The 41,078-nt window shown below is 70.7% G+C and carries 42 protein-coding genes; 17 read left to right on the forward strand and 25 right to left on the reverse strand.

Translation table 11 applies throughout. The features are described 5' to 3' along the window. The 7 genes from VGV13_01080 to VGV13_01110 form a co-directional block, all read left to right on the forward strand. On the forward strand, nt 1-257 hold a 257-nt coding region (locus tag VGV13_01080), incomplete at its 5' end, for an acyl-CoA dehydrogenase family protein (GenBank protein ID HEV8639676.1). A 4-nt stretch (nt 258-261) separates the two neighbouring features. Then, nucleotides 262-1,380 (forward strand): acyl-CoA dehydrogenase, encoded by a 1,119-nt coding sequence (locus tag VGV13_01085; GenBank protein ID HEV8639677.1) that lies wholly within the window; start codon nt 262-264, stop codon nt 1,378-1,380. Nucleotides 1,381-1,484: 104 nt separating this feature from the next. Continuing rightward, entirely contained in the window at nt 1,485-2,627 is a 1,143-nt protein-coding gene (locus VGV13_01090) for a CoA transferase (GenBank protein HEV8639678.1), read from the forward strand. Continuing rightward, entirely contained in the window at nt 2,628-3,410 is a 783-nt protein-coding gene (locus VGV13_01095) for an enoyl-CoA hydratase-related protein (protein ID HEV8639679.1), read from the forward strand. It begins immediately after the preceding gene. Beyond that, nucleotides 3,410-4,402 (forward strand): DinB family protein, encoded by a 993-nt coding sequence (locus tag VGV13_01100; GenBank protein HEV8639680.1) that lies wholly within the window; start codon nt 3,410-3,412, stop codon nt 4,400-4,402. The genes VGV13_01095 and VGV13_01100 overlap by 1 nt, the downstream gene beginning before the upstream one ends. A 243-nt stretch (nt 4,403-4,645) precedes the next feature. Continuing rightward, nucleotides 4,646-5,179, forward strand: a complete 534-nt coding sequence (locus tag VGV13_01105) for a hypothetical protein (protein HEV8639681.1) — start codon at nt 4,646-4,648, stop codon at nt 5,177-5,179. A gap of 22 nt (nt 5,180-5,201) precedes the next feature. Next, entirely contained in the window at nt 5,202-5,645 is a 444-nt protein-coding gene (locus VGV13_01110) for a hypothetical protein (GenBank protein HEV8639682.1), read from the forward strand. Here VGV13_01110 and VGV13_01115 read toward each other — a convergent pair whose 3' ends face one another. Genes VGV13_01115 through VGV13_01125 form a run of 3 tightly spaced genes read right to left on the reverse strand, consistent with a single transcriptional unit; the run spans nt 5,646 to nt 7,518 of the window. Then, complete coding sequence (locus VGV13_01115) at nt 5,646-6,578, reverse strand: TIGR03560 family F420-dependent LLM class oxidoreductase (GenBank protein HEV8639683.1); 933 nt, start codon at nt 6,576-6,578, stop codon at nt 5,646-5,648. It lies immediately after the preceding gene. A gap of 50 nt (nt 6,579-6,628) precedes the next feature. Further along, a complete protein-coding gene (locus tag VGV13_01120; GenBank protein HEV8639684.1) occupies nt 6,629-7,261 on the reverse strand; it encodes an HAD family phosphatase in 633 nt (210 codons plus the stop codon). Beyond that, nucleotides 7,258-7,518, reverse strand: a complete 261-nt coding sequence (locus VGV13_01125; GenBank protein HEV8639685.1) for a hypothetical protein — start codon at nt 7,516-7,518, stop codon at nt 7,258-7,260. The genes VGV13_01120 and VGV13_01125 overlap by 4 nt, the downstream gene beginning before the upstream one ends. A 45-nt stretch (nt 7,519-7,563) precedes the next feature. Here VGV13_01125 and VGV13_01130 point away from each other — a divergent pair, with 45 nt between their 5' ends. Then, the gene (locus tag VGV13_01130) at nt 7,564-8,268 is read left to right on the forward strand and encodes a hypothetical protein (protein HEV8639686.1); all 705 of its coding nucleotides are present in this window, start codon (nt 7,564-7,566) and stop codon (nt 8,266-8,268) included. A 111-nt stretch (nt 8,269-8,379) separates the two neighbouring features. Here the strand turns inward: VGV13_01130 and VGV13_01135 are convergent, their stop codons facing one another. The 6 genes from VGV13_01135 to VGV13_01160 form a co-directional block, all read right to left on the reverse strand. Then, nucleotides 8,380-9,378, reverse strand: coding sequence for a C39 family peptidase (locus VGV13_01135; GenBank protein ID HEV8639687.1), 999 nt, complete (start codon nt 9,376-9,378; stop codon nt 8,380-8,382). 761 nt (nt 9,379-10,139) lie between these two features. After that, on the reverse strand, nt 10,140-11,456 hold the full coding sequence (locus tag VGV13_01140) for an aspartate aminotransferase family protein (GenBank protein ID HEV8639688.1): 1,317 nt from the start codon (nt 11,454-11,456) through the stop codon (nt 10,140-10,142). Nucleotides 11,457-11,501: 45 nt separating this feature from the next. Next, nucleotides 11,502-12,506: a zinc-dependent alcohol dehydrogenase family protein gene (locus VGV13_01145; protein HEV8639689.1), complete on the reverse strand. Its 1,005-nt coding sequence runs from the start codon at nt 12,504-12,506 to the stop codon at nt 11,502-11,504. A gap of 14 nt (nt 12,507-12,520) precedes the next feature. Further along, nucleotides 12,521-13,420: a CoA ester lyase gene (locus VGV13_01150; GenBank protein HEV8639690.1), complete on the reverse strand. Its 900-nt coding sequence runs from the start codon at nt 13,418-13,420 to the stop codon at nt 12,521-12,523. Next, nucleotides 13,420-13,872, reverse strand: a complete 453-nt coding sequence (locus tag VGV13_01155) for a MaoC family dehydratase (protein ID HEV8639691.1) — start codon at nt 13,870-13,872, stop codon at nt 13,420-13,422. Before VGV13_01155 ends, VGV13_01150 begins: the two co-directional genes overlap by 1 nt. Continuing rightward, nucleotides 13,872-14,288: a cupin domain-containing protein gene (locus VGV13_01160; protein ID HEV8639692.1), complete on the reverse strand. Its 417-nt coding sequence runs from the start codon at nt 14,286-14,288 to the stop codon at nt 13,872-13,874. The genes VGV13_01155 and VGV13_01160 overlap by 1 nt, the downstream gene beginning before the upstream one ends. A gap of 93 nt (nt 14,289-14,381) precedes the next feature. Here VGV13_01160 and lhgO point away from each other — a divergent pair, with 93 nt between their 5' ends. The 5 genes from lhgO to VGV13_01185 all read left to right on the forward strand — a co-directional run bounded on the left by lhgO (nt 14,382) and on the right by VGV13_01185 (nt 19,586). After that, a complete protein-coding gene (gene lhgO, locus VGV13_01165; protein ID HEV8639693.1) occupies nt 14,382-15,593 on the forward strand; it encodes an L-2-hydroxyglutarate oxidase in 1,212 nt (403 codons plus the stop codon). A gap of 139 nt (nt 15,594-15,732) precedes the next feature. Next, the gene (locus VGV13_01170) at nt 15,733-16,863 is read left to right on the forward strand and encodes a DGQHR domain-containing protein (protein ID HEV8639694.1); all 1,131 of its coding nucleotides are present in this window, start codon (nt 15,733-15,735) and stop codon (nt 16,861-16,863) included. A 93-nt stretch (nt 16,864-16,956) separates the two neighbouring features. Continuing rightward, entirely contained in the window at nt 16,957-17,985 is a 1,029-nt protein-coding gene (locus VGV13_01175) for an ABC transporter substrate-binding protein (protein HEV8639695.1), read from the forward strand. A 7-nt stretch (nt 17,986-17,992) separates the two neighbouring features. Continuing rightward, entirely contained in the window at nt 17,993-18,784 is a 792-nt protein-coding gene (locus VGV13_01180) for an ABC transporter permease (GenBank protein ID HEV8639696.1), read from the forward strand. After that, a complete protein-coding gene (locus tag VGV13_01185) occupies nt 18,777-19,586 on the forward strand; it encodes an ABC transporter ATP-binding protein (GenBank protein HEV8639697.1) in 810 nt (269 codons plus the stop codon). The genes VGV13_01180 and VGV13_01185 overlap by 8 nt, the downstream gene beginning before the upstream one ends. On the opposite strand, the gene VGV13_01190 is transcribed toward VGV13_01185, so the two are convergent. From VGV13_01190 to greA, 3 genes are read right to left on the reverse strand one after another with little or no spacing between them, the layout of a single operon-like run. Next, nucleotides 19,583-20,755, reverse strand: a complete 1,173-nt coding sequence (locus tag VGV13_01190) for a CoA transferase (GenBank protein HEV8639698.1) — start codon at nt 20,753-20,755, stop codon at nt 19,583-19,585. The two genes, VGV13_01185 and VGV13_01190, sit on opposite strands and share 4 nt — an antisense overlap. Continuing rightward, entirely contained in the window at nt 20,755-21,660 is a 906-nt protein-coding gene (locus tag VGV13_01195; protein HEV8639699.1) for an alpha/beta hydrolase, read from the reverse strand. Before VGV13_01195 ends, VGV13_01190 begins: the two co-directional genes overlap by 1 nt. Before the next feature lies 1 nt (nt 21,661). After that, complete coding sequence (gene greA, locus VGV13_01200; GenBank protein ID HEV8639700.1) at nt 21,662-22,144, reverse strand: transcription elongation factor GreA; 483 nt, start codon at nt 22,142-22,144, stop codon at nt 21,662-21,664. 48 nt (nt 22,145-22,192) lie between these two features. On the opposite strand from greA, the gene VGV13_01205 reads away from it, so the two are divergent. Together VGV13_01205 and VGV13_01210 are read left to right on the forward strand one after the other, a co-directional pair. Beyond that, nucleotides 22,193-23,428: an efflux RND transporter periplasmic adaptor subunit gene (locus tag VGV13_01205; GenBank protein ID HEV8639701.1), complete on the forward strand. Its 1,236-nt coding sequence runs from the start codon at nt 22,193-22,195 to the stop codon at nt 23,426-23,428. Further along, a complete protein-coding gene (locus VGV13_01210; GenBank protein ID HEV8639702.1) occupies nt 23,425-26,721 on the forward strand; it encodes an efflux RND transporter permease subunit in 3,297 nt (1,098 codons plus the stop codon). Before VGV13_01205 ends, VGV13_01210 begins: the two co-directional genes overlap by 4 nt. 261 nt (nt 26,722-26,982) lie before the next feature. On the opposite strand, the gene VGV13_01215 is transcribed toward VGV13_01210, so the two are convergent. From VGV13_01215 to VGV13_01225, 3 genes are read right to left on the reverse strand one after another with little or no spacing between them, the layout of a single operon-like run. After that, entirely contained in the window at nt 26,983-28,875 is a 1,893-nt protein-coding gene (locus VGV13_01215; GenBank protein HEV8639703.1) for a SurA N-terminal domain-containing protein, read from the reverse strand. A 24-nt stretch (nt 28,876-28,899) separates the two neighbouring features. Next, nucleotides 28,900-29,742, reverse strand: a complete 843-nt coding sequence (locus VGV13_01220; protein ID HEV8639704.1) for a tRNA (adenine-N1)-methyltransferase — start codon at nt 29,740-29,742, stop codon at nt 28,900-28,902. Next, nucleotides 29,739-30,977: an MFS transporter gene (locus VGV13_01225; GenBank protein HEV8639705.1), complete on the reverse strand. Its 1,239-nt coding sequence runs from the start codon at nt 30,975-30,977 to the stop codon at nt 29,739-29,741. The genes VGV13_01220 and VGV13_01225 overlap by 4 nt, the downstream gene beginning before the upstream one ends. A gap of 46 nt (nt 30,978-31,023) precedes the next feature. Between VGV13_01225 and VGV13_01230 the strand changes: the two genes are divergently transcribed. Next, nucleotides 31,024-31,476, forward strand: coding sequence for a VOC family protein (locus VGV13_01230; GenBank protein HEV8639706.1), 453 nt, complete (start codon nt 31,024-31,026; stop codon nt 31,474-31,476). Here the strand turns inward: VGV13_01230 and VGV13_01235 are convergent. The 3 genes from VGV13_01235 to VGV13_01245 form a co-directional block, all read right to left on the reverse strand. After that, nucleotides 31,368-32,513, reverse strand: coding sequence for an MFS transporter (locus VGV13_01235; protein ID HEV8639707.1), 1,146 nt, complete (start codon nt 32,511-32,513; stop codon nt 31,368-31,370). The genes VGV13_01230 and VGV13_01235 overlap by 109 nt on opposite strands. A 93-nt stretch (nt 32,514-32,606) precedes the next feature. Continuing rightward, nucleotides 32,607-33,779 (reverse strand): acyl-CoA dehydrogenase family protein, encoded by a 1,173-nt coding sequence (locus VGV13_01240; protein ID HEV8639708.1) that lies wholly within the window; start codon nt 33,777-33,779, stop codon nt 32,607-32,609. 4 nt (nt 33,780-33,783) lie between these two features. Beyond that, nucleotides 33,784-34,065 (reverse strand): hypothetical protein, encoded by a 282-nt coding sequence (locus VGV13_01245; GenBank protein HEV8639709.1) that lies wholly within the window; start codon nt 34,063-34,065, stop codon nt 33,784-33,786. A gap of 77 nt (nt 34,066-34,142) precedes the next feature. On the opposite strand from VGV13_01245, the gene VGV13_01250 reads away from it, so the two are divergent. Further along, on the forward strand, nt 34,143-34,298 hold the full coding sequence (locus VGV13_01250) for a hypothetical protein (protein HEV8639710.1): 156 nt from the start codon (nt 34,143-34,145) through the stop codon (nt 34,296-34,298). Between the two features lie 16 nt (nt 34,299-34,314). Here the strand turns inward: VGV13_01250 and VGV13_01255 are convergent, their stop codons facing one another. From VGV13_01255 to VGV13_01285, 7 genes are all read right to left on the reverse strand, one after another. After that, on the reverse strand, nt 34,315-34,980 hold the full coding sequence (locus VGV13_01255; protein ID HEV8639711.1) for a queuosine precursor transporter: 666 nt from the start codon (nt 34,978-34,980) through the stop codon (nt 34,315-34,317). A gap of 7 nt (nt 34,981-34,987) precedes the next feature. Continuing rightward, nucleotides 34,988-36,394, reverse strand: coding sequence for an HD domain-containing protein (locus VGV13_01260; GenBank protein HEV8639712.1), 1,407 nt, complete (start codon nt 36,392-36,394; stop codon nt 34,988-34,990). A gap of 14 nt (nt 36,395-36,408) precedes the next feature. Further along, a complete protein-coding gene (locus tag VGV13_01265; GenBank protein HEV8639713.1) occupies nt 36,409-37,425 on the reverse strand; it encodes a S1C family serine protease in 1,017 nt (338 codons plus the stop codon). Nucleotides 37,426-37,454: 29 nt separating this feature from the next. Next, on the reverse strand, nt 37,455-38,453 hold the full coding sequence (gene rfbB / locus VGV13_01270; GenBank protein ID HEV8639714.1) for a dTDP-glucose 4,6-dehydratase: 999 nt from the start codon (nt 38,451-38,453) through the stop codon (nt 37,455-37,457). Between the two features lie 58 nt (nt 38,454-38,511). Continuing rightward, complete coding sequence (locus VGV13_01275) at nt 38,512-39,048, reverse strand: dTDP-4-dehydrorhamnose 3,5-epimerase family protein (protein ID HEV8639715.1); 537 nt, start codon at nt 39,046-39,048, stop codon at nt 38,512-38,514. A gap of 54 nt (nt 39,049-39,102) precedes the next feature. Next, a complete protein-coding gene (rfbA, locus tag VGV13_01280; protein HEV8639716.1) occupies nt 39,103-39,987 on the reverse strand; it encodes a glucose-1-phosphate thymidylyltransferase RfbA in 885 nt (294 codons plus the stop codon). 127 nt (nt 39,988-40,114) lie between these two features. Next, nucleotides 40,115-40,474 (reverse strand): CHRD domain-containing protein, encoded by a 360-nt coding sequence (locus VGV13_01285; GenBank protein ID HEV8639717.1) that lies wholly within the window; start codon nt 40,472-40,474, stop codon nt 40,115-40,117. Nucleotides 40,475-41,078 lie beyond the last annotated feature (604 nt).

Consider the following 41,078-nt stretch of genomic DNA (forward strand, 5'->3'; position numbering starts at 1 on the left):
CCTACACCGAGTTCGAGAAGCGCTACTACGAGACGGCCCTCGAGATCCTCGGCCCGGCCGGTCAGCTCCTGACGTCCTTCCACGACTGGGACGACATCGACACCGCCTCGGGCGAAGCGGGGACGTGGGCCACGTCGTATCTCTGGTCGCGGGCGGGCACCATCTACTCGGGCTCGTCGGAGATCCAGAAGAACGTGATCGGCGAGCGCGTGCTCGGTCTCCCCAAGGAGATCCGCGCCGACCGGGTGAAGGCATAGCGCCATGGACTTCGCGTTCACGTCCGACCAGCAACTCCTGAAGAACTCGGCCCGCGCGTTCCTCGACGTGCACTGCAAGCCCGCCACCGTCCGCTCGTCGTGGGACGACCCGCGGGGCGACAACGACGCGATGTGGAAGGAGATGGCCCAGCTCGGCTGGCTCGGGCTGTCGCTCCCGGAAGCGCACGGCGGCAGCGGTCTCGGCATGGTCGAGACCGCGATCCTCCTCGAGGAGATGGGCCACGCCGCCTGTCCCGGCCCGTACTTCCCGACGATCCTGGCCGCCACGGCATTCGACGAGGCGGGAACGGAGGCGCAGAAGAAGCGCTGGCTCCCGGCCATCGCCACCGGCGAGGCACGCGCGACCATCGCCTTTCTCGACGGCGACCTCGACTGGAGCCCCGACGCCGTCACCACGCGGGCCGAGCGCACGGCCCAGGGCTTTGTCCTCAGAGGAGAGAAGCGCTTCGTGCCGTGGGCGCACGTGGCCAACGTCGTGCTCGTGCCCGCCCGGGCTCCCGAGGGCGTGACGCTCTTCGCCGTCGAGCCCTCGGCGCGCGGCCTCGGGCTGTCACCGGTGGCGGGAATGGATCTGGCCACGCGCTGGGTGCACGTGCGCCTGGACGGCGTGCCGCTCGCCGCCGACGCCGTGGTCGGCGCTCCCGGACAGGCCGCGCCGTTGCTCGCCGGGCTCCTGCGGCGGGGCGCGGTCGGTGCGGCGGCGGAGATGCTCGGCGCCGCCCGGCGGTGTCTCGAGATGGCCGTCGGCTACGCGAAGGTGCGCGAGCAGTTCGGTCAGCCGATCGGCTCGTTCCAGGCCATCCGTCACAAGTGCGCCGAGATGCTGGTCGAGGTCGAGAACTCCCACTCGGCCACGTACTACGCCGCCTGGGCGCTCGACGCGCGCGCCGAGGACCACGTGCTGGCCGCCTCGGTGGCCAAGGCCTACGTCAGCGACGCCGCGCGCAAGGTGTGCGGGGAGTCGATCCAGGTGCACGGCGGCATCGGCTTCACCTGGGAGTACGACCTGCATCTCTACTTCAAGCGCGCCAAAGCGCTCGAGCCGATGTACGGCGACGCCGACTACCATCGCGAGCTGATCGTCCGCCACGTCGCCGGATGACGCCCCGCGCCCCTCGCGCCCGCCCCCTGGCGCCTCGACCGACGGAGCCCCGGGCGCCTGGCGGTCTCCAGCCGCGGACCGAGGCGAACCCGGGTCGCCGCTAAATGTCCGCTCCGGCCCTCGACGGAATCCGCGTCGTCGATCTCACCAGCTACATCGCCGGCTCCTACGCCGCGATGATGCTGGCCGATCTCGGCGCCGAGGTCGTCAAGGTGGAATCGCTGACCGGCGATTCCTTCCGTGAGCTGCCGGGCTTCTTCGGCTGGAACCGCGGCAAGCGCTCGATCGCCGTCGATCTCAAGACTGCCGAGGGCCGCGCGATCGTCGAGCGCCTGGTGGCCCGCGGCGACATCGTGATGGAGAACATGCGGCCGGGGGTGGCGGACCGACTGGGCGTCGGGTACGAGCGCCTCAGCGCCATCAACCCCCGGCTGGTCTACTGCTCGATCACCGCCTTCGGCTCCACCGGACCGTACACGGATCGGCCGGGCTTCGATCCGCTGCTGCAGGCCATGAGCGGCGTGATGGCCCTGCAGGGGTTCGGGGGGCCGCCCCAGTACGTGCGGATCGCCATCACCGACTACTACGCGGCCACGCTCGGCTGCCAGGCCGTCCTGGCCGCCCTGTTCGTTCGCGAGCGGGCCGGCCGCGGCCAGCGGGTGGAGACGTCGCTCCTGCACGCGGCGATCGCGCTACAGTCGGGGAACTTCGTGGACTACGCCGGCAAGCAGCACATCTTCCGCGACAACCCGACTTACAGGCTCTATCAGGCCGAAGATGGGCAGTGGTTCTTCCTGGCCTGCGGCAACCAGACGTTCTGGGTGAAGCTCTGCGCGGCCCTCGGCCTCGCGCACCTCGCCGACGATCCGCGCTTCGCCTCCTGGCTGCTGCGCCTCGACAACCGCGAAGCCCTGCTCCCGCTGCTGGAGAAGACGTTCGCCAGCCAGCCGCGCAGTCACTGGCTGCAGGTGCTGGCCGCCCACGACATCCCGGCGGCGCCGGTCCAGACGCTGCTGGAGTTCATGGACGATCCGGGGGTACGCCACCACGACATGCTCCACCTCTACGACCATCCTGAGGTCGGCCGCCTCCGGCTGATGGGTCAGCCGCTCGTGTTCTCCCAGACGCGCTCGAACGATCCCGGCCCGCCACCGACGCTCGGTCAGCACACCGACCAGGTCCTCCGCGAGGTCGGCTACGACGGCGCCGCCATCGCCGACCTCCGCGCACGGGGGGTGATCAAGTAGATGGTCTACGAGACGATCCGCTGCGAGACGACCGACGGCGTGGCCACGGTCACCCTCAACCGGCCCGACGTGCTGAACGCGATGAACCAGGCGATGCGCGGCGAGCTGGGGCGCTGCTTCGCCGGGCTGGGGGACGACGACGACGTGCGGGCCATCGTCGTCACCGGCGCCGGCCAGCGCGCCTTCTCGGCGGGCGCGGACATCCGCGAGTTCGCCGAGCCCCAGCCGCCCGTCCGCTTCCGCGAGCAGCGCCGGCGCCTCGACTTCCGCCAGGCCATGGACCGGTGCGCCCAGCCGATCATCGCCGCGATCAGCGGCTACGCGCTGGGGGGCGGGCTCGAGCTGGCGCTGGCCTGCGACATCCGCATCGCCGGGGAGGACGCCCAGCTCGGCCTGACCGAGATCAACCTCGCCATCATCCCGGGCGGCGGCGGTACCCAGCGGCTGCCGCGTCTGGTGGGGCGCGGCAAGGCGCTCGAGATGATCCTCACCGGCGCCCGGATCGGCGCGGCGGAGGCGCTCCGGATCGGGCTCGTCGAGCGCGTCGTGCCCGCCGCCGAGGCGCTGACCCACGCGCTGGATCTGGCGCGCGCGATCGCCCACAAGGCGCCGGTGGCGCTCCGCTACGCCAAGGAGGCGGTCGTGAAGGGGCTCGAGCTGCCGCTGGCCGACGGCCTCCGGCTGGAGAACGACCTGGCGACCCTGCTCCGCACCACGGAGGACCGGCTGGAGGGCGCCCGGGCGTTTCTCGAGAAGCGCAAGCCCCGCTGGACCGGCCGCTGATGCCCTTTGCGTACTACACGCGTCTGAGCCGGAGCAAGCAGGCGATCTATCGCAAGAGCGACAGCATCACGGAGGTCCGGCTGCCCCGCCCCCGCGACCTCCAGCCGCTCGTGCGCGAACTGGCCGCCGCGCTCGCCGCGGAGAACCGGACGCTCACGCAGGCGGCCAGCGACCGGCTGATCCGCGCGCTCACCGCCGCGCTCGAGATGCCCCCGGTGAGGGTCGAGGTCCTGGCGGCACGCCCCCACGCCCGCTGGGGCGAGCTGCACGGCCTCTACACCGCCGACCGCGGCCAGATGCCGAAGATCCAGCTCTGGATGCGGACGGCCAAGCAGCGGCGCGTCGTCGCCTTTCGCACGTATCTGAGGACGCTCCTGCACGAGGTGGGGCACCACATCGATTACACGCTCCTGAGGCTCCGGGATTCCCTGCACACCGAGGGTTTCTACAAGCGGGAGTCGAGCCTGTTTCACCAGCTCGTCCACGAGGAGACGACCACGATGCCGACGATGGAAGAGTACGCCAAGCAACCGCTCGAGCAGCGCCTCTCGCGCCTGGAACGCACCGCCGACGAGCTCGCCGCCGCCATCCGCGACCGCAGCGAGGCGGTCCTGTCGCGGCGACCCGATCCCCAGAACTGGGCGGCCAAAGAGGTCATCTGTCACCTCCGCGACACCGAGGAGTCGTTCATGGCCCGGTTCGAGCAGATCCTGGCCATGGACGAGCCGAAGCTCCTCGGCATCAACCCCGATCGCTGGGCGGAGGAGCGCCAGTACCTCAGAAACGACGCGGGCGACGCGCTGACGGCCTTCCGCAAGCGCCGCGCGGAGACGCTCGCCTTCTTGACGAAGCTGACCCCCGAGCAGTGGCAGCGGGGCGGCGTCCACGCCACGCGAGGTCGCATCATGGTCGGTGACTTCGTCACGCTGATGGCGTGGCACGACGACAACCACCTCGACCAGCTCAAGCGCGCGCTCGAGGGCAAGGCCTAGCGAAGAGCCGCCGGCTCGCCGACCGGGCCCGCCCGGGGACCGGCTCGGGCGGCATGCCGGACCGTTCGGGCAATTTTCCGCCGCCTCCACCGCGGTATCGGTCCGCCCTGCCACCTAACTGTCCGTTTTCCCCGCGCATCGACACCTGGCATCGGCCGTGCGTATACGCGGAGCCAACCGGCGTGTCCGCAGACAAGTGAGGCGGGTGCGACGGATCTCATTGGGCAGGCGGTGGAGGGCGGCATGAAAGGATCAGCGACGTTCTCTGATCGCACGTACGTCGTGGTCGCCGGCCTGGTGGTCGTCGCGCTGGTGATCGCGCTGGCGATCGCCGAAGCGATGGGAAGCGAACCAACGCCGGTCGCGGGGATGGACGCGCCCTGGGCGGATTACATCATCGCCGTGGACGAGGCCCTCGCCGCAAAGGATCTTGCGGCGGCGCGGTGGGCGCTCCAGCGCGCATACGGCGCCGCGCTGGGCAGCCGCCGATGGGAGGGGATGATCGACGTCGGGGACGCCGCGGTCCATCTCGGCGACGTGCCCCGGGCCCGGAACGCCTACCTGGCGGCGCTCTTCCGCGCCCGCAACCAGCGGTCGCTCGAGGGCGTGCTGCGGGCGGCGGAGGCGTTCGCCACGCTCGGCGACCGCCAGGTGGCCGAGCAGTGTCTCCGCGTCGCGCAGGAGCTGGCCGGGCACGATCCCGGCGCCCTCACCCGCGTGGGCGCCCTCGTCCAGCGCCTGGACGACCGGTCGGTCGCGGCGGGGATGCTGCCGTGACTTCCCGCCGGCGCATCCTGTCATGACCATGACCGTCGGGGATCGACCGCCACGGCGGACCGTGACCGACCACGCGGCGAGCGAGCACGCCTCCCCATGGGCGGAGCAGGTCACCGGCGTCGACGACGCGGTGGCCGGAGGCGACGCCGCCGCGATGCTGCGCGCGTGGCACGCGGCCTGTCTGGAGGCGCTCGGCAGCCAGCAGTGGGAGCCCATGATCGCCGTCGGCGACGCGGCCCTGCGCGTCGGCCGGGCGACGGGCTTCACGATCGCGTTCGGGGCCAAGGCGCGGCAGGCCTACCACGTGGCGCTCTTCCGGGCTCACAAGCAGGCGGCAGCCGATGGCGTGCGGCGAGCGGCCGAGAGGTTCGGCGGGCTCGGCGATCGTGAGGTCGCCGAGGAGGCGCTGCGCATGGCGCACGGCATCGCCGAGCGCACGAGCGTCCGCGACCTTCGCCCCCAGTAGCTAGCGGAAGGCGGGCGCGACCTCGCTCATGAAGCGGTCGAGGAGCGCCCGGGGGTCCCGGGGCAGGCAGAAGGTCGGGAAGAACAGCATGTCGACGCCGGCTTCCCGCAGCCGGTCGAGCTTGTCGCGCACCTCGCCCACGGAGCCGGCCAGCAGGAGATCGCGCACGAACGGCTCGGAATAGCCCATGCGGCGCCTCACCGTCGTCGCCAGCTTCTCCACCTCGGCGCGGTCGTCGGTGATCAGCAGCGCCATGTTCGCCGAGCGCCGGATGCGCTGGGGATCGCGGCCGGCGGCCGCGCAGTGCTCGTCCAGGATCTTGCCCTTGCCGGCCAGCGTGTCGGCGCCGCCCCAGACGTTCCAGTGGTCGGCGTGCCGCGCCACGATGCGCAGCGTCACCTTCTCGCCCCCGCCGCCGATCATCAGCTCGGGATGCGGCCGCTGGAGGGGCTTCGGCATGAGCGGCGCGTCCTTGAGCTGATAGAACCGCCCGGCGAACGTCGTCCGCTCCTGCGTCCACAGGAGCTTGATCACCTGGCAGGCCTCGTCCAGCCGCGCCAGCCGCTCGCCCATCGTGTAGAACGGAATCCCGTAGGCCTCGTGCTCGTTCTGCTGCCAGGCGGCGCCCAGCCCGAGGACCAGTCGGCCGCCCGAGATCACGTCGACCGTGGCGGCCATCTTCGCCACCAGGGCCGGATGGCGGTACGTGTTGCCCACGACGATGGTGCCGATCCGCAGGCGTGGGACCAGCGCGGCCAGCGCCGCCAGCGCGGTCCAGCACTCCAGCGTGTCGCCGACCTTGTCGGGCGTGTTCGGCATGAAGTGGTCGGTGACGCAGGCGGCGTCCCAACCGGTCGCCTCGACGTGCCGCCAGAGCCCGAGCGCGTCCGGCCAGGCGTTATTGGTGAGGCTGGTGAAGAGTCCGAAGCGCATCGCTCAGCCCTCCGTCGCGATCGTTCCTGCTCCGGCCCTCGATGAGGGATTCACGAAGCGCGCGGGACCACGCCGACGGCGGCCAGCTGGGCGCGGAGATCGTCGCCGCGGTCGATCCGGAACAGCACGCCGCGCATGCCCGCCGCCTCCGCCGCCCGCACGTTGAGCTCGGCGTCGTCGACGAAGACGCACGCCGCCGGCCGCACACCGAGGCGGCGGCAGGCGAGGGCGTAGATCTCCGGCTCGGGCTTCGCGCAGCCCACCTCGGCCGAGCAGACGACGTCGTCGAAGAGGTCGACGATCCCCAGGCCGTCGGCCAGGCGCGCCCGCAGCGTGATGTCGGCGTTGCTGACGATGCCCAGGCGGTAGGGGGGACGCAGGGCGCGGATCAGCCCGATGTTCTCCCTGATCGGGCCCTGGGCCTCGCGCCACCGGACGTGAACCGGGGGGAGCGTCCGGCCGGCGATCCGCTCGAGCGCCGCGTGCGCGGTGTGGAGCCACGCGTCACGGTCACCGCGCCCGCGCTCCACCTCCCGCCAGGCCTCGCACCGGTAGAGCGCGTCGAAGATCGACCTCGGGGGCAAGCCGTGCTCGGCCTCGAGCGCGCGACCGACGTCCCACCGCATGTTCCAGACGACGCCGCCGAAATCCAGCAGCACCGCCCGGGGAGATCCGTCCGTCAATAGCGGCCGCGCGGGTTCGGCTGCCGCATGGTCGGCTCCGGCGCCTTCTCCGACTTCGGGGGAGCCACGCTCACCCAGCCGCGGCCCTTCATGCAGTCTTCGTCGAGCGCGCCCTTCCGCGTGCATTCCTTGATGTCGCGCCGGAACTCTTCCACCGTGTACGGCTGATTGACCTTCATCCACTCGCGCTCCGGCTCCGCGCATCCGCTCAGCACGAGGGAAAGCCCCAGACCGATCAGGAGGCCGGCGATGCGCATTTGCCCCGCATTGTACCGGGTGTATGGTCTAGAGGGGAACCTTCCATGGACACTGGATGGGGCCGTGGAGTCTGGTCGGCGCTGAGCCAGCTGAGTGACCGGCTGGCGACGGTGCTGCCCGGGCTGCTCGTCATGTTCACCCTCATCGCGCTCGGGCTCGTCCTGGGTTGGGTCGTGCAGCTCGTCCTGACCCGCCTGGCGCGCGCCATCGGCTTCGACCGCCACACGGAGCGCTGGGGCGTTGCCTCGTCGCTCCGGCGCTCGGGGATCCTCCGGACGCCCGCCGACGTGCTCGGCATCCTGGCCTTCTGGGCGATCTTCGTCCTGTTCGCGAGCCTGGGCATCGACGCGCTCCGCGCGCCGGGGGCGCCGGGCGCGACGGTATTCCTGCTCGCCTTCCTGCCGCCGCTCTTCGCCGCCGTGCTGATCCTCATCGTCGGCTGGCTCGTCGCCAACTTCCTGAGCCAGGGACTGCTGATCGCCGCCGTGAACGCCGGGCTGCCGGAGGCGCGGCTGCTGGCCCGCGCCGCCCACTGGGGCGTGTTGCTCTTCGCAGGCGCCACGGCGCTCACGCACCTCGGCATCGGCAAGGAGATGGTGCTGGTGGCCTTCGGCATCACGTTCGGCGGGCTCGTGTTCGCGCTCGCGCTGGCCTTCGGCCTCGGCGGGCGCCACATCGCCCGCGAGCTGCTGACCCGCCGTCTGCGACGCGACGCTCCGCCCGAGCGCGAGCGCCTGACCCACCTCTAGTGCCGTTCCAACTATTCGCGCCTAGGAAGGCACCGTGTACGTCGTTCGTGGACAGATTTAGTATCAACAAGTTGGAACGGCACTAGGCCGGCGCGCGCGTCGGCGCGCCCCTCAGCGCACGTCCGGCCTGAAGAGCACGTACCCCACGCCGGCGCGCTCCAGCCAGACACGCACGATCTGCTGGAGAGGATAGCGCCGGGGCACCGAGGCTGCGTCGGGGGCGGCCGGGTCGTTCACGAGGACGTGGCCGTCCTCGTATCCGGTGAGGACGAGCAAGTGGCCGGACGTCTCGGCGATGGCCGCGCCACCCAGCTCGCCCGCCGCGTACCGGACGGAGGCCACGACCGGTAGCCCCCGGTCCAGGCACCACGCCGCCGAGGCCCAGTCGGGAAAGCGCAGCAGGTATCCCAGCACGCCCCGCCGCGCGGCGGCACTGATGGCCGCGGGCCAGACCCCGTAGAGATCGAGCGCAGGATGGAACATCTCCGCGGCGAGGTCGCGCAGGTCGTCCCGCATCCGCCAGTAACCGAGCACCATCGCGACGCTCGTCGGGGAGCAGATCCGCGCCGCCATCGCGGCGCCCTCCGCCATCTGGCTCCGCGCGGGTACGGCGAGTCGCGCCGCGCCGGAGGCGCGACCGGGTTCGACCGGCCCCAGATCAGACGCCGACAGCGTCACCAGCCACGGCGCCGCCAGCAGCGCCGCGTCCCCGTCGGCGCGCAACCGCAGGCGCAGCCGCACCGCCTCGACCGGCCTGGCCGCCATCCAGAAATCGATCTGGGTCTCGAGCCCGGCGCTCCCCGTCGCGACGGGGACGAACTGCGCGGGCCCGATCGACGCCGCCGCGATCCACCGGGACCATCCGCCGGCGCCGGCAGTCGACGCTTCGAAGCGGAAGCTGCAGGGGCGATCGCTCAGCGCGCTGAAGGCAGGTAGCAGATGACGCGCCCCGCCACGGGGCCGCCACGGGCCGAACTCCAGGAGGAGATCGTCCCCCTCGTGAGTCACGGCCGGCGCCGCCTCGACCCCGCGGCGGCACGCGGGCGGAATCACCGCCGTGATCGCGCGCGCATCCGGAACCGACGCCACGGCGAAGAGGTCAGTGAGCACGGGCGAGTATACCGCGCGCTCGCGGCACGCGCCTTGCACATGCCTTCCGGCCATTCCGGCCTGTGCCGTCGTCGGGAAGAGGAGTGGCCCATGACGTTCGGAAAGTGCCTCTGGGATGGATGCACCCGCCACGCGGTCAAAGCCGCGACGGGGGCGTGCCGCGCACACCACGCCCTCCTGCGCGAGTCGCGCTGTGAGAAGTGCCAGGGGCCTCTGGCGAGCCGCCAGGAGCTCGAAAGCCGTCTGTGTCGCCGCTGTACCGTCATCCGTGCCGCGTGAGCTTCATCCCCCGTGGCATCGGCGTTGCGCGCGTGTCACCGTGATGCCTCCCGAGCCCGACCCGCCGCGAGATAGCCCCCGACGCCTTTGTGCCCGTCCAGCGCGGAATGGTGGTGGCTATCGTGATCGAAACCCCGGACTGGTACTCGGGGCTCGTGCAGGCGGCGCTGGCGCGCGTCAGGATCGAAGGGCTGAACGGATCTCGGGCGGGCGGGGGGCGTGGGCGAGGGTCCCCCGCCCACGGTCTCCCCCTGGATCTTGCGCAGCCTCACGCTGCGCGCCCCGGCAAAAGTCGGGGCTAACTCAAGGTCTCGTCTCGCGCCGCTCGGGTCGCTAACGGACTCCGAACGGCGCGGCCTCTCGGCCCGGTGGCGTATTTTCCATAACCCCGACCTCCGGGATAGGAGTGACGGCCACTACGGTGCGCGGCACGCCTGATCCGCATCACCGTACTCGACTTCTAACGCCGGCCCCCCGCCCCGTCAAGGGGTCGCGGGCGCCACGCCCTGAGGGCTTGTGCCCGCCGCCACAACCGCCAGCGCCTCATCGAAGACGGCCAGCGTCTGCTCCACATCGGCGTCGCTCAGCGCCAGCGAGACGTAAATCTTGTTCACCGCCTTCACCACGCCGCGGCGGAGACACTCCTCGTTGAAGCGGCGGATCCGCCCCCGGTCGGCGGTGAGCGTCGCGCGGTAATCGACGATCTTCCGCTCCGTGAAGAGGACGTCGAAGACCGGCGGCTCCCCGCTGACCTGCGCGGCCAGCTCGTGACGGCGCGCCGCCTGCTGCAGCCCGTCCCGCAGCCGCGTTCCCATCTGGTGCAACCGGTGGTACGTGCCTGGCTTCCTCAGTTCACCGAGCGTCGCCAGGCCCGCCACGGCGGCGATGGGGTTGCCGTTCAGCGTGCCGGCCTGCCAGACGTGGTCCGGCGTGCCCTCCAGCGCGGGATCGAAGTGGCGCATGATCTCGACGGGCCCACAGACGGCGCCCAGCGGGAAGCCACCCGCCAGGACCTTGCCGAGGGTGGCCAGGTCCGGGACCACGCCGTAGTACTCCTGGGCGCCGCCGTAGGCGAGACGAAAGCCGGTGACGATCTCGTCGAAGACCAGGGGGACGCCGTAGCGGCGCGTGACCGCCCGCAGCCCCTGGAGGAATCCGGGAGCGGGCACGATGACGCGCTGGTACGGCTCGACGATGACGGCGGCCAGCTCGTTGTGATAGGTGGCGATCAGCGCCTCGGCCGTCGCCAGGTCGTTGTAGGGAGCGACCAGGACCGTGTCCTGGAGCCCGTGGGGGATCCCGGCAGAGTCGAGCGTGGGCGCGGGAAAGGCCTTGGGCGATCGGGTGCTCACGCTCATGGCGCCGTAGTCGTGGGTCCCGTGCCAGCCGCCCTCGAACTTCATGATCTTGTCGCGCCGGCGGTAGGCGCGCGCGAGCCGCAGCGCGAAGAAGGTCGCCTCGCTTCCGCTCGACGTGAACCGCACCTGCTCGCAGCACGGCACCGCGCGGGCCAGCTCCTCCGCCAGCTCGATGATCGGCTCGTTGAGGAGCATGTACGTGCTGCCCCGGCCGAGCTGCCGCTGCACAGCGTCGACCACCGCCGGGTGAGCGTGTCCGAGCAGCATCGGACCGGAGCCCAGCAGGTAGTCGGTGTATCGCCGGCCTTCCGTGTCCCAGAGGTAGGCGCCGCGCCCCTCCCGCACGACGAACTCGAGTCCCGGCCCGCTCCGATGGCTGCCGAGCACGCCGCCCGGGAAGACGCGCGCCGCGCGCCGGACGATGTCGGAGAGCTCGCTCATCGGATGCCTCGCTTCGCTGGGATGGGTCCCGCCATCATACGCGATTTACTCCGGGCCGGTCACGAGCACGCCCGAGCCCGTGAGCCCGCCGTGCTTGAGCAGCTCCAGCGCCCGGTTGGCCTCCTCCAGCGGAAACGCCGTGACGGCCGGGCGCACCGGGATCGCGGCCGCCTCGGCCAGCAGCCGGCGGCCGTCGTCCCGCGTGTTGTTGGCCACGCTCGTGATACGACGCTCGCCGTAGAGGTCCGCGTAGTTGAGGGACGGGATCCGGGACATGTAGATCCCGGCCAGCGCCAGCGTCCCCCCGGGCGCCAGGTGGCGCAGCGCCAGGGGAACGAGCTCCCCCGCCGGGGCGAAGATGATGGTGCCCTCGGCCGGCGTCGGCGGCCGGTCGGTCACGTCGCCGGTCCAGGCCGCGCCCAGGTCACGGGCCAGCGCGCGGGCGGCGGCGCTGCGCGTGACGACGTAGACGCGAATGTCGCGCGCCGCGGCCACCTGCAGCGTGATGTGGGCGGAGGACCCGAAGCCATACAACGCCAGCCGCCCGCCCCGCCCCACGCCGGTCAGAGTCAGCGCTCGATAGCCGATGATGCCCGCGCAGAGCAGCGGCGCCGCCTCGGTGTCGCTGAACACGTCGGGCAGCAGATAGGCGAAGCCCGCCGGTACCACCGCGTACTCGGCGAAGCCGCCGTCGGCGTGGTAGCCGGTGAACTCGGCGCGCTCGCAGAGATTCTCGCGCCCACTCTCGCAGTGACGACACGCGCCGCACGTCCGCCGCAGCCAGGCGATCCCCACCCGATCACCCGGGCGCAGGTGCGTCACGCCCGGCCCCACGCCCTCCACGCGTCCGACGGCCTGATGGCCCGGCACGATGGGCGTCCGCGCGAGGGGCAGCTCGCCTTCCACGATGTGCAGATCGGTGCGGCAGAGCCCGCAGACGGCGACGCGCACCAGGATCTCGCCGGCGGCAGGCTCGGGCTTCGGGAGCGTCTCCAGGCGGAGGGCCCGCTCGCCGATGGGGGCCTGCGACTTGAGCACCATCGCCCGCATGAACGAGACGACCTTCAGGGCGGCGGCGCCGGCTCGCCGGCGCGCGCCAGGATCTTCAGCGCCCGGGCCAGGTGCGGCGCGTCGACCATCTGCCCCTTGAAGACAAACGCGTAGACGCCGCGCCGCCGGGCCTCCTCGAACGCGGCGACGAGCGCGCGCGCCTCCTCCACGGCCTCCGGCGGCGACGTGAAGGCCTCGTTGATCACCGGAATCTGGCCGGGGTGGATCGAGATCTTGCCCGTGAACCCCATGTGGACGGCGTCCTCGCACTCCCGTCGCAGCCCCTCCAGGTCGGCGATGTCGATGTAGACGGTGTCGAGGGCCTCGACGCCGGCCGCGGCGGCGGCCACGGCGCACATGACGCGCGCGTAGCGCGGAATGTCCAGATACTTCCCGGCGCCGTCGCGGACGCGCCCCAGCCCCATCGCCGCGCTCAGATCCTCGATGCCCCACGAGATGGCGACGATCCGCGGGCTCGCCGCCGCCACCTCCTCGATGTGCAGCAGCCCCGCGGGCGTCTCGGTGGCGATCGGCAGCAGTCGCGTGGCCCCGGGGGCGATGCCGTGGCGATGCTCGAGCCGGTCGAGCGCCTGGGCCACCGCCCGCACGTCGGCGGCCCCGCGGGGCTTGGGGACGACGTAGCCGTCGGGCCGGCCCCCGATCGTCTCCTCCAGGTCGGCGCGCCCCCAGCCGCTCGCGATCGGGTTCATCCGCACCCAGCGCGCGCGGCCTCCGAAGTCGAGCTTCTCGAGCCACTGGCGCACGATCGGCCGCGTCGCCGGCTTGCGGTCTGGCGGCACCGCGTCCTCCAGGTCGAGGATGAGGCCATCGGCCGGCAGCGTGAGCGCCTTGGCGATCATCCGCTCGTTGCCGCCGGGCACGAAGTGGAGCGAACGGCGCGGGCGGGAGGCCATCACCCGGGCCGCCGGCGCATCATCGCCTGGCGCCGGGCCCGCATGACGAGCTCGCCGTCCTGGTTGCGCGCGCGGTGCTCGAAGGTGACGATGCCCCACTGCGGGCGCGACTTCGACTCGCGCTTGTCCACCACCTCCGTCTCCGCGTAGATCGTGTCCCCGTGGAAGACGGGCTTCGGGAACTCGACCTTCTCGAAGCCGAGATTGCCCACGGTGGTGCCGAGCGTCGTCTCGCCGACCGACAGGCCGACGGCGACGCCGAGTGTGAGCAGGCTGTTGACCAGAGGCCGGCCGAACTCCGCCTTGGCGGCGGCGTGGAAGTCGACGTGCAGCGGCTGCGGGTTCATCGTGAGGCAGGAAAAGAACACGTTGTCCGCTTCGGTGATGGTCCGCCCGGGCTGGTGCCGGAAGGTCTGGCCGACCGCCAGCTCCTCGAAGTACTTGCCCCCCATCAGTCGTCCCTTTTCGGCGCCTCGGCCCGGGCGGCGTGCTTCCAGTGATCCTCCCGGCGGAACTTCTCGTGCTCGCCGGGCGGCGCGAACGTCCACGTGAGATGCACGTGCCCGCCCGATGTGTTCACGAACCCGTGGGGCGTGCCCTTGGGCACGAAGATCGCCGTTTCCGGCCCCACCTCGACCTCCCGCTCGCCCACCCGTGCGCGCCCGCGCCCCCGGTAGACGAAGAGGATCTCCTCCGCCTCGGCATGCACATGGACGGGGATCTGGCTACCCGGATCCACGGCCTCCAGCCCCATCGCCAGGTGCGCGGAGCCGGCCGTGGCCGGCTCCACCATGATGTGGACACTGCGCGGGTGCCCGTCCTTTGCTTCACGGCGCTCGGAATCCTTCTTGGTGAAGATTCGGCGCATGCCGCCCTCCTCGCGGGCTGGACCCGCCCCGGCATGGTACCTCAACACCCTCGGCGCTTGACAGGCACGCGAGCGCGCCCTATCAATGGCGTCGTGTCGGACCGGTACGACGTGGCGATCATCGGCGGCGGCATCGTTGCGCTCGCCACCGCCCGCGCGCTCGGCGAGCGCGCCCCCCGCGCTCGGCTGGTGATCCTCGAGAAGGAGCGGGCGCTGGCCGGGCACCAGACCGGCCACAACAGCGGCGTCATCCACTCCGGCATCTACTACAAGCCCGGCTCCAACAAGGCGCGGCTCTGCGTCGAGGGCGCGCGGCTGATGGTGGAGTTCTGCGCCTCCCACGGCATCCGCGTCGACCGCTGCGGCAAGGTCATCGTGGCCACGCACCAGGAGGAGCTGCCGCGCCTGGAGACCCTCTACGCGCGCGGCCTGGCCAACGGCGTCAAGGACCTCGCCCTGATCGACCGGCCGCGCCTGCGCGAGCTGGAGCCGCAGGCGGCGGCCGTTCGCGCCATCCATTCGCCCACCACCGCCATCGTCGACTTCAAAGAGGTCGCCGCGGCGCTGGCGCGGGACCTGACCGCCGCCGGCGTGGCGATCGAGACGAATGCGAAGGTGACGGGAATCGGGCGCAGCGGCGATGGCCTCGAGCTGGGTACGCCGCGGCTGACCGTGAGGGCGGGGCGGATCGTCAACTGCGCCGGGCTCTATTCCGACGTCGTGGCCCGCCTGGCCGGCGCCCCCACCGACGTCAGGATCATCCCCTTCCGCGGCGAGTACTACTTCCTGAGGCCGGAGCGCCGCCACCTCGTGCGCGGCCTCATCTATCCGGTGCCCGATCCGGAGTTCCCATTCCTCGGCGTGCACTTCACCAAGACCATCCACGGCGACATCGAGGCCGGGCCCAACGCGGTGCTGGCCTTCGCCCGCGAAGGGTACACGTTCGGCCGGATCCAGCCCGGGGAGTTCCTGGGAACGCTCACCTACCGCGGCTTCTGGGCGATGGCGCGCCGCTACTGGCGCACCGGGCTCTACGAGATGTACCGCTCGCTCAGCAAGGGGGCCTTCGTCCGCGCGCTCCAGCGCCTGGTGCCCGAGCTCCGCGCCGAGGACGTGCAGCGGGCAGGGGCGGGCGTGCGCGCACAGGCGGTGAGCCCCGACGGCTCGCTGGTCGACGACTTCCGGATCGTGCAGGCGGCCGACGCCATCCACGTCCTCAACGCGCCCTCGCCCGCGGCCACGGCGTCACTGGCGATCGGCCGCCACGTCGCGAGCCTCGCCGTGGAGGCCTTCGGCCTGAAGTAACCGCCGGGCCGGGCCGAGGCGCCCCCCGGCCCGAAACATTGGGTAGTGGCCTAGGCCGTCGAGCGGAACTACCGGTGGCGTCAGAGCTAAAAACGCCTCTATTGACACGTACTTGGAGGTCGGGTAGCCTTGGGCACCTATGATCACCGTGCCGGCGCGCCGCATCAAACAGTTCGGCGTGGAGTTCTACCAGGCGGGGCTCTCGGCCAAGGACATCGACCGCCTGGTCAAGTTCGAGGTGCTCGGCTACTCGGGGGGGCCCAAGGACGAGACGCCCAAGAGCCGGGCCAAGGTGCGCGCGCGGGTCAACTGGGACGCCCTGGAAAAGCGCATCAGCGAGAGCGAGGCGGCGTACCAGCGGCCGGTCATCCGCCGCAAGATCGACGAGCTGGTCGCGTACTACCGGGAGTGCAAGGATGCCGGGACGCTGCCGCCGATTCCCGGCGCCGTGATCATCACCTCCGAGAAGCGGTTCACGTTCACCCCGATCACGGGCCACCACGACATCGGGCTCCTGCAGATCCCCGAGGAGCACGGCGTCCTGCGCGTGCTGGACGGACAGCATCGCCTCCTGGCGCTCCACGCGCTCAACCAAGCCGGCGAGCAGATGGGCATCGAGGTGCCCGCCGTCCTCTTCGACACGCTCGACGCGCGGCAGATCGTCGAGCTGTTCGTGACGATCAACGCGAAGCACACGCGCCTGAACCCCTCCCACATCATCAGCCTGTCGGGACGCAAGCTCTACCCCGACCCCAACCAGGCGCTGGCCCACGACGTGATCCGCTCCTTGAACGAGGACGAGACCTCCCCGCTCCACGGCGAGGTCAAGATGCTCGGGACCGGCCGGGGCCGGGTGAGCCAGGCGCCCCTGGCCGAGGAGATCGTCGACCTCCTGGAGACGGTGGAGAAGATCGGCGGAGGCGCGAAGATCCAGGAGCTGCGGCACGGGGCCAAGCGCTTCTTCCTGAACTACGTGAAGGCGATCTCCTCGACCTTCCCCACGGCCTGGGCAGGGCGCAAGTACTCGATCAAGACGGGCGCCGCCCTGCGCGCCTTCATCCGGGTGGCGCCCGACGTGATGGCTCGGGCCCGGGAGCTCAAGCGCGATCCCTTCGAGCTGCACGCCATCCGCGAGGCGATCAAGCCCTGGGCCGAGCGGCTGCGCGATCGCCGCTTCGAGACCGAGGGCGAGTGGAAGCTCAAGCTGGCGGGCGGTACCCGAGGGACGGTCGAGCTCCTCGTGCGCGAGCTGCGCGACGGGCTGCGCTAGAACTGGGAAGGGGCCTCGACGGCCCCCTCCCATGCCTCCCCCAGGATCGATGGCGGCGGCAAAGCCGCCGCTCGGACAAGAGAAGAGGTAGATATGAAGCGATCGACCGTGCTAGCCCTCGTCGCCGCCCTCGCCTTGATCGCCTCGATCGCTCTCGTCGCCTCCATCGCGCTGGCTCAGAGCGATGCGATCCGGACGCCCCTGCCGGCGCCGGTGAAGGCCAAGCTGGGCATGCTGAACGTCCCCGCGCTCTCGCCGCTCTGGCTGCTGCCGGAGTACGCGGCCAAGTACAACCTCCAGATCGAGACGGTGATGTTCCAGCGCTTCGCCGACGCGCGGACCGCGCTGGCCTCGGGCGACCTCGACATCACCGCCTTCGGCCCCCAGGACATCACGCTGGCCGTGGCCCAGGGCGCCCGGTCGCTGGTCGGCGTGGCCGGCGTCGGTTCCGGCAACGACTGCCTGGTCGTCCGCAAGGGCGAGGACGTCCGGGACTGGAAGGAAGTCGCCGCCAGGCGCATCGGCGTCGGCGCCGGGTCGATCTCCTGGCTGAAGTTCGCCGCCTCCGTCCAGGAGCACGGGATCGACTACGGCAAGCTCAGGGTCACCAACATCGTCGGCGGGGGGGCCAACTACCTCAAGGCGCTCCAGGGTAAAGAGATCGACCTGGCGGTCGTGTGGCAGCCGTTCTGCGCCCAGGGCATCCTCGACGGCTACGCCCAGTATCCGGCGATCGACCACAACCGCTCCCAGACCGTGGGCGGCCTCATCGCCGTGCTGGCCGTGAACCGAGGATTTCTGGAGAAGCATCGTGACGCCGTCCAGCGCCTGGTCGTCGCCTACCTGGACGTGCTCCAGTTCGCGCAGGCCAACCCCCAGCGGTGGTCGAAGATCTATGCCGAGAAGGCGGGGCTGCCGGAGCCCGTCGCCGCCGAGTCCATCCGGATCACCAGGCTCGACGCCACGCTGCCCATGGCCTCGATCACCCGGATCTCGAGGTTCCTCTCCGACAACGGCGTCATCACGCGGGACGTGTCGGGCGAGATCGCCCAGCACTACACCTACGAGTTCCTGTCGAAGGCGACGGGCAAGTCGCCCGCGGAGCTGGGCCAGAATCTCTGAGCCCGGCGTGAGCCGCCGCGGTCCCTGGTTCGTACTGCTGCCGCTGGCGCTGCTGGCCCTCTGGCACGTCGCGGTCACCTCGCAGTGGGTGCTGCCGGGCATCATCCCCGCCCCCGCCCAGGTCGTCGAGTCCTGGTACAAGTGGATCTTCGGCCCGCCGGGCCGGAGCTTGTCGCCCTACTCGGGCACGTGGCTGGCCAACGTTCTCTACTCCTCGCGGCGGGTGCTCCAGGGCTTCCTCATCGCCGCGGGCGTAGGCATCCCGCTCGGGCTCTTCATCGGCTGGAACCGCCTGGTGGCCAACGTCGTGGACCCGTCCATCCAGCTGCTCCGTCCAGTCCCCATCACGGCCTGGCTGCCCTTCTCGATCGCGGTCTTCGGCATCTACGACGCGGGGGCGCTCTTTCTCATCGGGCTGGGGGCTTTCTACCCGATCGTGGTGAACACCACCCACGGCGTCCGCGACACGAATCTCTTGTTGCTCCGCGCCGCCCGGATGCTGGGGGCCGGGCCGGCGACGATCCTGGGCAAGGTGGTCTTCCCGTCGGCGCTGCCGTCGATCTTCACGGGGCTGCGCCTGGGCGTGGGCGTGGCCTGGACGGCTGTCATCGTCGCCGAGATGATCGCGGTGAAGTCGGGGCTGGGCTACGTGCTCTGGGACGCCTACTACGTCGGCCGCATGGACATCTGCGTGGCGACGATGTTCTCCGTCGGCCTGCTCGGCTTCCTGTCCGACCGGCTCATCCTCGTCGCCTCGCGGCTCGTTCTACGCTGGCGGACGCTGGAGGCGCATGCCTGAGCGACCGCCGCCCGGGCGTCCCACCGTCCAGGTCGTCGACGTCTGGAAGGAGTTCGTCAAGCGGGGGCGCCGGGTGGAGGCCCTGCAGTCGATCGACCTCGCCATCGAGCCGAACGAGTTCGCGGCCATCCTCGGCCCGTCGGGCTGCGGAAAGTCCACACTGCTGAACATGGTGGCCGGCTTCGACCGTCCGACCCGCGGCCAGGTGCTGGTCCACGGCGAGCCCGTGGAGGGGCCGGACCCGCGTCGCGGCGTCGTGTTCCAGGAGCCGGCGCTCTTCCCCTGGTACACCGTCCTCGACAACATCACCTTCGGCCCCAAGACGCGCGGTCTCCGCTCCGGCCAGTACCAGCCCCAGGTCGACGCGCTGCTCGAGCAGGTGGGGCTGCGGGGCTTCGAGTCGCACTACCCCGCGGAGCTGTCGGGCGGGATGAAGCAGCGGGTGGGCATCGCCCGCGTGCTCATCATGGAGCCCCAGGTGCTCCTCATGGACGAGCCCTTCGGCAGCCTCGACGCCCAGACGCGCTCGCTCATGCAGGAGCTGCTGCTGTCCGTCTGGGAGCGCCACCACCAGACCGTGCTGTTCATCACCCACGACATCGAGGAGGCGCTGCTCCTAGCCGACAGCGTCTCGGTGATGACGGCCCGCCCCGGGCGGATCAAGAAGCGCCTGCCCGTCGAGCTGCCCCGCCCGCGCGCGCTGGAGATCACCACCTCGCCCCTCTTCAACGCGCTCAAGCGCGAGGTGCTGGCGCTGATCCGGGAGGAGAGTCTGCGGGCCGCGCGGGACGGCGGCGCCTAGACCACGCCGGCCCGGCCGAGATCCGCGATCTCGGCGGGCGTGTAGCCGAGCTCGCGCAGGATCTCGCCGGTGTGTTCGCCGTGCGTGGCCGCGGGCTGGCGGATGGCGCCGGGAGTGCGCGAGAGCGCGGCCGGCAGGCCCTGCACCTTGATCTCGCCACGCTCGGGATGGCGCACCGGCTGGGCCAGCCCGAGATGCTGCACCTGCGGGTCCTCGAAGACCTGCTGGATGTTGTAGATGGGGCCCGAGGGCACGCCGGCCTGGTTGAGCGTGTCGATCCACTCGGCGCTCGTCTTCTGCCCGAGCACCTTGTTCAGCTCTTCGTTCATGGCCTTGCGGTTCTTCGAGCGGTCGGCCAGCGTCTTGAAGCGCGGATCGTCGAGCAGGTGCTTGGCGCCGATGGCCTCGCAGAGGCGCCGGTACATCACCTGGCCGGAGGCCGCGATGTTCATGTGACCGTCGGCGGTCGTGAAGACGCCGGTGGGGATGCCGGTGGGATGGTCGTTGCCCGCCTGGGGCGCGATCTCACGGTCGATCAGCCAGCGGGCGGCCTGGAAGTCGAGCATCGTCACCATCGCCTGGAGCAGCGAAGTATGGACCCACTGGCCCCGCCCGGAACGCTCCCGCTCCAGCAGCGCGACCAGGATGCCCTGGGCGAGGAAGAGGCCGGCGGCGAGGTCGGCGACCGGGATGCCCACGCGCACCGGTCCCTGACCGGGCAGCCCGGTGACGGACATCAGACCGCCCATGCCCTGGGCGATCTGATCGTAGCCCGGGCGGTCGCGGTACGGCCCCGTCTGCCCGAAGCCCGAGATGGAGCCGTAGACGAGGCGCGGGTTGATCGCCGAGAGCGCCTCGTAGTCGATGCCCAGACGATGCTTGACGTCGGGCCGGAAGTTCTCCACCAGCACGTCGGCGCGGGCGACCAGCCGCTTGAGGATCTCGACCCCCTGGGGGTGCTTGAGGTCGAGCGTCATCGCCCGCTTGTTGCGGTGCAGGTTCAGGAAGTCGAACCCGATCGCCGTCGAATCGCCCTCGACCACGTCGCGCGTCTCGACCTTGATCACGTTGGCGCCCATGTCGGCGAGCTGGCGCACGGCGGTGGGGCCGGCGCGGGCGCGGGTGAGATCGATCACCGTGATGTGGGCCAGCGGGAGCGGCGCCGCCATCACCGGCTCTGGGCGGGCTCGGCCAGCGGGCCGGGCAGAATCGCCGAGCCCGTTTGCGACTGCGGATTGCGGCGCGGCCACCGCCCGGCGTCCACGGCGGTGAGGAAGTCGAGGACCGCGCGGTTGAAGGCCTCCGGCTCTTCGAGGTTGACGGTGTGGCCGGACTTCGGGATGACGACCAGCCCCGCCGTGGCGATCTTGCGCTTCATGAAGATGCCGGGCTCCAGGCACGGATCGTCCTCGTCGCCGGTGACGATGAGCGTGGGGACCTCGAGCCGCTCCAGCCGGTCCTCGAGGTCGAAGATCGACGGCCGCGTCAGCTGCACGCCGCGCAGGGTAAGCGCGTGACCCCGGGCCGAGCCAGCGGCGAGCCGCTCGTAGAACTCTTGCCAGCCCTTGGGATCCTTGTCCTTGAACTGCACGCGCGTGGGCCCGTTGGCGTAGAACTGGGCGGCGGCGGCCATGCCCTCCTGCTCGAAGCGCCGCGCCGTCAGCTCGGCGTCCTGCCGGAACTTCTCGCGCTCGCCCGGCACGCTGCCGTATCCGGCGCCGGCGACCACCAGCGACAGCGCGCGCTGAGGATACCGGAGCCCGAAGTGGAGCGCGGCGTAGCCGCCCATCGAGAGCCCGCACACGTGCGCCCGGGGGATCTTCAGGTGGTCGAGCAGCCCCCGGATGTCGTCGACGGCACGATCCTGGGAGTAGGCCGCCGGATCCTCGGGCACGTCCGACGGCGGATAGCCGCGGGCGTTGAAGGCGATGGCGCGGTAGCGCCGGGGGAAGAATCGCATCTGAAGATGCCAGCTCTGGGAGTCGCCGGCGAACTCGTGGACGAAGACGAGCGGCAGGCCCTGGCCGAGCTCCTCGTAGAACAGGTGGACGCCGTCGACCCGCGCGGTGGGCACGTCAGTCCGACCAGGGGAAGTTGGCGTTGATGATGTCGAAGGTCTTCTGGCCGCCCGGCAGCTGCGCGGTGACCGTGTCGCCGATCTTCTTGCCGATCAGCGTGCGGGCCAGCGGCGAGAGGATCGAGATCTTGCCCTTGGCCGGCGCCGCCTCGTCGGAGCCGACGATCCAGTAGCGGTACTCCTTGCCCGCCTCGTCCTCCAGCACCACCGTGGAGCCGAAGGTGACCCGCTCGCCCTCGCTCGGTGGATCGATGACCTCGGCGTTGCCGATCTTGGTCTCGAGCTCGACGATGCGTCCCTCGATGAAGCTCTGCTTCTCCCGCGCCGCGTGGTACTCGGCGTTCTCGCTGAGGTCGCCGTGCGCGCGGGCCTCGGCGATCGCTTTGGAGATCGCCGGACGCTCGGCCCGCTTCAGCCGATCCAGCTCGGCGCTGAGCTTGTCGTAGCCCCCGCGGGTCATAGGTGTGCGTTGCCCTGACATGCCGGTACACGATAACATGGCCAGTCAACTCCGGTGTATCCTCATCCAGTGATTTCCCGGCGAGCCGTCCTGCTCCTCGCGCTCTTGCTGACCGCCGCCTGCAACCGCTCGCAGGCCGACGCGCCGGCCGGCGCCAGATCGCGCGAGGGCGGGGCGGCGTCACCCGCCCTGCGCGCGATCCCGATCACGGTGGGACGGGCGGAGGCGCGGGCGGTCCAGCGCGCGGTGGAGACGGCGGGCAGCCTGGTCGCGGGGGACGAGCTGCAGGCCAAATCCGAGCAGCCCGGCACCATCGTCCGCCTGCGCGTCGACTTGGGCGACCGGGTGGCGACGGGCGACGTCCTGGCCGATTACGACCGGCGCGAGTTCGAGCTGGCGGTGGCGCAGGGACGCGCCGCGGTGGCGGCGGCAGCGGCCCAGCTCCGCCGCCAGCGCGACGCCCTGGCCACGCTGGAGGCCGAGGTCGACCGCGCCCAGTCGCAGCACGAGTGGGCGAAGTCGGAGCTGGAACGTTCCCAGCAGCTCTACGAGCGGCAGCTCATCGCCGCCCGCGACGTCGACAACACCCGCAACAGCTTCAACGTCGCCGCCTCCCAGCTCGCCGCCGCCAAGGTCACCCTGGCCCAGTACCCCGATCAGGTCAAGGCCGCCGAGGCCGAGCTCCAGCGCCAGGAGGCCATGCTCGGCATCGCCGAAAAGCGCCACCAGGACACCACCGTGCGGGCGTCCATGGCCGGCGTCATCGCCAAGCGGCACATCTCGGCCGGCGAGTACGTCAAGGAGAACACGCCGATCTTCACCCTCGTGGTCATGCACCCGCTGAAGTACGTGGGCACGGTCCCCGAGCGGCACGCGCCCGCCCTGACGGTGGGCCAGACGGTCCGGCTGACGGTGGAGGCCTATCCGGGCCGGGAGTTCACGGGCACGGTGCTGCGCCTGGCCCCGGCCGTGGACGTCCAGACCCGCACGCTGGTGCTGGAGGCGCGCGTGCCCAACGAGTCGGGCGCCCTCCGTCCCGGCTTCTTCGCCAAGGGCAGCGTGCGGACCCAGTCGGCCGCCAGCGCCGTCTTCGTCCCCGCCGACGCGATCACCTACGTGGCCGGCCTCAGCAAGGTCTTCGTGGTCAGCGGGGGCACCGTGGAGGAGCGCCTGGTGCGGACCGGTGACCGGCAGGGCAACTGGGTGGAGGTCGCCGAGGGCGTGAAGGCGGGCGAACCGGTGGCGACCTCCAACCTCCCGGCGCTCTTCAACGGCGCGCCGATCACGATCGCCTCGCGTCAATGAGCGTGCTCGAGATCCTCGTCCGGCGTCCGGTCTTCACGACCATGCTGATCACCTCGCTGGTGGTGCTGGGCCTGGCGTCGTTCTTCCAGCTCGGCGTCGACATCTTCCCGAAGGTCGATCTGCCCACGATCACCATCACCACGCGCCTGTCCGGGGCCTCGCCGGAGGAGGTGGAGAGCCAGATCTCCAAGGTGATCGAGGAGGCGGTCAACACGATCGCCGGGCTCGACGAGCTGCGCTCGTCCTCCATCGAGGGTCAGTCCCAGGTCTTCGCCCAGTTCGTCCTCGAGCGCAACGTCCAGGAGGCGGCCAACGACGTCCGCGAGAAGGTGTCGGCCGTCCTCTCTCGGCTGCCTCCCGGCACCGAGCTGCCGGTGATCGAGAAGGCCGACCCGGACTCGGCGCCCATCCTCGCCGTCGTCGTCTCCGGCCAGCGGTCGGCCCGCGAGATCACGGAGCTCGCCGATAAGCGCATCAAGCGCCAGCTGGAGACGGTCAAGGACGTGGGCGCCATCACGCTGGTGGGCGCCCGCAAGCGCGAGATCCAGGTCTCCGTCGACCCCGACAAGCTCTCGGCCTACGGGCTCAGCATCCAGCAGGTGAAGGAGGCGCTGGCCCGCCAGAACGTCGAGATCCCCGGCGGGCGGCTGACCGGCGGCGCCCGCGAGGAGGGCGTGCGCACGCTCGGGCGCGTCGCCTCTCCCCAGGGCTTCGAGGACTTGATCGTCGCCGACCTCAAGGGCGGGCCCGTCCGCGTGCGCGACATCGCCACCGTGGCGGACGGTCAAGAGGAGCCGCGCACGCTGTCCCGCCTCAACGGCCGCAATGCCGTCTCGCTGGTCATCCGCAAGCAGTCCGGGACCAACACCGTCGCCGTCGTCGACGCGCTCAAGGCCAAGCTGGCCGACATCCAGAAGGGGCTGCCGCAGGACATCCGGTTCGACATCGTGCGCGACCTCAGCCGGTTCATCCGGCGCTCGATCCACGAGGTGCAGGACCACCTGCTGCTGGGCGGGCTCCTGGCCAGCCTGATCGTCGCCGTCTTCATCGGCAACCTCCTCTGGTGGGAGACGGCCGCGGTCGGTCTCATCGTCGGCGTCATCGGCGCCGTCTTCATGACCGGCGACGCCGACCTCCTCCTGAAAGTGACGGGGGGAGCCTGCGTGGTCACCATGGCGGTCTTCGGCCTCGTGCGAAAGCTTCGCCCGGCGTTCGTGGCCGCGCTGGCCATCCCGTGCTCCATCGTGGCCACCTTCACCGCCATGCGGATCGCCGGCTTCACCCTCAACAACCTCACGATGCTGGGCCTGTCGCTGTCGACCGGCATCGTCATCGACGACGCCATCATCGTGCTGGAGAACATCTACCGGCACATCGAGGAGGAGGGGCGCCCGCCGTTCGAGGCGGCCATCACCGGCACCCGCGAGATCGCGCTGGCCGTCATGGCCACCACGCTCTCGCTGGTGGTGATCTTCCTGCCCGTGGCCTTCATGGGCGGCCTCGTCGGCCGGTTCTGGAACTCCTTCGGCCTCACCGCCACCTTCGCCATCATGGTCTCGCTCCTCATGGCCTTCACCTTGACGCCGATGCTGGGGGCCCGGATCTTCCCGCCGCGCGGGGCGGACGCAACCCGCGGCGCCGAGGGCGGCGTCAGCCGCACCTCCAAAGAGGGTCCGATCTACCGCAAGCTCGAGGGCGGCTACGAGCGGCTGCTCGGCTGGTCCCTGCACCACCGGTGGGTCGTCGTGCTCGTCGGCCTGGCCATTCTGGGGGCTGGCGTCTACCTCTGGAAGACGTCGCCGCTGGATTTCGTCGTCAACGACGACATGAGCGAGTTCGAGGTCGTCGCCGAAGCGCCCCCGGGCTCGTCCCTGGAGCGCACCGCGGAGATCGTCGGCCAGATGGAGGCGGAGATCCGCAAGATCCCCGAGGTGGTGACGCTCTTCTCCACGGTGGGGGTCCGCGGCCAGGCCCAGGCCAACGTCACCGACATCTCGATCTACGTGGGCCTCACCCACCTGAGCGAACGGAAGCGGACGCAAGACGAGCTCAAGCAGGAGGTCCGCCAGCGGCTCGCCGCCTTCCCCGGCATGCGCGTGAGCGCGCAGAACATCAATCTCATCGGGGGCGGCGGCTTCCGCCAGACGGAGTTCAACCTGATCGTCCGCGGCCCCGATCTGGGCCGGCTGGAGGAGTTCGCCGGCAACGTGATCGCCGAGCTGCGGAAGCAGCCCGGCTTCGTCGACCTCGACACCGCAGTGGCCTATCGACAGCCCGAGGTCCAGGTGCACATCGACCGCCAGAAGGCCTCCGACCTCGGCATCCGCATCGACGCCATCGCCTCCACGCTGCGCACCATGGTCGGGGGCGAGAAGGTCGGCTTCTATCGGGAGCTGGGCGAGCAATACGACGTCCGGCTCCGGCTCCACCAGGACTTCCGCGGCCGGCCGGGGGCGCTGCCGAACCTCTTCGTGCCGGCCAACGATGGCCGGCTCGTCCGGCTGGCCAACGTGGCCGCCATCGGCAGCGGCATGAGCCCCGGCCAGATCGAGCGGTACGCCCAGGAGCGCTCGATCACGGTCATCTCGAACCTATACGGCAAACCCCTGGCCGACGCCTACCGGGACGCCTACGCCGGCGTGGCCAGGCAGAGGATGCCACTGGAGTACGGCATCGTGACGACGGGGCGCGGCAAGCTCCTCCAGGAGTCGCTCCAGAGCTTCCGTGTCGCGCTGGTCCTCTCGCTGGCCTTCATCTACATCGTGCTGGCCGCCCAGTTCGAGTCGTTCCTGCACCCGATCACGATCATGCTCTCGATGTTCCTCTCGGTGCCCTTCGGGCTCCTCACGCTTCTGATCGTCGGCAAGCGGCTCAACATCTACGCGATCATGGGGCTGTTCCTCCTGATGGGCGTGGTCAAGAAGAACGCCATCCTGCAAGTGGACTACACGAACGTGCTGCGGGCGCGGGGCCTCGGACGTTACGAGGCGCAGATGCAAGCCGACCGCGCGCGGCTCCGGCCCATCTTGATGACCACGCTGGCGATCATCGCCGGCATGCTGCCGGTCGCGCTGGGGCGAGGCGACGGCTCGGCCTCGCGGGCCTCACTGGCCACCGCGGTCGTCGGCGGCCAGGCGCTCTGCCTTCTCGTCACGCTGGTGGCCACGCCGGTGATCTACTCGCTGTTCGACGACCTGACCCGCCTGCGCGCGTTCTCCTGGATCCGCTTCCCGAAGCTCCGCCGCGTCTCGGCCCGCCGGGCCTGGCAGAGCGCGCGGACGCTGCTGCCCTGAGCTGAGTCAGAGAGGGCCTCGCGGCCCCCTCTGAACCTCCCCAGTGGAGTTGCGCCGGCGGAGCCGGCGCTCGAAACGACAAAATAGTGACCGCAATAAGCTCGCCCGATTCGCCGACAGACCCCTAAGCGTTCGCTCCCTGGCCCGGGCGAGGAGGATCGAGAAAAGCCGCAGGCTAGTGCCGTTCCAACTATTCGCGCCTAGGAAGGCACCGTGTACGTCGTTCGTGGACAGATTTAGTATCAACAAGTTAGAACGGCACTAGCTGCGCGGGCCGGGCAGACGCGACGAGATCTCGATCTTGGCCTGGGCCCGGGCACTGCTCATCCACGCCTGCCACGCGTGGCTCTGCTTGCGCGCCAGGAGCTCGTCGGCGATCTTGTCGCGCTCGGGCCCGGGCGCGCTCGGGGCGGGGGGCACGCGCTCCCGCACCTTCATCACGTAGTAGCCCTGGGGCGCCTTCACGGGCTCGCTGAGAGCGCCGACCGGCGTCTTGAGCGCGGCCAGCATGGCGTCACCGGGCAGCCGCTCGGCGGGCCGGGTCCGCGAAAAGCGCGGCGTCTCTCCGACGGTGGCGCCCACCTTCTGGGCCGCGCCGGCGAGATCGCCGCTCTGGGCGTTGGTGACGATCTGCTTGGCCTTCTCCAGCGCCAGCGCTTCGGCCTTCCGTCGCTTGACCGCCGTCACCACCTTGTCCTTGATCTCGGCCAGCGGCGGGACGGCGGCCGGCATCGTCTCGACGCTCTTGAGGACGACGTAGCCGGCCGGCGTTCGCACCGGGACGGACACGCCGCCCTGGGCCAGCGAGAAGGCCGTCTCCTGTATCGGATCGGGGGGCGTGAGGCCGGGCACGCTCTCCTTCCGGGCGATGATCGACTCCACCGGGCCCAGCCCGAGCTTCCTGGCCTCGGCCATGAAGTCGCCGCCGCCGAGGAGCTTCGCGCGGACCGCTTCGGCCTTCGCCCTGGCCGCTCGGTCGGCGGCCTCGCTCTGCAGGCGCTGGCGGATCTGCGGGGCCACGTCCTTCAGCGGCCGCTTACCGCCCTCGCGGACCTCCTGCACTTTGATGGCGTGGAAGCCGAAGGGCGTGCGGACCGGCTCCGGGGAGACCTCGCCCTTCTTCAGCGCGAAGAGCGCCTGCTCGAATGCCGGCACCATCTCGCCCTTGCTCACGAGCCCGAGGTCGCCACCCCGCGCGGCCGAGCCTGGATCCTGAGAGAGCTCGCGGGCGAGCTTGCCGAAGTCCTGGCCCGCCCGGGCCCGGCGGATGGCGTCCACGACCTTGGCCTTCGCCTCGTCCTCCGCCCCGCTGCCACCGGTCTCCGGCACCCGCACCAGGATGTGCGCGGCGCGGACCTGGCGCGGCGTCTCGAACTCGGCTCCGTGCTCGGCGTAGTACTTCTGGACCTCGGCCTCCGGCGCGGGTCGCGTGAAGTCCTTGGGATCGACGGCAACGTAATGGACGCGGCGCCGCTCGGGCTGACGGAACTCGGTCGCGTTGTCTTTGAGGTACGCCTGCAGCTCGTCGTCGGTCGCGCCCGCGGAGGCCATGAGCGGCGCCAGCTCCACCAGCGCCCAGGCCGCGCCCACCTCCTCGCGCATGTGGACGAACGCCTGCTCGATCTCGCCCTCGGAGACCTTGGCGCCACCCCGGACGGCGTTCTCGACCTTCAGCCGGGTGAGGCGACGGCGTCTCTCCTTCTCGAACGCCGCAGTGGTGTAGCCATTGCGCCTGAGAACATCCTGATAACGGCGAAGCGTGAACCGTCCGCCTTCCTGAAACTCAGGAATCGCGTGGATGTGTGCGTTCAGTTCGTCGTCGCTGATTTCCAAACCCTCTGCGCGGGCCCGCTGCATTATCAGCGCTTCCTGGACGAGGTCCTCCACGACCTGATGGGGCAGTCCGAACCGCTCGGCCATCTCCGGCGAAAAGCGATCGCGCAGCATCTGGGCGTACGCGGCCAGGTAGTCCTGGTACCGCCGCTGGTACTGATCGATGCTGATCTCCTCGCCGTTCACGGTGGCAACGCTCGCCCGGCTATCGCCGCCGCGCCCGCTGGCGCCGAAGACGAAGAGCGACGCCACGAAGGCGGCGATGACGAGCAGAAGCCCCACCTGGAGGCCTCGGCGGTAACGACGCATGAACGCGATCATCTGGACTCCTGGACGCCGACCGGACTACTCGGCGCGATCGCTCTCCGGCGCCAGCCGCGGCGCCGGCGAGCCGTCTTCCTCGGGCACGACCCGACGGGCGACGGTGATGAAGCCGGTGTGGGCGACCATGCGGTGGAACGGGCGGACGGACAGGCCCTCGATGTTCCAGGGGCGCATGAGCGCCTCGAAGGTCTCGACGAGCGCCCAGTGGGGCTCGCGATGGAGCGCCTCCGACAGCTGATGCGACTGGAGGATGGTGGGCACATAGGCGAGGAAGATCCCGCCCGGCCGCAGCACGCCGGCGACGAGGCGGGTGAGCTTCCACGGCTCCGGCAGGTCGAGGACCACCCGGTCCACCGGCCCCTCGTCGGCGATGCCGTCCTGCACGGGACCCAGCCGCACGGTGAGGTTGCCGACCTCGCCCAGGCGCATGTGGATGTTCGCCACCGCCCGCCGCGCAAACTCGTCGCGCTGCTCGTAGGTGATGATCCGCCCCTCGGGGCCGACGGCCCGGAGCAGGGCCAGCGTGAGCGCGCCTGAGCCGGTGCCCGCCTCCAGCACGCGGGCGCCGGGGAAGATGTCCGCCCAGAAGAGGATCATCGCCAGATCCTTGGGATAGATGACCTGGGCACCCCGCGGCATCTCCAGCACGAACTCGGCGAGGGTGGGGCGGAGCGCCAGATAGCGCAGGCCCAGCGAGCTGCGGATCCAGCTGCCTTCCGGCTGGCCGATGATCGCGTCGTGCGCGATCCAGCCGCGGTCGGAGTGGAACGTCTCGGACTTGCGCAGGAAGAGCAGGTGGCGCTTGCCGCGCTGATCGATGAGCAGCACCTGCTCGCCGTCCTGGAGCGGGAGGCCGTCGTTCATCGCGTCAGCGACTGGCGGTCGCGCGGCGACGGCAGGAACCGCGCCACCAGGAAGCCGGCCAGCGGCAAGAGCGCGCTGATCCAGAGCGCCGCCGGCAGGCCGTAATGGTCGGCGATCCAGCCGAGGACCGTCACGCCGAGGCCGCCGGCGCCGAGGGCGAACCCCACGATGAGGCCCGACGCCATCCCCGCGTTGCGCGGCAGATAGGCCTGGCCCAGCACCACGGCCACCGTGAACGACGAGACGAGCACCGCGCCGAACAATCCCAGCGCCACGAAGGCCAGCGCGCCCCGCGCCATGAGGAAGAGCACCCCCAGCGGCGCGGCGGCCAGGAACACCCAGCTCATGAACGGCCGCGCGCCCCACCGGTCGGCCAGCGGACCGGCGATCACGGTGCCGAGCGCGCCGGCGCCGAGGAAGACGAAGAGCAGCGGCCCCACCAGTCGCGGATCGGCCTTGAGGTAGTCGACGTAGTAGAACGGCACGAAGGTCGTGAAGCCGAGCTGGGTCCAGGAGCGGATCGTGACCACCAGGATCAGGAGCGCCATGGCCCGGGGCATGTGGACACCGCGCACCGGGGCGGCGTCCGGGGCCGCCGGCGAGGGCGCCGAGGGTGCCAACATCGGCAGCGCCGCCAGCAGCAGCGCCCCCACGAGCGCGGTGGGCGCCAGCATGCCGAGGCTGCCCGCCAGGCCGAGGCCCGTCACCAGCGTCGTGATCACCGGCGGACCCAGCGCGATGCCGACGTTGCCGCCGAGCGAGAACCAGGACAACGCCGTCGCTTTGCGATCCCCGGCGACGCTGGAGGCCGTCTTGTAGCCCTCGGGATGGTAGGCGGCGACGCCCAGCCCCATGACGGCGATGAGCAGGAGCAGCGTGCCGTAGCCCGGCGCCACGCCCGTGAGGCCGAGTCCCATCCCGGAGAGCAAGACCGCCAGCGGCAGCAGCCAGCGCCGCGCCACCCGGTCGGCGAAATAGCCGAAGAGCGGCTGGATGATCGAGGAGGTGACGTTCGCCGCCAGCACGATCGTCGCCGCCTCGGCGTACGAGAGGTGGTGCGCGGCCTTGAGGAACGGCAGCACCGCCGGCAGCGAGCCCTGGTTCACGTCGACGACGAGATGCCCGAGCGCCAGGAGGCCGATCAACTTCACGTTGGGCCGGACGCGCTCGGTGATCTCGGCGACGAATGCAGGCGCGGCGGTCCCGGTGTAGGCCGCCGGCTTCGAATCAGCCATGACCCCGCAATGGTACACTAACCGCGCGATGGAGACACCGGCACCGTTGAAAATCCTCGAGCTGGGGCACGTCTCGCTCTTCGTCCGCGACCTCCCGGCTGCGCGCCGGTTCTACCGCGACGTCCTGGGGCTCGCCGAAACGGGCACGGGCAAGGGCGGGCGCATCGCCTTCTTCTCGGCCGGGCGCCACCATCACGACGTCTCCTGCGAAGTGGCGCGCGCCGAGGGCCCCGGCCCGCAGCCCAAGGGCGTGCCCGGCCTCTATCACATCGCGTTCGAGGTCGGCGAATCGCTGGAGGACCTGGTCGCCGCCCGGCGCTGGGTGGAGAAGCACGGCCTGACGCCCTTCGGCGAGACTCCGAGCTCGCTCAGCATCCGCGATCCCGACGGTCACGAGATCGAGCTGTACGTCGATCTGCGCGAATCCGGCCGCACGCGCCAGATGGCGAACACGCCGGCGGCCAGCGAGGCCACCGCGAAGGCGAAGGCCCCCAGGTAGCTGCCGGTCACGTCGAAGATCTCCCCGCCGATCCACGGCCCCAGCGCCTCGCCGGGTCCGGCGGCGAGCGCCAGCCAGCCGAAGATCGCGCCGAACGAGGCGCCGGCGAAGACGTCGGCGGCGCGGGCCGAGGCCACGATGCCGCTCGAGCCCTGGGCCATGCCGTAGAAGACCACGTAGAGCGCGAGCCAGAGGGGCGAGCCGGTGGCCGCCAGCAATGTCAGCGACCCGATCCCGACCGCCGCGCTGGCGTAGGTGAGCGTGAGCGTGGGCGCGCGCCCGATGCGGTCGCACAGCCAGCCGGTGGTGAGCCGGCCGGCCAGGCTGACCAGGCTCACCGTGCCAAGCGCGGTGGCGGCGGTGGCGGGCGGAATCCCCTGGCCCACGGCATAGGCCACCATGTGCGTGTTCATCAGCGGAAAGGCGCAGGCGGCGAAGAACCGGGTCGCGCCGAGCCACCAGAACGACGGCGACCGCAGCGCGAGCGCCAGCGTCCACCCCGCCCGCTCGGGCGCGGGCTCGGGGGTCGGCGGCGCCACCTCGCGCGCCGGCAGGCGCTGGAACGCGTTGAGTGGCACCACCACGACCAGCAGCAGCGCCGCCCACACGAGCAGCGTGCTGCGCCAGCCGACGGCGGCCACCAGCATCTGGGCCAGCGGAATGAAGCAGAACGCGCCGAAGCCCGTGCCGAGGTCCACCGCCGCGATGGCGCGGCCGCGCGCTCCGGGGTACCAGAGCGCGGCGACGAGCATGTTGGCCTGGCTGCCCAGCGCGGAGAGGCCGAGCCCGCCCAGGATCCCGTAGGCGGCCACCAGCGCCGGCAACGACGGCGCGCGGCTGGCCAGGACGAAGGCGCCGGCGGCCAGCAGCGCGCCCCACTGGAAAAGCCGCCGCGGCCCCAGGCGATCAAAGGCCCAGCCGATCAGCGGACCGCCGAGGCCGCCCAGGAGCAGGACGGCGGACTGTACCGTCGCCACCTCGCCGCGCGAGCCGCCGAACTCGGCGATGAGCGGCAGGTAGAGGACGGCGAAGGCCATCACGATGCCGTTCTGGAGCGCCAGGGTGAGGGCCGCGACGACCAGCGAGAGGGCAGGGCGCCCGGCCTCGGGGCTCAGCCCAAGGTGCGTCGCCTACACTCCGAAGGCGTCCAGCCCGGTGATGTCGCGGCCGATGATGAGCGAGTGGATGTCGTGCGTGCCCTCATAGGTCTTCACGGTTTCCAGGTTGATCATGTGACGGATCACCGGGTGCTCGTCGACGATCCCGGCGGCGCCCATGACGTCGCGGGCCATCCGGGCGGTCTCCAGCGCGATGTAGACGTTGTTCATCTTGGCCATGGAGACCTGCTGGGGCCGGGCCCGGCCCTGGTCCTTGAGCCGTCCGAGCTGCAGCGCCAGGAGCTGGGCCTTGGTGATCTCCGTGATCATCCACACCAGCTTCTGCTGCACGAGCTGGAACGAGGCGATCGGCTTGCCGAACTGGACGCGCTGCTGGGCGTACTGCAGCGCCCAGTCGTAGCAGGCCATGGCCGCGCCCACCGCCCCCCAGGCGATGCCGTAGCGCGCCTGGGAGAGACAGCCCAGCGGGCCTTTGAGCCCCTTGACGTTGGGCAGCTTGTTGTCGAGCGGGATCTGGCAGTCCTGGAAGGAGAGCTCGGAGGTGATCGACGCGCGCATCGAGAACTTGCCCGAAATGTCGAGCGTCGAGTACCCCGGCGTCCCCTTTTCCACGAGGTAGCCGTAGATCTCGCCGTCGTCCTCCTTGGCCCACACCACCGCGACGTCGGCGATGGAACCGTTGGTGATCCAGAGCTTGGTGCCGTTGAGCACGTAGGCGCCGCCCTGGCGCCGCGCGCGCGTCTTCATGCCGCCCGGGTCGGAGCCGAAATCGGGCTCGGTGAGGCCGAAGCAGCCGACCGTCTGGCCGCGGGCCAGCCGCGGCAGCCACGTCTCCTTCTGGGCCTCGGAGCCGTAGGCGTAGATGGGGTACATGACCAGCCCGCTCTGCACGGAGGCGCAGGAGCGGAGGCCGGAGTCGCCGCGCTCGAGCTCCTGCATGATGAGGCCGTAGGCCACGTTGTTCAGGCCGGCGCAGCCGTAGCCCTTCAGCGTCGCCCCGAAGACGCCCAGCTCGCCGAGCTTGGGGATCAGCTCGACCGGGAAGGTGCCGGCGCGGTGGTGCTGCGTGACGAGGGGGAGGAACTCGGCCTCGACCCAGTCGCGGATGGCATCGCGCACCATCCGCTCCTCCTCGCTCAAGAGGTCTTCGATGCCGTAGTAGTCGACGCCGCGAAACTTCTCCATGGGTTCACTCCCCTTCAGTACGCCGAGCCGCTCGTCGCAGCTCCAGGAGCGGAATGGACAGGAGCGCGCCGAGCGCCACGACCAGCGTCGCCGCATGGAAGACGTGGAGCGGCACGTTCCACGCGACGAATCGCACGGCCGCCTCCGGCGCGGCCTCCGTCACGCTCCTCAGCACGGCCTGCTCCACCCGGCCGAAGCCCGAGCCGAAGTGCGTGCCCTGCCACAACGGACCGGCCAGCCCGGCCACGGCGGCGGCCAGCCGCTGGCGCCGTCCGACGAGGGCCAAGGGCCAGGAAGGCCAGCCCGGCGACGGCCTGAAGGCCGCACAGCGCGTAGAACACCGCCAGGCCCCCGCGGCCCTCGGTGAGCGCGAACACCGGGTACGTCTGGCTCAGCATCCGTTCCCTCCCGGACGCGACCATCCAGCTCAGGAATTGTCCCAACAGCAGCGCGTGGCTCACCATGAATCCGGCGACGATCGCCGTCAGCGCGGTGGCCAACCCCCAGCCGGGCCAGTAGAGCCGCCTCCACACGGCTACAACCGGATCGGGTTGAAGTCGGTCCGGTAGTCGAACGTATCCACCCGCTCGCTCGATTTCAGCCAGCCCACCACCGCGTACGTCAGGGGCGTCGCCACCGCCTCATAGGCCACCTTGACCCACCACTGCGCCGCGATGATCGCCCCCAGCGTCCCCAGCGGGAGGCCGCCGCCGAAGGCGAGCGTGATGAAGACGGCGGAGTCGAGCCCCTCGCCGACGATCGTCGAGCCGATCGTGCGGACCCAGAGCCAGCGGCCGGCCGTCAGGATCTTCACCTTGGCCATGACGTAGGCGTTGGCGAACTCGCCCGCCAGGTAGGCCAGGAGCGAGGCCAGCACGATCCGCGGCGTCTGGCCCAGGATCTCCGTGTAGGCGCCCTGGCCCTTCCAGAACGCCGCCGCCGGCAGCTCGCCGCCGATCCAGATCGCCAGCGCCATCACCGCGTTGCCGGCGAAGCCGAGCCAGATGACACGCCGGGCGGCCCCGTAGCCCCACACCTCCGTCAGCACGTCGGCGACGATGTAGGAGACGGGGAAGATGACGATGCCGGCCGGCAGCACCACGCCGCCGACCACCACGAGCTTGGCGGCAATCACGTTGGCGGTCAAGAGACACGTGATGAACAGCGCCGCGCAGGTGATGAACCGCCAGCTCATCCCCAGGCGACCGCTAAACGTTGGTGAGGATCGACGGCGGCTCCTCGCCCAGCGCCCGCTCCAGCGCGGCGGCCAGCTCGGCGTCGTGCTCGTGGGTCACCGCGAAGATCCGGCACTGGGCCACCTTCCCGGGGAGGTACTTGAGGAGCTCGGTCAGCGGCTCGACCGCCACCCGCCCGGTGGAGGCGTCGTACACGTAGATCTGCCGGTCGCCCATCTTGAGGGGGTTGAGCGGGCGGGGATCCTGCAGCGCCATGTCGATCCTGAACGGCACGCGCGCGAGGCGGGGCGGCAGGAACATGCGCACCCGCCGCTCGACCGTCTCGGCGTCGAGGAAGCCCTGCCCGCGCTTGGGCTCGAAGAGGTCGAGGACGACCTCGTGCGCCATCCGCCACTTGAGCTTTCGATCGAGGACCTGCCGCCACTCGGCGCCCAGGGCCTTCTTCTCGGTGTCGTCGGCGTCGTGCCAGCGGCCGACCTCCTCCAGCAGCGTCCACTCCGTGAGGTGCAAATAGGGATGGAGCTCCTTGCGGAGGTCGTAGGGGAAGGCCAGCCGCATCGTGTCGCGGAAGATCTCCTTGAGGTGCAGGTCGATCCCGCGTGTCGTGCGGTGGTAGTAGACGTTCGTGTACATGTAGAAGCGCGCGTTGAGGAACATGATGAACGCCTGCAGCCCGCCCCGGTCGAGCGTCAGCCCCTTCTCCGAGAAGAACGAGTAGTAGATGATGCGCTCGATGTCGATGGGCCCTACCGCCACGCCGCACATGTAGGCGTCGCGGAGCACGTAGTCCATGTTGTCGGCGGTGAAGACGCCGGAGAGCAGGGGCTTGAGGAAGGACAGCCACCTGGGGTGCGAGTCCAGCGGCTGCGTGTAGCCCTTGCCCATCAGGTAGCAGATCCATTCGGGGTCGATCTGCTCGCCGGCGGCGAACGCTCCCGACGGGCTGCGACGGAGATGGCGCAGGATCTCGCCCAGCTCCTCGCGGATGATCCGCTGTCCGACCAGCTCGTGGGTCAGGTCGTAGTCGATCAGGAAGTTGTCGTCGAAGAAGTGACCGAAGGGGCCGTGACCGACGTCGTGGAGCAGCCCGGCCATCCGGAGCAGCTCTTCCAGCAGCGCCACCGACGGCCCCTCGGGGAAGATCGCGCGCAGCGACGGGTAGAGCTGCTGGGCCAGCCGTCCCGCCAGGTGCATCGCCCCCAGCGAGTGCTGGAACCGGCTGTGCTCGGCGGCGGGAAAGACCCAGCGGGCCGATTGCAGCTGCGGGATCCGTCGCAGCCGCTGCACCCAGGACGTGTCGATGACGTCCTGCTCGGTCGCCTCCCCCGCCATCCCCCCCGGCCGCGTGTACAGGATGTACTGGTGGATGGGATCGGCGATGAGCCCACGCCCCTGGTAGGTGTCGGCAGCGCCCTTCATCGCCGGGGATTATCTCAGCGCGGCGCGCCCCGCAGCAACCGGTAGCGGTCGATGGAGCGGACGGCGATGACGTGGACGGCCTCGTCGCGCTGCACCGCCACCCGGACGACGTCGCCGGCTTGCCCCCGCCAGAGCTGCTCGTAGAACTCCTCCTGCGTGCCCACGGTGATGCCGTTGACGCTGAGGATGCGATCGCCCTTGCGGAAGCCCGCCCCCGCGGCGGGGCCGACCGGCGCGAAGCCCTCCACCACCACGCCCTGTCGGGTGGGCGCCGTGTAGAGGCCGAGCCACGGGCGCGGCCGGCGGCTGACGACGCGGCCGGCGGCGATCAGCTCGTCCTTGTCGGGCGCGAACTTCTCGATGGGGATCACCACATTCACGTAAGGCGGCTCGCCCAGGCGCAGCGAGGCGATGCCGATCACGGCGCCGCCGGCGTCGACGACGGCGCTGCCGCCCCACGAGCGGCTGGCCGGCGCCACGAACAGGGCGCGGTCGAGCATGTACTCCCAGAAACCCGAAAACCGCCGGATGGCCTGGACGGACCCGCTGACCCAGACGAGGTCGTTGTCCTCGTCCACGCCCACGGTGCCGGTCAGCGTTCCGGCCGGGATGTCCCCCGACTGCCCCAGCGCCGCCACCGGCCAGGGCCCGCCGCCCGCCAGCTTCACGATGCCGAGCCCCGTCTCCAGGTCGAGCCCGGCCAGCTGCGCCGGCACCCGGCGGCCGTCGCGGAGCTGCGCCTCGATCTCCAGCGCGTCGAGCAGGACGTAGCTGACGGTGACGGCGTAGCCGCGGGAGTCGAAGATGACGCCGCTCCCGAAGCGGTGGCTGCCGAGCCGCACGCTGGACGGCGCCTGCTCGTCGGCGCGCACCCGCAGCCCCACGATCGCCGGCTCCACGCGCCTGACGTAGGATGGCTCGGCGGAGATCCTCTGGGGGTGCAGCCGGGGCTCGCGCGACCACGGCGCCCCCAGGGCCGCCCCGGGAACCAGGCTCAGAAGCGTGAGCGCCAGGAGCACGCGTCGTCTCATCAGGGCCTCCTCGAATCAGCGCGCCATTCTCACCGGTCGCCGTACTGCTGCTGATAGTACGTCCTGAACTCGCCGGACTTGAGGGGCCGCCACCAGGGCTCGTGCTGGCGGTACCACGCGACCGTGGCCTCCAGCGCCGCGTCGAAGCGGTGGCGCGGCCTCCAGCCGAGCTGCCGCACCTTGGAGCAGTCCAGCGAGTAGCGGCGGTCGTGCCCGGGCCGGTCCTTGACCGGCCGGATGAGCGTCTCCGGCTTGGCGGTCAGGCGCAGGATCTGGCGGGTCAGCACGATGTTCTCCACCTCGTGGCCGCCGCCGATGTTGTAGATCTGGCCCTCGGCGCCCCGGCGGAGCACCAGATCGATGGCCTCGCAGTTGTCGAGGACGTAGAGCCAGTCGCGCACGTTGCGGCCGTCGCCATAGAGCGGCAGCGGCTGATCGTCCAGCGCGTTGGTGATGAAGAGCGGGACCACCTTCTCCGGATACTGGTAGGGCCCGAAGTTGTTCGACGAGCGGGTGATCAGGACCGGCAGGCGGTACGTCTGCCAGTACGCCCCCACCAGGAGGTCGCCACCGGCCTTCGACGCCGAGTACGGGTTGGACGGCCGCAGGGGGTCGGTCTCGCGCGACGAGCCCTGGGGGACGCTGCCGTAGACCTCGTCCGTGCTGATGTGCAGCAGGCGGGGGATCTGCAGCTCGCGCACCGCCTCCAGCAGCGTGTAGACGCCGAACACGTCGGTCTTGAGGAAAGAGTCTGGCTCCATGAGAGAACGATCGACGTGCGACTCAGCGGCGAAATTTATGACCGCATCCACCCCGCGCATCACGTCGCGCAGCAGCTTGGCGTCGCCGATGTCACCGTGGACGAACGCATAGCGCGTGTCCAGGGCGACGTCGGCGAGGTTCTGGAGGTTGCCGGCGTAGGTCAGCTTGTCGAGGTTGACTACCCGGTCCTCCGGATGGGTCTGGAGCACGTGTCGGATGAAGTTCGAGCCGATGAAGCCGGCGCCGCCGGTGACGAGCAGCTTCACGCGTCCACCCGGCTCACCCGCGCGTCACGCCCCAGCGCGACATCGGGTTGGCTCCGCATCACCCGCGCGTCACGTCCCAGACGTCGGCCCCCGCATAGTCCCACGGCAGCCGGCCCTCGTCGCACGTCGAGGGCTCCGGCGAGAACTGGACGTCCACGAAGTAGATGATGCGGCCGGGGCCGGGGCCGAGATTGCGCACGCCGTGGGCCACCCCGGGGGGAATGCGCGCCAGCAGCGAGGCGCCGTCGCCCAGCATGAAGCGCATGCGCGCGCCTTCCGTGCGCGAGCCCTGGCGGACGTCGAGGAGGACGACGAGCAGGCGATCGGAGGGCGGGACGTACCAGATGTCGGTCTGGCGCGTGTGGAGGTGGAAGGCCTTGATGACGCCGGGCGCGATCTCGCTGTAGTTGATCTGCCGCACGGTGAAGTCGGCGAAGGCCTCCGGACGTCCGTCGGCGAGACGTGCCAGCTCGGTGATCGAGCCGCCGTCGTCGTGGTGGCGTCGGAGGTCGACGATGCGGACGCCGTCGATCGCCGGCGCCGGCGTGTAAGACTGGGTCTTGAAAGCCCGCTTGGCGTCAGGGGTGAATTCCATCCGGCAAATCCTAGCAGGTGGGGCCGGGGCGCGGAAGTCCCGCGCCCGCCGCCGTCACCGGGACTCCTGCCGGTCGCCCTCGACGAGGCGCAGCAGGTACTGGCCGTAGGAGTTCCCCCGCATGGGCTCGGCGATCCGGCGGACGTCCTCGGCCGTGATGTACCCCATGGTGTACGCGATCTCCTCGACGCAGGCCACCATGAGGCCCTGCCGCTCCTCGAGCGTCTGGATGAAGCCCGAGGCCTGCAGCAGCGCCTCGTGCGTGCCCGTGTCGAGCCAGGCGATCCCGCGCCCCAGCAGCTCTACCCGCAGCGTGCCGGCGTTGAGATAGGCGAGGTTCACGTCGGTGATCTCGAGCTCGCCGCGGGCCGAGGGCTTGAGCCCGGCGGCGATCTCCACGACGTCGTTGTCGTAGAAGTAGAGCCCGGTGACCGCGTAGTGCGAGCGGGGGCGCGCCGGCTTCTCCTCGAGCCCGACGGCGCGGCCCGTGCGGTCGAACTCCACCACGCCGTAGCGCTCGGGGTCGCGCACCCAGTACGCGAAGACGGTGGCGCCGCTGGTCCGCCGCGCGGCCCTCCGGAGATACTCGGGGAAGCCATGGCCGTAGAAGATGTTGTCGCCGAGGGCCAGGGCGACGGCGGCGGCGCCGACGAATTTTCGCCCGATGACGAAGGCCTGGGCCAGACCGTCGGGGCTCGGCTGCACCGCGTACTCGATGCTGATCCCCAGGTGGCGGCCGTCGCGCAGGAGCCGCCGGAAGGCGTCCTGGTCCTGGGGCGTCGTGATGACGAGAATCTCGCGGACGCCGGCGAGCATCAGAGTTGAGAGGGCGTAATAGACCATCGGCTTGTTGTAGACCGGCACCAGCTGCTTGCTCATCGCGATGGTCAGAGGGTAGAGGCGGGTGCCGGAGCCGCCGGCGAGGATGATGCCCTTCACTGCCGAGAGTATAGCAGGCACCCCCCGTCCCGCGAAAACCTCCAAACCGGTCAGGCGCGGCCGCAGAAACGAGAAAAGCCCCGCGGGGCGGGGCTTTTCACGCGGTCCACGCCACCCGCCGGGCCGGTTACTCTCGCTTGCCGGTCCCCCGGATCCGGCCGCGGATCTCGCCCGCTGGGCGGAGGGTCGAATGCACGTTGGCGTAGGTCGCGCCGGCGCGGATTGCCCGCACGATCTCCCCGAAGTCGGCGGCCCCGTCGATCCCCTGCCCCGTCTGAGCCACGACGTCGGCAGCGGTCAGCGTCCCCGAGATCGTTGCCGGGGCGGCAGGACAGGATTGGGGCGTTGGCACTGTGGCCGGCGCGTTCCCGAGGTTCGTGCACAGGAACAGGACGATTCCGCCGGTAATGGCGGGCCGGCCCAGGTGGATATGGGCTTGTTGGACTGAGCCCTCGAGCCCTTGATAGCTGAGCTCAAACGTGATCATCGGTAGAGTCGAGGCCGAGCGCGGTGGCGTACAGGACCGGCGGCGCCTGCTGCGAGCGGCGTCTTTCGTGGCCGCTCTCGCCGAGAAGTCCATCGCTCCGTCTCGCGTCCCCGCTCATCGAACCGGACGTGACCATTTCGGTCATCCGGCTCTCGGACGGGTTTCACGGGCGGCATTCGCAGGGGCGAGGGTTCCTGCTTGGCCGTCACGTACAGCGCCCCTTGAAGCGTCCTGAGTTTCGCGGGGGTTGCCAGGCTCACGCCAATCCCCCTCCCCTCTGCTCCTCCGAGCGCACCCCGAACCAGGGCCCCTTCCCTCCACTGGCGTTGCCCAGCTTCCTCGGTACTATGGGCCCCTCCGACACCTGCCGCGCCCATCCCCCGACGGAATGGGTGCCGAGTCGCCCCGGCTCAGCGACAGGCCTCCCGTGTTGCCAGTCCCCGCGTGCGTACGTGCTGCGCCCACTACCCCGGCGAGCAGGGCAATCTTCGTACGTCGGTCGATCCGATCGCCCCCGGCGGCCTTCGTCCAATGAGAGGAGACTCGGCGCTCGCATCCAAGCTTTCGGGGCCTGCTCAGGCTTCACTCGCGTTGCGGCCCGTAC

This window comes from Candidatus Methylomirabilota bacterium (genome assembly GCA_036001065.1).
Taxonomy (GTDB): domain Bacteria; phylum Methylomirabilota; class Methylomirabilia; order Rokubacteriales; family CSP1-6; genus MNEF01.

Bases quoted from the DNA above. Each gene is read 5' to 3' on its own strand.
- VGV13_01085 (HEV8639677.1), top strand. From the start codon at position 262: ATGGACTTCGCGTTCACGTCCGACCAGCAACTCCTGAAGAACTCGGCC.
- VGV13_01090 (HEV8639678.1), top strand. From the start codon at position 1,485: ATGTCCGCTCCGGCCCTCGACGGAATCCGCGTCGTCGATCTCACCAGC.
- VGV13_01095 (HEV8639679.1), top strand. From the start codon at position 2,628: ATGGTCTACGAGACGATCCGCTGCGAGACGACCGACGGCGTGGCCACG.
- VGV13_01100 (HEV8639680.1), top strand. From the start codon at position 3,410: ATGCCCTTTGCGTACTACACGCGTCTGAGCCGGAGCAAGCAGGCGATC.
- VGV13_01105 (HEV8639681.1), top strand. From the start codon at position 4,646: ATGAAAGGATCAGCGACGTTCTCTGATCGCACGTACGTCGTGGTCGCC.
- VGV13_01110 (HEV8639682.1), top strand. From the start codon at position 5,202: ATGACCATGACCGTCGGGGATCGACCGCCACGGCGGACCGTGACCGAC.
- VGV13_01115 (HEV8639683.1), bottom strand. From the start codon at position 6,578: ATGCGCTTCGGACTCTTCACCAGCCTCACCAATAACGCCTGGCCGGAC.
- VGV13_01125 (HEV8639685.1), bottom strand. From the start codon at position 7,518: ATGCGCATCGCCGGCCTCCTGATCGGTCTGGGGCTTTCCCTCGTGCTG.
- VGV13_01130 (HEV8639686.1), top strand. From the start codon at position 7,564: ATGGACACTGGATGGGGCCGTGGAGTCTGGTCGGCGCTGAGCCAGCTG.
- VGV13_01140 (HEV8639688.1), bottom strand. From the start codon at position 11,456: ATGAGCGAGCTCTCCGACATCGTCCGGCGCGCGGCGCGCGTCTTCCCG.
- VGV13_01145 (HEV8639689.1), bottom strand. From the start codon at position 12,506: ATGCGGGCGATGGTGCTCAAGTCGCAGGCCCCCATCGGCGAGCGGGCC.
- VGV13_01150 (HEV8639690.1), bottom strand. From the start codon at position 13,420: ATGGCCTCCCGCCCGCGCCGTTCGCTCCACTTCGTGCCCGGCGGCAAC.
- VGV13_01155 (HEV8639691.1), bottom strand. From the start codon at position 13,872: ATGGGGGGCAAGTACTTCGAGGAGCTGGCGGTCGGCCAGACCTTCCGG.
- VGV13_01160 (HEV8639692.1), bottom strand. From the start codon at position 14,288: ATGCGCCGAATCTTCACCAAGAAGGATTCCGAGCGCCGTGAAGCAAAG.
- VGV13_01170 (HEV8639694.1), top strand. From the start codon at position 15,733: ATGATCACCGTGCCGGCGCGCCGCATCAAACAGTTCGGCGTGGAGTTC.
- VGV13_01175 (HEV8639695.1), top strand. From the start codon at position 16,957: ATGAAGCGATCGACCGTGCTAGCCCTCGTCGCCGCCCTCGCCTTGATC.
- VGV13_01185 (HEV8639697.1), top strand. From the start codon at position 18,777: ATGCCTGAGCGACCGCCGCCCGGGCGTCCCACCGTCCAGGTCGTCGAC.
- VGV13_01190 (HEV8639698.1), bottom strand. From the start codon at position 20,755: ATGGCGGCGCCGCTCCCGCTGGCCCACATCACGGTGATCGATCTCACC.
- greA (HEV8639700.1), bottom strand. From the start codon at position 22,144: ATGTCAGGGCAACGCACACCTATGACCCGCGGGGGCTACGACAAGCTC.
- VGV13_01210 (HEV8639702.1), top strand. From the start codon at position 23,425: ATGAGCGTGCTCGAGATCCTCGTCCGGCGTCCGGTCTTCACGACCATG.
- VGV13_01215 (HEV8639703.1), bottom strand. From the start codon at position 28,875: ATGATCGCGTTCATGCGTCGTTACCGCCGAGGCCTCCAGGTGGGGCTT.
- VGV13_01220 (HEV8639704.1), bottom strand. From the start codon at position 29,742: ATGAACGACGGCCTCCCGCTCCAGGACGGCGAGCAGGTGCTGCTCATC.
- VGV13_01225 (HEV8639705.1), bottom strand. From the start codon at position 30,977: ATGGCTGATTCGAAGCCGGCGGCCTACACCGGGACCGCCGCGCCTGCA.
- VGV13_01235 (HEV8639707.1), bottom strand. From the start codon at position 32,513: ATGGCCTTCGCCGTCCTCTACCTGCCGCTCATCGCCGAGTTCGGCGGC.
- VGV13_01240 (HEV8639708.1), bottom strand. From the start codon at position 33,779: ATGGAGAAGTTTCGCGGCGTCGACTACTACGGCATCGAAGACCTCTTG.
- VGV13_01260 (HEV8639712.1), bottom strand. From the start codon at position 36,394: ATGAAGGGCGCTGCCGACACCTACCAGGGGCGTGGGCTCATCGCCGAT.
- VGV13_01265 (HEV8639713.1), bottom strand. From the start codon at position 37,425: ATGAGACGACGCGTGCTCCTGGCGCTCACGCTTCTGAGCCTGGTTCCC.
- VGV13_01275 (HEV8639715.1), bottom strand. From the start codon at position 39,048: ATGGAATTCACCCCTGACGCCAAGCGGGCTTTCAAGACCCAGTCTTAC.
- VGV13_01285 (HEV8639717.1), bottom strand. From the start codon at position 40,474: ATGATCACGTTTGAGCTCAGCTATCAAGGGCTCGAGGGCTCAGTCCAA.